The sequence below is a fragment of the Ignavibacteriales bacterium genome (assembly GCA_015709675.1).
Classification (GTDB): Bacteria; Bacteroidota; Ignavibacteria; order Ignavibacteriales; family Ignavibacteriaceae; genus H2-BAC3.
The window spans coordinates 1,960,830-2,018,500 of the sequence record CP054182.1; the positions used below are offsets into that span (position 1 = coordinate 1,960,830).

The 57,671-nt window shown below is 46.2% G+C and carries 53 protein-coding genes (2 of these 53 cut by a window edge); 24 read left to right on the forward strand and 29 right to left on the reverse strand.

The features are described 5' to 3' along the window. The 17 genes from HRU80_07290 to vsr form a co-directional block, all read right to left on the reverse strand. On the reverse strand, positions 1-259 hold the 5' portion of the coding sequence (locus tag HRU80_07290; protein ID QOJ28692.1) for a long-chain fatty acid--CoA ligase. The gene continues 1,127 nt to the left of window position 1, outside the view; the window shows 259 of its 1,386 coding nt (coding positions 1-259); it begins with the start codon at positions 257-259; its stop codon lies off the left edge, out of view. Continuing rightward, positions 243-1,277, reverse strand: coding sequence for an o-succinylbenzoate synthase (gene menC, locus HRU80_07295; GenBank protein ID QOJ28693.1), 1,035 nt, complete (start codon positions 1,275-1,277; stop codon positions 243-245). The genes HRU80_07290 and menC overlap by 17 nt, the downstream gene beginning before the upstream one ends. Continuing rightward, positions 1,274-2,164 (reverse strand): 1,4-dihydroxy-2-naphthoate polyprenyltransferase, encoded by an 891-nt coding sequence (locus HRU80_07300; GenBank protein QOJ28694.1) that lies wholly within the window; start codon positions 2,162-2,164, stop codon positions 1,274-1,276. Before HRU80_07300 ends, menC begins: the two co-directional genes overlap by 4 nt. After that, entirely contained in the window at positions 2,164-2,997 is an 834-nt protein-coding gene (gene menB / locus HRU80_07305) for a 1,4-dihydroxy-2-naphthoyl-CoA synthase (GenBank protein ID QOJ28695.1), read from the reverse strand. Before menB ends, HRU80_07300 begins: the two co-directional genes overlap by 1 nt. Positions 2,998-3,011: 14 nt before the next feature. Then, positions 3,012-3,836 (reverse strand): alpha/beta fold hydrolase, encoded by an 825-nt coding sequence (locus HRU80_07310; protein ID QOJ28696.1) that lies wholly within the window; start codon positions 3,834-3,836, stop codon positions 3,012-3,014. Further along, positions 3,823-4,746 carry a histone deacetylase gene (locus HRU80_07315; protein QOJ28697.1) on the reverse strand — a complete coding sequence of 308 codons (924 nt, stop codon included), beginning with the start codon at positions 4,744-4,746 and terminating at the stop codon, positions 3,823-3,825. The genes HRU80_07310 and HRU80_07315 overlap by 14 nt, the downstream gene beginning before the upstream one ends. Positions 4,747-4,751: 5 nt before the next feature. Further along, positions 4,752-6,158, reverse strand: a complete 1,407-nt coding sequence (gene dacB / locus HRU80_07320; protein QOJ28698.1) for a D-alanyl-D-alanine carboxypeptidase/D-alanyl-D-alanine-endopeptidase — start codon at positions 6,156-6,158, stop codon at positions 4,752-4,754. Continuing rightward, complete coding sequence (locus HRU80_07325) at positions 6,155-7,516, reverse strand: YchF/TatD family DNA exonuclease (GenBank protein ID QOJ28699.1); 1,362 nt, start codon at positions 7,514-7,516, stop codon at positions 6,155-6,157. Before HRU80_07325 ends, dacB begins: the two co-directional genes overlap by 4 nt. 1 nt (position 7,517) lies before the next feature. Continuing rightward, positions 7,518-9,677 carry a TonB-dependent receptor gene (locus HRU80_07330; GenBank protein QOJ28700.1) on the reverse strand — a complete coding sequence of 720 codons (2,160 nt, stop codon included), beginning with the start codon at positions 9,675-9,677 and terminating at the stop codon, positions 7,518-7,520. A 2-nt stretch (positions 9,678-9,679) separates the two neighbouring features. Further along, positions 9,680-10,192 (reverse strand): hypothetical protein, encoded by a 513-nt coding sequence (locus HRU80_07335; protein ID QOJ28701.1) that lies wholly within the window; start codon positions 10,190-10,192, stop codon positions 9,680-9,682. Positions 10,193-10,259: 67 nt separating this feature from the next. Then, a complete protein-coding gene (locus HRU80_07340) occupies positions 10,260-11,213 on the reverse strand; it encodes a hypothetical protein (GenBank protein ID QOJ28702.1) in 954 nt (317 codons plus the stop codon). 29 nt (positions 11,214-11,242) lie between these two features. Next, positions 11,243-12,430, reverse strand: coding sequence for a phosphoribosylformylglycinamidine cyclo-ligase (locus HRU80_07345; GenBank protein QOJ28703.1), 1,188 nt, complete (start codon positions 12,428-12,430; stop codon positions 11,243-11,245). A 1,091-nt stretch (positions 12,431-13,521) separates the two neighbouring features. Then, positions 13,522-14,523 carry a polysaccharide deacetylase family protein gene (locus HRU80_07350; GenBank protein ID QOJ28704.1) on the reverse strand — a complete coding sequence of 334 codons (1,002 nt, stop codon included), beginning with the start codon at positions 14,521-14,523 and terminating at the stop codon, positions 13,522-13,524. Between the two features lie 581 nt (positions 14,524-15,104). Continuing rightward, positions 15,105-17,165: a DUF2357 domain-containing protein gene (locus HRU80_07355; GenBank protein QOJ28705.1), complete on the reverse strand. Its 2,061-nt coding sequence runs from the start codon at positions 17,163-17,165 to the stop codon at positions 15,105-15,107. A gap of 262 nt (positions 17,166-17,427) precedes the next feature. Beyond that, positions 17,428-19,146 (reverse strand): hypothetical protein, encoded by a 1,719-nt coding sequence (locus HRU80_07360; protein QOJ28706.1) that lies wholly within the window; start codon positions 19,144-19,146, stop codon positions 17,428-17,430. Beyond that, on the reverse strand, positions 19,133-20,116 hold the full coding sequence (dcm, locus tag HRU80_07365) for a DNA (cytosine-5-)-methyltransferase (protein QOJ28707.1): 984 nt from the start codon (positions 20,114-20,116) through the stop codon (positions 19,133-19,135). Before dcm ends, HRU80_07360 begins: the two co-directional genes overlap by 14 nt. Continuing rightward, positions 20,109-20,540, reverse strand: coding sequence for a DNA mismatch endonuclease Vsr (vsr, locus tag HRU80_07370; protein ID QOJ28708.1), 432 nt, complete (start codon positions 20,538-20,540; stop codon positions 20,109-20,111). The genes dcm and vsr overlap by 8 nt, the downstream gene beginning before the upstream one ends. Positions 20,541-21,743: 1,203 nt before the next feature. On the opposite strand from vsr, the gene hrcA reads away from it, so the two are divergent. The 10 genes from hrcA (at position 21,744) to HRU80_07420 (ending at position 33,941) form a co-directional block, all read left to right on the forward strand. Next, on the forward strand, positions 21,744-22,853 hold the full coding sequence (gene hrcA / locus HRU80_07375) for a heat-inducible transcription repressor HrcA (protein ID QOJ28709.1): 1,110 nt from the start codon (positions 21,744-21,746) through the stop codon (positions 22,851-22,853). Between the two features lie 12 nt (positions 22,854-22,865). Beyond that, on the forward strand, positions 22,866-23,582 hold the full coding sequence (locus HRU80_07380) for a nucleotide exchange factor GrpE (GenBank protein ID QOJ28710.1): 717 nt from the start codon (positions 22,866-22,868) through the stop codon (positions 23,580-23,582). A gap of 2 nt (positions 23,583-23,584) precedes the next feature. Then, entirely contained in the window at positions 23,585-24,730 is a 1,146-nt protein-coding gene (gene dnaJ, locus HRU80_07385) for a molecular chaperone DnaJ (protein QOJ28711.1), read from the forward strand. Between the two features lie 22 nt (positions 24,731-24,752). Further along, entirely contained in the window at positions 24,753-25,238 is a 486-nt protein-coding gene (locus tag HRU80_07390) for a helix-hairpin-helix domain-containing protein (GenBank protein ID QOJ28712.1), read from the forward strand. 12 nt (positions 25,239-25,250) lie between these two features. After that, positions 25,251-25,808, forward strand: a complete 558-nt coding sequence (locus HRU80_07395; GenBank protein QOJ28713.1) for a hypothetical protein — start codon at positions 25,251-25,253, stop codon at positions 25,806-25,808. An 18-nt stretch (positions 25,809-25,826) separates the two neighbouring features. Beyond that, a complete protein-coding gene (locus tag HRU80_07400) occupies positions 25,827-26,747 on the forward strand; it encodes a hypothetical protein (protein QOJ28714.1) in 921 nt (306 codons plus the stop codon). 13 nt (positions 26,748-26,760) lie between these two features. Next, the gene (rsmD, locus tag HRU80_07405; GenBank protein ID QOJ28715.1) at positions 26,761-27,318 is read left to right on the forward strand and encodes a 16S rRNA (guanine(966)-N(2))-methyltransferase RsmD; all 558 of its coding nucleotides are present in this window, start codon (positions 26,761-26,763) and stop codon (positions 27,316-27,318) included. After that, entirely contained in the window at positions 27,260-29,395 is a 2,136-nt protein-coding gene (locus HRU80_07410; protein ID QOJ28716.1) for a T9SS type A sorting domain-containing protein, read from the forward strand. Before rsmD ends, HRU80_07410 begins: the two co-directional genes overlap by 59 nt. A 160-nt stretch (positions 29,396-29,555) precedes the next feature. Further along, entirely contained in the window at positions 29,556-31,172 is a 1,617-nt protein-coding gene (locus HRU80_07415) for a choice-of-anchor B family protein (protein ID QOJ28717.1), read from the forward strand. A gap of 1,248 nt (positions 31,173-32,420) precedes the next feature. Continuing rightward, positions 32,421-33,941, forward strand: a complete 1,521-nt coding sequence (locus HRU80_07420; GenBank protein ID QOJ28718.1) for a MarR family transcriptional regulator — start codon at positions 32,421-32,423, stop codon at positions 33,939-33,941. A gap of 85 nt (positions 33,942-34,026) precedes the next feature. Here HRU80_07420 and HRU80_07425 read toward each other — a convergent pair whose 3' ends face one another. The 8 genes from HRU80_07425 to HRU80_07460 are packed head-to-tail and all read right to left on the reverse strand — an operon-like array spanning position 34,027 to position 41,485. After that, complete coding sequence (locus HRU80_07425; GenBank protein ID QOJ28719.1) at positions 34,027-34,815, reverse strand: tryptophan synthase subunit alpha; 789 nt, start codon at positions 34,813-34,815, stop codon at positions 34,027-34,029. After that, positions 34,808-36,013: a tryptophan synthase subunit beta gene (trpB, locus tag HRU80_07430; GenBank protein QOJ28720.1), complete on the reverse strand. Its 1,206-nt coding sequence runs from the start codon at positions 36,011-36,013 to the stop codon at positions 34,808-34,810. The genes HRU80_07425 and trpB overlap by 8 nt, the downstream gene beginning before the upstream one ends. Then, complete coding sequence (gene aroF, locus HRU80_07435) at positions 35,997-37,031, reverse strand: 3-deoxy-7-phosphoheptulonate synthase (GenBank protein ID QOJ28721.1); 1,035 nt, start codon at positions 37,029-37,031, stop codon at positions 35,997-35,999. The genes trpB and aroF overlap by 17 nt, the downstream gene beginning before the upstream one ends. Beyond that, the gene (locus HRU80_07440) at positions 37,028-37,645 is read right to left on the reverse strand and encodes a phosphoribosylanthranilate isomerase (protein ID QOJ28722.1); all 618 of its coding nucleotides are present in this window, start codon (positions 37,643-37,645) and stop codon (positions 37,028-37,030) included. Before HRU80_07440 ends, aroF begins: the two co-directional genes overlap by 4 nt. Further along, a complete protein-coding gene (gene trpC, locus HRU80_07445; protein QOJ28723.1) occupies positions 37,638-38,432 on the reverse strand; it encodes an indole-3-glycerol phosphate synthase TrpC in 795 nt (264 codons plus the stop codon). The genes HRU80_07440 and trpC overlap by 8 nt, the downstream gene beginning before the upstream one ends. Continuing rightward, positions 38,429-39,451: an anthranilate phosphoribosyltransferase gene (gene trpD, locus HRU80_07450; protein QOJ28724.1), complete on the reverse strand. Its 1,023-nt coding sequence runs from the start codon at positions 39,449-39,451 to the stop codon at positions 38,429-38,431. Before trpD ends, trpC begins: the two co-directional genes overlap by 4 nt. Next, positions 39,448-40,014 (reverse strand): aminodeoxychorismate/anthranilate synthase component II, encoded by a 567-nt coding sequence (locus tag HRU80_07455; GenBank protein QOJ28725.1) that lies wholly within the window; start codon positions 40,012-40,014, stop codon positions 39,448-39,450. The genes trpD and HRU80_07455 overlap by 4 nt, the downstream gene beginning before the upstream one ends. After that, positions 39,995-41,485: a chorismate-binding protein gene (locus HRU80_07460; GenBank protein QOJ28726.1), complete on the reverse strand. Its 1,491-nt coding sequence runs from the start codon at positions 41,483-41,485 to the stop codon at positions 39,995-39,997. Before HRU80_07460 ends, HRU80_07455 begins: the two co-directional genes overlap by 20 nt. A 418-nt stretch (positions 41,486-41,903) precedes the next feature. Here HRU80_07460 and HRU80_07465 point away from each other — a divergent pair, with 418 nt between their 5' ends. The 5 genes from HRU80_07465 to HRU80_07485 are packed head-to-tail and all read left to right on the forward strand — an operon-like array spanning position 41,904 to position 45,284. Continuing rightward, positions 41,904-42,263 (forward strand): aspartate 1-decarboxylase, encoded by a 360-nt coding sequence (locus HRU80_07465; protein QOJ28727.1) that lies wholly within the window; start codon positions 41,904-41,906, stop codon positions 42,261-42,263. Between the two features lie 14 nt (positions 42,264-42,277). Further along, positions 42,278-42,802 (forward strand): hypothetical protein, encoded by a 525-nt coding sequence (locus tag HRU80_07470; GenBank protein ID QOJ28728.1) that lies wholly within the window; start codon positions 42,278-42,280, stop codon positions 42,800-42,802. A gap of 12 nt (positions 42,803-42,814) precedes the next feature. After that, positions 42,815-43,279 carry a LytR C-terminal domain-containing protein gene (locus HRU80_07475; protein QOJ28729.1) on the forward strand — a complete coding sequence of 155 codons (465 nt, stop codon included), beginning with the start codon at positions 42,815-42,817 and terminating at the stop codon, positions 43,277-43,279. A 4-nt stretch (positions 43,280-43,283) separates the two neighbouring features. Next, complete coding sequence (gene rsfS, locus HRU80_07480; GenBank protein QOJ28730.1) at positions 43,284-43,637, forward strand: ribosome silencing factor; 354 nt, start codon at positions 43,284-43,286, stop codon at positions 43,635-43,637. Positions 43,638-43,655: 18 nt separating this feature from the next. Beyond that, positions 43,656-45,284 carry an arginine--tRNA ligase gene (locus HRU80_07485; protein ID QOJ28731.1) on the forward strand — a complete coding sequence of 543 codons (1,629 nt, stop codon included), beginning with the start codon at positions 43,656-43,658 and terminating at the stop codon, positions 45,282-45,284. 1,038 nt (positions 45,285-46,322) lie between these two features. On the opposite strand, the gene HRU80_07490 is transcribed toward HRU80_07485, so the two are convergent. From HRU80_07490 to surE, 3 genes are read right to left on the reverse strand one after another with little or no spacing between them, the layout of a single operon-like run. Next, the gene (locus HRU80_07490) at positions 46,323-47,063 is read right to left on the reverse strand and encodes a ComF family protein (GenBank protein ID QOJ28732.1); all 741 of its coding nucleotides are present in this window, start codon (positions 47,061-47,063) and stop codon (positions 46,323-46,325) included. Beyond that, entirely contained in the window at positions 47,003-49,153 is a 2,151-nt protein-coding gene (locus tag HRU80_07495; protein QOJ28733.1) for a hypothetical protein, read from the reverse strand. The genes HRU80_07490 and HRU80_07495 overlap by 61 nt, the downstream gene beginning before the upstream one ends. A gap of 10 nt (positions 49,154-49,163) precedes the next feature. After that, positions 49,164-49,922, reverse strand: coding sequence for a 5'/3'-nucleotidase SurE (gene surE / locus HRU80_07500; GenBank protein QOJ28734.1), 759 nt, complete (start codon positions 49,920-49,922; stop codon positions 49,164-49,166). A 79-nt stretch (positions 49,923-50,001) separates the two neighbouring features. On the opposite strand from surE, the gene pgeF reads away from it, so the two are divergent. The 9 genes from pgeF to HRU80_07545 are packed head-to-tail and all read left to right on the forward strand — an operon-like array spanning position 50,002 to position 56,576. Then, positions 50,002-50,742: a peptidoglycan editing factor PgeF gene (pgeF, locus tag HRU80_07505; GenBank protein QOJ28735.1), complete on the forward strand. Its 741-nt coding sequence runs from the start codon at positions 50,002-50,004 to the stop codon at positions 50,740-50,742. Continuing rightward, positions 50,742-51,629: an EamA family transporter gene (locus tag HRU80_07510; protein QOJ28736.1), complete on the forward strand. Its 888-nt coding sequence runs from the start codon at positions 50,742-50,744 to the stop codon at positions 51,627-51,629. Before pgeF ends, HRU80_07510 begins: the two co-directional genes overlap by 1 nt. A 5-nt stretch (positions 51,630-51,634) precedes the next feature. Next, a complete protein-coding gene (folB, locus tag HRU80_07515; protein ID QOJ28737.1) occupies positions 51,635-52,021 on the forward strand; it encodes a dihydroneopterin aldolase in 387 nt (128 codons plus the stop codon). After that, entirely contained in the window at positions 52,012-52,518 is a 507-nt protein-coding gene (folK, locus tag HRU80_07520; GenBank protein QOJ28738.1) for a 2-amino-4-hydroxy-6-hydroxymethyldihydropteridine diphosphokinase, read from the forward strand. The genes folB and folK overlap by 10 nt, the downstream gene beginning before the upstream one ends. Then, on the forward strand, positions 52,518-53,168 hold the full coding sequence (locus HRU80_07525) for a deoxynucleoside kinase (protein QOJ30486.1): 651 nt from the start codon (positions 52,518-52,520) through the stop codon (positions 53,166-53,168). Before folK ends, HRU80_07525 begins: the two co-directional genes overlap by 1 nt. Next, complete coding sequence (locus tag HRU80_07530) at positions 53,165-53,365, forward strand: hypothetical protein (GenBank protein QOJ28739.1); 201 nt, start codon at positions 53,165-53,167, stop codon at positions 53,363-53,365. The genes HRU80_07525 and HRU80_07530 overlap by 4 nt, the downstream gene beginning before the upstream one ends. A 5-nt stretch (positions 53,366-53,370) precedes the next feature. After that, positions 53,371-54,471, forward strand: coding sequence for a glycosyltransferase family 9 protein (locus HRU80_07535; protein QOJ28740.1), 1,101 nt, complete (start codon positions 53,371-53,373; stop codon positions 54,469-54,471). A 19-nt stretch (positions 54,472-54,490) separates the two neighbouring features. Next, positions 54,491-55,414 carry a hypothetical protein gene (locus HRU80_07540; GenBank protein ID QOJ28741.1) on the forward strand — a complete coding sequence of 308 codons (924 nt, stop codon included), beginning with the start codon at positions 54,491-54,493 and terminating at the stop codon, positions 55,412-55,414. Further along, complete coding sequence (locus tag HRU80_07545) at positions 55,407-56,576, forward strand: class I SAM-dependent rRNA methyltransferase (GenBank protein QOJ28742.1); 1,170 nt, start codon at positions 55,407-55,409, stop codon at positions 56,574-56,576. The genes HRU80_07540 and HRU80_07545 overlap by 8 nt, the downstream gene beginning before the upstream one ends. Positions 56,577-56,855: 279 nt before the next feature. Here HRU80_07545 and HRU80_07550 read toward each other — a convergent pair whose 3' ends face one another. Next, positions 56,856-57,671, reverse strand: the 3' portion of a protein-coding gene (locus HRU80_07550; GenBank protein QOJ28743.1) for a hypothetical protein. 711 nt of this gene lie beyond the right edge of the window; only the last 816 of its 1,527 coding nucleotides appear in the window; its start codon lies beyond the right edge, outside the window; its stop codon occupies positions 56,856-56,858.

Below are 57,671 nucleotides of genomic sequence, written 5' to 3' on the forward strand. Positions count from 1 at the left end.
TTTTGTAATCTTTTTTTTCATTCGCGGTGGCATCTGGGGAAATCAGAACAGGAGTAAAACCTGCCAGCCAGGAAGCATATATACGGATCAGAGAAACGGCGGAGTTTTTGGCCGGGAGGATAAGATACGGTGATGTTCTCGCAAATTTTGATTTCAGCTTAACTGATTCAGCTCCGGCAAGTGCCAGGAACCGGCTGCAGGTTAGTTCAGGCCCGTCAGAAGCTGAAATTCTGAATCCGGAATCAGATACGCAGATCATGGGTGTCTATATATCCGTTGCCCGGAATATAATAATCCGGCTCCGGGTCTTGTTCAAAAAGGAAGCCGGTTGAAAGTCCGTGGCTCATATCAGACTCAATCAGTGCGGCAGTAACAACCGCGGTACGCCTGCCGGCTGCTCCGTCAAGTGAGGTGGTGATTACCGTTTCAATTCCGGCATCCTTAGCGAGCTTCGCTATGGCGAGGGATTTTCTGATTCCCCCAATCAGCAGCGGCTTTATAATCATTACATCGGGCACGCGGTTCTGGATGAGTGAAACAGCAGTCTGATAATCTTCCACACATTCATCTGCAGCAAGTTTTATTGAGGTATGCTCTCTGAGGCGGCTGAAAAAACTGCAGTCCCTCACCGGCTGTTCAATATACTCAATCTGATACTTCTCAAACAGCGGAAGATAGATCTTTGCCTCTTCAAAAGACCAGCTACCGTTTGCGTCAAGCCGCAGCGTTATCTGGTCTTCAAAATGCTCCCGCAGTGCTGATATCTTTGCAATGTCGGATTGTATATCACCCTGACCGGTTTTAACCTTTATTGTGGTAATACCATTTTGCAGCAGCCGTCTTGCCGCGGCCACACAATGCAGCGGGTCTGAAGAACTGACCACACCGTTAACTTTCACGCGCTCCGCCGGCTTTCTGTTGAGCAATTCGGCAGGGGAAACCTGAGCAGTATTGCAGATCAATGATATGACTGCCTGTTCGACTGCTGATTCAACCACAGCGGGGAACTGATGCGTGCCGGTGATCAGGTCTGAAAGTATATCTACCGGATTGCGGTGCATGAGGAATGATTCTGCCTCTAGGAAAAACTTTTCCGCTTCTTCTGCTGAGGGAGTGCCAAAAGGTGTGAGTATGGAGATTTCACCTTTTCCGGTGAACCGGCCGAAACGGACGGTAAGATGAAAACCTTCTTTGTGTGTGAGGGAATTTCCGCCGAAGACAAAGGGCTCTTTGAACTTCAGTGTGAATGGTTCAAACAGCACCTGTTCGATAATCACAGCAGAAATCCGAGAGAGTAAGTCAGTCCGTAAGCCGCGGTGAATTTGGCGGTGTTTTCCAGGGTTTTATTCAGCTCCGGGCCCTGCCGGGTGAGAAATCCCTTAATTATCAGTACTGCGGGAATCAGAAGAAACAGCACCAGAAACATGCCGTACTCTGCATATCCTTTTGTATATATCCAGAGAGGAACAGCAAACGCAAGAACAAATGAAATGATATACTGGAACTTAGCGAATCCTCTTCCGAACAGCACAGCCGTGGTTTTTTTACCCGCGGTTTTATCCTGATCGGCATCACGGTAGTTGTTCACGACAAGGATATTGGTGATAAGCAGTCCAACCGGAACCGAGGCAATTAAAGAAAGCTGCGTAACAGTTTCGGTATTTACGTAAAACGTTCCTGCCGTGGCGACCAGCCCGAAGAAGATAAACACGAAAATATCACCAAGACCGTTATAAGCGAGGGGATACGGGCCGGCTGTATAGGCAAGTCCTGAGATGATGGATATAATGCCGATGGCCAGAAGCCACCAGGAGGTCTGTACCACCAGAATCATCCCGAGCAGAAACGCTGCCCCGAACACAATATATATAGCCATGCGCATCTGCGGTTCGGTAACCAGTCCTGCGTTCATCACTCTGAGGGGGCCGACCCGTTTTTTAGTATCAGCGCCTTTCAGGTGATCATAAAGGTCGTTGGTAAAATTGGTGCCGATCTGAATGAGCAGCGCGACAAGCAGCGCGATAACCGAAGCAGATACTTTAAACGAACCGCTGCGGAATGCCATTGCACTGCCAACAGCAACGGGAACTATAGCCGCGGCAAGAGTTTTAGGCCGAGCCGCGGCCATCCAGATCTGAAACGGAGAGAGAGCAGTTGAGCTCATTACGGAAGTTTGGGATACTTGCTGAAATCCGGCTTGCGTTTCTGATTATACGCATTCTTTCCTTCCTGTGCCTCTTCACTCATATAGTAAAGCAGGGTTGCGTTACCGGCAAGTTCCTGAATTCCGGCCTGGCCGTCAAGTTCTGCGTTAAACGCAGATTTTAGCAGACGGATGGCAAGGGGAGATTTCTCCAGGATTTCCTTTGCCCACTGCACACCTTCGGCTTCAAGCTGATCAACCGGTACGACTTTATTCACCAATCCCATATCCAGCGCTTCCTGTGCATCATACTGGCGGCAGAGATACCAGATTTCCCGCGCTTTTTTCTGACCAACGATGCGTGCGAGGTAGCTTGAACCGAAACCGCCGTCAAAGCTGCCAACCTTTGGACCTGTCTGGCCAAAAATAGCATTCTCTGCTGCAATGGTCAGATCACAGATAACATGCAGCACATGACCTCCGCCGATGGCGTATCCCGCAACCAGCGCGATGACGGGTATAGGCATGCTTCTGATGAGTTTCTGAAGATCAAGAACATTAAGGCGGGGTACACCGTCACCCCCCATATAACCTTTGTCAACGCGGATTCTCTGATCTCCCCCCGAACAGAATGCATATTTGCCGTCTTTGGATGGTCCTGCTCCGGTGAAGAGCACTGCCCCGATTCTCAGGTCTTCGCGGGCATCTGCAAATGCATCATAAAGTTCTTTTACGGTTTCCGGACGGAAGGCGTTTCTTACTTCCGGGCGATTGATAGTGATTTTTGCGATGCCATCCATTTTTTCATAGATGATATCGGTATAGTCTTTTACTTTAGTCCAGTTATAGCTCATAATCGTCTGATTTTTTACAAATTTTCTGAAAAATTAAACAACAAATTTACGAAATCGGCAGGTTTCTCCAGATGAGTGTTATGCCCTGCACCGGGGATGATGGCGTGACGTCCATCCGGAACAAGGCCGCACATCTCCGTGCCTATACGGGTAAATTTCTCATCTTTTTCACCGGTGATTATTATAACAGGAACAGAAATCCTGCCCAGATCATTCCGCATACCTGGCATAACTCCGGTGCCGAAGTGACGGAGATATTCAGCCATCACAGCCGGATTTGCTCTCCTCCTCCGCTCCTTCAGACGTTCAGCGGTTCCCGGAGGAAGGGCTGCCTGCGAGGAAAAAATTTCCCGGCTTTTCCAGAGTGCTTCAAAATCCTCACCGCTAAGGCGCTCAATGGTATCAGCAAGAGCGTTATCCTCCTCAATTCTTTTTATTTTTTCAGCGGGGTTGTGTATACCGGGAGTGCCTGATTCAAGCACAAGGCCGGAAATTCCGGGGTTCTGATAGAGGGCAGTATATAACGCAAGCCGGGCACCCATTGAGTAACCGCAGAGAATCTTTTTTTGATACGGCAGCTGCGTTAGAAATTCTTTAAGCAGAGCAGCAAGCGCATCCGCGTCTGGGGTGAAATCTTCGGGAAAATGAGAGTGCCCGCAGCCGGGGAGACTGAGCATATAACAGGTATGGCGCGGTGCAATTGCATAACAGAGCTGTTCCCACTCAGCCGCATCGGAGGCAAAACCATGTATAAAGACAAAACAGGTGCCGGAGCCGCTTTCCGATTCATATTCAATGTAGTGCAGATTATGAACGGGCTCTTGTTCAGAGGTGCTCAAGATGACGCTTCACGCTGTTTGCAAGTGCGGTTAAATTATATCCTCCTTCAAGCATCGAGATAACCGGGATTCCAAGTGAATCTGCACAGGATTTCAGCAGCTTTGTCATTTCTGCATAGTCCTGCTCATTCAGTGCAACCTGCGCAAGGGGATCATCTTCATGGGCATCAAATCCGGCGGAGATGAAAAGGCAGTCCGGCTTAAATTCGTTTATACGGGGGATGATCTGCTCGCGGAGGAGAGCAGTATATACATCACCGGTGGTGTGCGGTTTTACGGGGAGATTTACCGTATATCCTTTTCCTTCCCCCTCCCCCTGCTCAGAAGCATATCCGGTTCCCGGCCAGAGGGGCATCTGATGGATACTGAAAAAAAGCACTGAACTGTCGCTGTAAAAAATATCCTGCGTTCCGTTGCCGTGATGCACATCCCAGTCCACAATGGCTGCCCGCTTTATATATCCTTTACTCTGAGCATAACGGACCGCGGCCGCGACATTGCCAAAGTAGCAGAAACCCATCACCCTGTTTTTTTCAGCATGATGCCCGGGAGGCCTGACCGCGCAGAATACTGAATTATATCCTTCAGTAAAAACTTTGTCAACCGCGGTAATGCCCGCGCCCGCTGCCATGTATGCCGCATCAAGCGAACCGGGGGAAGAGTAGGTATCCCCTTCATCGAGCAGCTTCGCGCCGGAGATCACGCTGCTGCGTATATACTCAAGATGCGCACGGTCATGGATCTGCAATAACTGCTCATCCGTAACCCGGGGGTAATCATCAATCCGGTCATACCCTTCAGGTAATTGAATCGCAAGAAGGGACTGCAGCCGCTCAGGCCTCTCAGCATGGGTGAAAGGCGGTATGTGGCCAAGCATTTTTTCTGAACTGATGAACAGCCGTTTACTCATGCAGCTTACTCCGAAATAATGGTACAGATGGCATTCTGAAAATCAAGCACGCGCCGGATATTGCGGTAGTGGTTCTGCATCATGATGGAAAATACCAGCGTTTCATTTTTGCTGTTTACGGTATATCCTGAAAGACAGCTCACTCCGCTCAGGGTGCCGGTTTTAGCATATACTTTTTCAAACGCTGCGCCGGTTTTCATACGGTTCTCAAGTGTGCCGTCAACCCCGGCAATGGGGAAGGAATTCCTGAGTATCTGGTAAAGCCCCGACTCCTGCTCGTTGCGGTAAAAATGCGCAAGTATCGTATGCAGCAGCTCCGCGGTAACCAGATTGTAATGGGAAACTCCTGAGCCATCAACAATGCGGTAAACTGAGGGGTTCATGTCCAGAAGCACAATCATGCTGTCAATCATTTTTACGCCGTTCCTGGCGCTTGCCGGAGACCCGGAATATTTGTGAGCGAGAGCGCGGAGCACCATTTCCGTGCTCAGATTATCGCTGGTTTTGTTCAGATTAACAATCAGTGAATCAAATCTTCTGCTCTCGGTATATATAGTGTCATTGTTGCCGTATTCGTAATTGCGTGTTATCTCCGGCGCCGGAACATTCCTGAAACCGGCTTCAATCAGCTTTTCCCGGAAAAGGGTCATGAAATAGAGGGGAGGATTGCTTACGTTCAGGAACTCACTCTGCTCCCTCCCCGGACGTATATCGCCCTCAATAATTATTTCATCCTTATTTTCGAGGTAGTTACGGTTTATACGAAGAGGCTGCTCCGGATTTGCGGTAACTCTTGCGCGATTTTTCACAGGCATATATCCCGTTTCCGGTTCGAGCGTAACCGCGGGAACGGAATCACCTTCTGCTGCGGTGACGGTAACATAAAGTCCGTTATCATTGATATTTAGTGCCGAAAGATACGGCGCGTCAAATGAAGGGTCATCATCCCACATCCAGCCGTTGCCCCAGTAAAGACTATCCACCATGGAAACATCACCGATCAGCCTCCCCTTAATCCGTGTAATTCCTTTCTTCTTCAGTGCAGCAGCCATTTCAGTTAAGAGGGAGTCGGTAAAGTCAGGGTCAGCGCCCCCCCTGATGATAAGATCTCCGGTAAATGTACCCTTCGAAACTTTACCCTGCGCAATGAGCGCGGTATGGAATGTATATTCAGGCCCGAGAAAAAGCAGCCCTGCAGCCGAGGTTATGATTTTCATATTCGAGGCGGGATGAAGCAGCATTTTACTGTTCCGGCTGAAAACCGTCTCTCCCGTGGATTCGTTGGTGATGTGAACGGCAATCAGGCAGGTGTCAAAAAAAGAACTGTTCAGCAGTTCTTCTATACGCTGTGACGGGGTCTGGCTGAATAACGCAGATGATATCGCAAAAAGTATATATAGTAACTTTTTCAAAAGAATTCTCTTACTCTGAATTTTACTTTGCCGAGGGACTCACTGAATTTTTCCGACTCAGCTTCATTTTCCATGCCCGAGACCACTGAAACCACAACCTCCGGAACATATTCCTGAGCTTTCTGTACGAAAGAAAGCATTTCACCGAAGAGGGACTTGTTCACCTGCATAATCTCAGTGTATTTCTCCGGATTATAACTGTTCAGACTCACCGAAACGGAGTCCAGCACACCCTGCATCTCAGGAGTAATATCCCTTTTATTAATAAAGGATCCGTGCCCGTTGGTATTCATCCGGGTTTTGCCGCCGGAGGATTTAACATACCGAGCCACTTCTTTCACCACATCCCACCGGATGGTAGGCTCGCCGTAACCGCAGAAGACGATTTCAGAATACTGCTTCGGGTCGCCTATCTGACGTATATATTCAGAAGCAGGAGGTTCCTCCGATCTTTTCATTCCGAGATTATAGCCGCTGATAACCGGCTCCGACCCGCGCGTGCAGAAGACACAATCCGCATTGCAGCGGTTGGTGACGTTGATATATAACGCTTTTCCTATTTTATAGGTAAAGGAAACCCCCGGCGTTGATCCGATGCCAAAGAACCGGAAGACATTATATTCGGTAATTCTTGAGATATCCTCAGGGGTGAGGTGGTGCAGTTCCGCCAGTTTTTCAGCGACCAGACGCGTATGCATCGGTTCATTCCGTTTGCCGCGGAATGGGACCGGGGTCATATAAGGAGAATCGGTTTCGAGCAGAAGATGCTCAGGAGAGACTCCCGCTGCAATCTGCCGCAGCTCATCCATTTTCTTAAAAGTGATATTGCCGGTGAAGGAGATATAATGATGCAGCCGCACCAGCTCACGCGCTTCTTCAAGACCGGCGTTAAAGCAGTGGAACTGCGCCTTCAGACCGGTGCCGGCATAACTTCTTATTATATTCATCATATCTTCAGTGGAATCACGGTTATGGATGATAACCGGTTTGCCGAGCTCAAGCGAAAGGTCAAGCTGCTCACGGAAGATTTTATGCTGTATATCCTTGGGTGAAAAATCGTAAAAATAATCAAGACCGATTTCACCAATAGCCGCAATTTTCGGGTGTGAGGCAATCTCCCGTATCTGCTTCAGGTAATCATCCGGAGCTTTGGCAGCATCGTGGGGGTGAATGCCTGCCGCTCCGTATATCATTTCGTATTTGTCGCAAAGGGCTGTAACTTCCTTTGCAGTGGCTATATCCGTTGCGGGTATAATTACCCGGTGAACCCCCGCCTGGCGGGCGCGTTCAAGTACCGCGTCTATATCCTCCTTAAACTCCGGAGAATAGAGGTGCGCGTGAGAATCCGTTAGTGTCATGTCAGAAATAGGATTCTATGTTGAGTGAGAAATTCCTGATCGGAGCGATATTGCCGATCATTTCAACATAGCTGTAATTAAAAAGATTTTTTACTGAAAAACTTACCTTTACCGGCAGATTCAGTCCGCCGAGCAGATATCCTGCTGTTATATCGCTTACAAAAACTTCCGTCCGCTTATTGCCGTCTTTAACCAGCCCAAGCAGCACCAGTTCATCATCAATCTCATCAACCCGGCTCCAGTATCTGAAATCATATACCAGTGAGAAATACTGCCAGGAAAAAAGCCAGGATGAAGTAAAGGTAAACTTCGGGCGGTATTTCATGGCTTTGTCTCTTCCTTTATCCTCAGTGTTCAGATACATCAGATTGTTTGAAAGCTGCAGTGAAAGCGCGCTGATGCTGTTGACCAGATTAACTTCATACCCTGATATGAGCGCGTCGGTAAGATTGGTAAAGCGTATCTGGCCGTCTGATATATCCACCGCCGGCTCAATAAAGTTTTTATATTCATTGTAGAAAAGGGATACATCAGCGGAGTGCCCCGGAGCAAAGAGATAATTGCCGCCTATTTCAAGATTGCTCACCGTTTCCGATTTCAGCGATGGATTCGGCTTAATCACAATACCGCTCAGATTGGTCTGCGTAAAGGTCTCAGCGAGTGAGGGAGCCCGGAATCCGGTACCGGCGGAAAGCCGAAGAGTGAGGCGGGGATTCAATTTGTAATTCAAACCAAGTTTGGGCGAAAGGGCATTTTCCGCTTCAAGAGAATCAAGCTTTGTATAGTCATATCTGATGCCGCCGCTCAGACGCAGTTCCGGTGTGAGCGCGTATTCAGCCTGTATATATGTACCGGTTCCGAAGGAAGTCCGGTCGCCGAAGATATTGGCATCGGTGGTGCCGGAGGTTACCTCAAAGCCCGCGATGGTGTGCAGCTTGTCAGTAATCTGATAATCAGCGGAAAAGTCATTGCGTATCAGCCCGGACTGAGAAAAATTGGCCGCAGCGGACTGATCATCCCACTTGTTGCGGTAGTAGGAAAGACGGTTGGTGAGAAAGAGTGAGTTACCCAGCGAGTGTTTATACGCAGCGCCGTAAAACTGCCGGTTTGAATTCACCCGCTGTCCCGCGTCTTCAGTACGGGGAACCAGCGCGTTGCGTGAATCTCTCCAGTAAAGGAAATCACCCCGCTCCATGATATATACATTGCCGTACAGGGAAAGTGCGGAGACTTCCGTGAGGGGAAGATCCGACTTAAAGAAAAGGGAATACCGCTTGTAAAAATCATCACTCCGGTAACCGTCACTTTCAGCGCGGTTAAGGGAAAGCATCATGCCTGCCTCGCCGCCGAGTGCAAGTTTCTGCGTGACGTGCAGACCGTTAAAATAGCGAGTGCTGCTGTTCCACTTCCACAGATCATGCGGAGGATCACTGTAAGCACCGCCGTACATCCGCAGATAGGTTTCATTCTTCTTTGGTTCTTCGGTAATCAGGTTAATCACGCCGCCAATGGCATTGCTTCCGTAGATTGAGCTTGCCGCTCCCTTAATCACTTCAATCCGCTGCAGCGCGTTAAAAGGGAAAATCTCCCAGATAATCTCGCCGGTATCGCCTGTATATAAGGGGAATCCGTCCAGCGCGGTGATTACTCTGGTGCCCGCACCTCTGGAGTATCCGCTTGAGCCGCGGATGCTGACCTGATCAAGCGTGACCGTTACCCCCGGTATATACCGGAGCGCCTGGTCCAGTGAGGCAAGAGCTTTGTTTCTTATATTGCTACCCTGAAGCACCTGCGCGCTCACCGGGAGTGACTGTATCTGCTGCTCATATTTTGAGGCGGTAACTATCACCTGATCCGTAAGAATAACCTCTTCCTTCAGGAGGATGTTGATCTTCCGGGTTTCGTTAAAGAGAATGATTTTGCCTGACTCATAAGGAGTATATCCGATGGCTGAAACCCGCAGACGGTATTCACCGCTTGGCAGACCGGTGATGCGGAACTCTCCCTTCTGATCGCTTGCCGTGCCGAAGTCAGTGCCGGTCAGAATTATATTCGCTCCGGGGAGGGGGTTCAGTTTGTCATCGGTAATTTTACCCTCAATGACCGACTGCCCCGCGAGGCGAAGCGTGAATGCTAAACATAGTATCCAGATATATCTCATACTTATTCCGGTGGTTGTGGAGGCGGATTATCAAAATCACAGTATATATTAACTCCGGAGACAAACTGCCCTTCCGGAATCACGACGGGGGAAACAACGGCGGTATCACCGGGAGCGCGGTAAAGGCCTACCACAAACCAGGCGCCGCGGTCAAGAGCAAGTTCAGGCGTGGTTGAGAAGGCAATTGCCGTATAGGCATAGCTTCCCGCCGTCAGGTTAAAAATATCGCTTATCCTGTTGTCGTTGGTGTTGTAGGTCCAGGTGCTTGCTCCGATGGGAATGGAGTCACTCACAAACGCCAGATTAAACGGGTTAAAATCTGCCACGCTGTTCAGCGGTGAGCGGAAGACCACCAGATGCACGCGGGTGATATCAGGGTTCCAGGTGCCGGAAAAGGTAACCGTACCGCCGAAGCCCATCTGTATGGGTTTCTCCGGTTCCGGCTCAATGCCTCCCGAGCATCCGGCCGCAAAGAGCACACCGGCCAGAAGTATATATAACGCGAATTTTTTCAAACAGTTGTTTCTCCTTTTAATGAGAGTTCACTTTTTATAAATCTGCTTTGTGATTCCGCCCCTCAGTTTAATAAACACCGGGAAAGCGAAAATCATTCCTGAAATCATCACTGCCGAGTATTTCAGTGCTCCCTTTCTTTTTATCATACACGGCAATTTTTCCGAAGCCAAATTCATCCAGATGCGTGTAGTAAAGCAGGCCTGTTTTGCCGCTGACCGTAAACTGCGGATAAACGTTATCCGTAAACGCTGCTGATGAATCTATAACCCGGTACTCCTTTGTGCCCAGCAGATATTCCGTCAGATACCCTTTGAGCAGTGAGCCGGGAGAATCCTGCAGCGAATCGGGGAGCAGTTCGATAAAATAAAACGATTCTCCACCACGGTCCCAGACCGGAATCAGTGAATTTCTTGCCGGATCAGAAAGCAGCGTATCCTGATCACCGGCGGTATATCCGCTTCCGTAAAAAATGCCGAATGCTGCATCATCAAGCGGAGCGTTATATAAAAACCTGCTGCCTGAGGGGTTCCACACCGGCTGTATGACATCTTTGCCTACCACAAAGATGCTGTCATCTTCCAGGTGAAAGCCGTATGAAATCTGTTTATCAGCGTTAAAAAATGTTATTCCCTTTTCATCAGGGAGCCAGGTGATGCTCACATCATCCCAGAAATCAACCTCAATCAGCTTAACCGGTTTTCCCCCCGACTCCCGTATCTGAATTCCCCCCGGAGCATAATAAGCAAAATATCTTCCGGATGGGGAGGGGCTTGGCTTATATCCGTTACCTACCTTCTGTAGGTTTTCTCCTTCGCGGTCGGTTCTCCAGATAAAATTCTCTCCGCAGAAAACCACACCGCTGTCAGTCCAAACCGGCAGAAAGGTGTTGCGCGAGCCAAGGTCATGCACCGTGGCCAGATTATCATCCGTATATCCGGCCCGCAGCTCCGTGTGCTTCATGCTGAAATAGGTGAACACAATCCGCTCCTGCGGCAGCATCTGCTGAGTATATATCAGCATCAGGAACAGGGCACAGCAAAGCGGGCCCCTCACTGGTTATTACTGCCTGTCTTTTCCTCCGGCTGCTCAGACCAGGGCTGTATCTCATCAGGGACTTTCACCACCGAAATAATTGAATGCTTTTCGGGCTCTTCATCCGGCTCCGGTTTAGCTGCTTCGGGGAGGGGAGGCATAATCACTTTTTTTGAAGAGCTGCCATTCTTCTGCTTGATTACCGTACCGATTTTTTTCGGGTGAAGCCGGAACTTATTCCCCGCGGTCATCAGAGTTGCGGCGTTATCAGGGGAGCAGACGGCAACCAGCCCGATGCCAAGATTAAACGCGCTGCGCATCTCTTCATCCGGTATATCTCCGAGCTCCTGAATCATCTTAAATACCGGAAGATGGGGCCATGCATCCCAGTTAATATCAAGCGCAAGACCCTCCGGCAGAATCCGCTTTGTGTTTCCTTCTATGCCGCCGCCGGTAATGTGGGCAAGCCCTTTAACCGCGTCAAGCAGCTTCAGTTCAGTAACAAGAGGGAGATAGGATATATGCAGTTTCAGCAGTTCTTCAGCCATGGAGCAGCGGAAATCCGGTATATACTCCTCAAGCCGGAACTCAGCCAGCAGCACTTTTCTCGCGAGGGAGTAGCCGTTGGTATGCAGTCCGTTAGAGCGGAACCCGATAAGCACATCCCCCTCCTGAATACCGCTTCCGTCAATAATCTTCGAGCGGTCAACAATGCCTACAATGGTGCCGGAGAGATCATAATCCCTTTTCTGATAGAGGCCCGGCATCTCCGCGGTTTCACCTCCTATAAGAGCCACACCGTTTTCGCGGCAGGCCTTGGCAAATCCTGCAACTATCTCTTCAGCCACACGGGGATTCAGTTTTCCGAATGCCATATAATCCATAAAGTACAGAGGTACGGCACCGCAGACGGCTATATCATTAACGCAGTGATTCACCAGGCACTGCCCTATGGTGGAGTGAATTCCGGTATTTATAGCAATACGGAGCTTGGTTCCCACACCGTCCACACTGGAGACCAGCACCGGCTCCTTATACGCTGAAAAATCGGGCTTAAAAAAGGCGCCAAAATGACCTATCCCCGATAAAACCGATGAATTAAACGTGCTCTTCGCGTGGTTTTTTATCCGGTCAACCGTTTCTTCCCCTGCCCGGATATCCACACCGGCAGACTTATAAGTGGCGGAGTCAGATCCTGATTGCATACAATTTTTCCGGTTGTTGGTGAAAAGTAAGAATGCAAAATGCTAAAAACAGGGGAAATATAACAGACCATAACGCTCTAATTTTCCGGAGGGAAAAAGGAAGGAAGTTGAGGATTGAAAGTTGAAAGTTGAGAATTACCTACGGAGGAAGAAACTCACCCCCCAACCAGGTGAGGAAAGAGGGGGCTTCCGGAAGATTGTGGAATGTTCTGATTCCGGAGGAAGAAACTCACCCCCCAACCCCCTCTCTTTCCAAAAATTTTGCTTCCGTTTATTCTCCGCGTCTCTTCAGATTTACAATTCGAAACCTATTCCGCTCTGATGGAAAAAGAGGGGGCTTCCGGAAGATTGTAGATTGTACTGATTCCAAGCTGCGAAAGAGACTCACCCCCCAACCCCCTCTCTTTCCTAAAATTTTGCTTCCGTTTATGATCCTGGTCTCTGCAGATTTAATATTCCGAATCTATTCTGCTCTGAAGGAAAAAGAGGGGGCTTCCGGAAGATTGTTGATTGTACTGATTCCGGAGGAAGAAACTCACCCCCCAACCCCCTCTCTTTCCAAAAATTTTGCTTCCGTTTATTAACCGGGTCTGTGGGAATTTAACATTCCGACTCTATTCTGCTCTGATGGAAAAAGAGGGGGCTTCCGGAAGATTGTAGATTGTACTGATTCCAAGCTGCGAAAGAGACTCACCTTCCGACACGTCGGAACAAGCCCAATTCCCCCTCTCTTTCCTAAAATTTAGCTTCCGATTATTCTCCGGGTCTGTGGGAATTTAACATTCCGAATCTATTCTGCTCTGAAGGAAAAAGAGGGGGCTTCCGGAAGATTGTAGATTGTACTGATTCCGGAGGAATCACATGCTGGTAGAAAATGAGACCGATACACAACCCGCTCCCTTATTCTGCGTCCGAGGAAAAACTCACCTTCCAACAAGGCTAGATAAGAGGGGGCTTCCGGAAGATTGTAGATTGTACTGATTCCGGAGGAAGAAACTCACCTTCCAACTAAGCGAGGAAAAAAGGGGGCTTACGGAAAATTGTTCATTGTACATTGTAAATTGTACATTGCTTTTATTCCGGCGGACGCCTCACTCATTATCGTAAGGGAAGTCGTAAAAATCATTATCGGAGAGCTCCAGCACATAGTCAGGCACCGGCACTCTTTTATCATCAAACAGCGGGTCACCCATCAGCCGGCGCATGCTGGCAATCTGGTCAATAAAGCCCAGACCATCCCGCCCGGCGTAGGTATTCCTGATGGTAAATACCTCATCGGTCATCGCATCTTCGGCTGAAATAAACTTATACTTCTTTTTCTTAAAGAGGAGGATAAGCCGCTCCATGTGGTCAATATTCAGCTCATTCATGTGGAGCAGCATCACATGCTTTATCTGACGCTTAAAGAGAAACTCCGTCTGCTTTTCAACCAGGTCAATAAATTTTGAAAGATAGGCGATATAATCATCCGCAATCTTTTTCTTATACTTTTCATTTTTGGAGTAATAGGCCTTGCTGTAGGCGATGGCAAACTTATATTCCGCCGCACTGATGGTTACCGGAAGTATTTTATAGTTATTTTCTTCCAGGAAACGCTCAACCTCCCTTTTTATCTCAAGCGTATTCCCAACTTCAAGCTGCGGAAAACGGTAAAATTTCTGCTTTCCCTTAATCATCGGCGCAAAAATCTTCTCTCCGTTCAGCACATCTTCCTTAAACTCCTCCGCTGTGTGAAAGGAAAGATCTACGTGCCTGAAGCCGTGATTTCCCATGGTAAAGCCGGCATCAATCCACATCTGCACCAGTTCAACCCTTCTGGGGTCAATGGTGCTTTCATCCTTATAGAGCTGAATTTCATTAATAAAGGCGGCGGGTTTTGCGTCATATTTTTCCAGCACTTTAATCAGCCGGGTCAGCTTATCCTTAATGAGACTCACCGGATAGCGCCCCATCTGCACATAGGGGAAGTCATCAAAGGTGAGACAGACCTCCTTCTTCTGCGGAAGCAGGGGAGAGGCCAGAAATAGAAAAAGCAGGCCTGAAAGAGCAACGACTCTTAAACCTGTAACGAGCTGCGTGAGTTTGCTTTGCATAACCCTTTGAGATGAAAAAAATGAACCGCTAAAATTAAGCCAATAACATTCTTAAGATAGGAAAAATTCCGGGCAGATGAAAGGCGGAGGAAATTGAGTGCTGAGTATGGAAAATGAGATTAATTAATGAAGAATGAAAAATGAAGAATGAAGAATGAAAAAATGGTCCGAAGCTTTTACGCTCTTATGGCTGCCATATGGCACTATCGGGGAGGATCGTGATAATAAAAGGCCCGGGGCTGTCAGCGGGATTCATTTGCAGCGGGGGCAGTTTTTGCTCATATTCAGGGGGAACTCAGTCTTATGAAAGATCCGGCTTTGTGTAAGGAGCAGTTACAAATGCGGACTTCCCGGAAGGGGAATTAACCCCTCTGACCGGTATTCAGACTTTGAATTCATAATTATAAAAAAACCCCTCTCCGCTGGGTACTGCAGAGAGGGGAACATTTTGTTCAACCCGATTCACTGGTGAAGAATCTGGTTGATCAAAATTATAAAATTATGAGAAATTTGTCAAGGGGGGGGATTAGTTAAGATTAATAAGGATTGTGGGTATGTTTTTGCCTTCCCTAAAATTCGAACTAATACTTTTTTACCTGTGCCTTCATCAGTTCAGCAAAACTTACCGCAAAAGGGTAACCGGACTGCCTCTTTGGCCGGTAGTTCTCAAGCTTTCTGATATCCCACTCAATTCCGATGGTAACCGGCTGAACAGGATTACCCGTCAGTGTATATACAAGGTACAGTTCCTGAGATGGTTCTTTCGGATATTCCGTCTTTTTTAGATCCTGTTTAGTATAAATTTCCGGTCCTTCAGCGGACAAGCGGTAAAGATATCCTGTCCTTAATTGCCCCGGGCCGTGGAGCAAAAGATAGCGGGCGGATGCTTCGGCTGATTTTATCCGAAGCAAACCTGCTCCGGTAAGTCTTGCGTTATACTTCCCCTTTTCAACAATCCAGTTGTAATGAGCCACACCTTTGCAATAGCCAATGAGCACGTATTCATCTTCAGGCACAGGTGCCCGTTTTTTGTCAATCAACTCAGGGTAATAGTGGACATCACGGTCGCTTACCGTTTCAGCGGGTTCATCCTTATATATATTCCACGCACTGTAGGAAGACCGTTCTCTCTGTGATGTCCTGTCGGCGAAATTATTCACCACGGCTTTTATAAACTTTGCCAGCTCACCGGTTCCGTCTTTATCACCGGCAGGTTTGATGTTAAAAGCACCCAGCCCGGGAATAATTTCATGAAATCCCTGTAAAGTTTTCGGGCTGTCTCCGGGATAGAGTATATATGCTCCTGCTGTTCTCCGGATTGCATCTTTATAGGCATGCATCTTAAGCAAGTCTTCATGTTTATACTTTCTCTGGTTTTCCTCCTTCTTTGTTATCTCTTTGGTGAATTCAGTGTCGCCGTCAGAGTTAGGAGATTTTTTTTCCATCCCCATCTTTTCGTTCATATCCTCTAAAAGAGATACGAAATTGTCAATTTTATATTTTGCATCAAAATGTATATGAAGCATTAATTCCATCTCCTCTGCAATTTCAGCACTCATTCCGTGTGGCCATAAACTTAACGTAAAATCAGGATTCAAGTTTACTGTCCAACTCCCCTCCTTAAAATGCTTTTCCTCATGTTGAAATTTTCTATTATATGAGAATTGCACGTTAAGATTTCTGCCGGCGTTCTTATAATAACCTTGCAAATTGAAATTTTTGCCTTTTTTAAGATTTATATCGAGTTTATTAGGTGAATACTCAAATAGTAAATCTATACTGCTATTGGGAATACTAAATATTTCACAAATAATATTGAGCAATTTGAAGAATATCCAATATTCATATAATACGGATAAATTTTTCTTCCCAGCATCATAAACATCTGGTCCCCCGCTCCATACAAGTTTTGCAGCTACGAAAAACAAGATCCATGCTCTCAGAATTTCTCGGTATCCATCTTTCTTTTGTAAAGTCGGGCTGTTTAGCGGAAGAAAACTTGGAGCCGATATCTCACGAAATATGGGATTATTTAGCCATTCAGAAATAATGTCTGTAGCTTTGATCACTTCTCTTTCAAATACACTATCCCCCTTCGAGTATTTACTTATGCTTGTTACAAAATCAAGAAATGTCTGAAGAACATGCTTTACGAATCTGTTTTCAGGAGAATCAACAGTCTCTGTATTCTTGAAGGTACTTATTTTCAAGGGCAAACTGGGGATTCTGTCGGCCAGATAATGTTCCTCTGGAACTTTTATTCTATTTCTCACTATTGAAATCTGACGGATTCCATGTCTTCCGAATTTCGTTGTGGAGCGGACATCTTTTAATATCTCAATCTCTTTCCATCTGGTCACTGGAGAATATATGATTCTATGTACAGCTTCGCTGAAATCCCTTGATCTTATCGTCGAATAAATAAATGCAAATTTCTGATAATTTGTTTTAGCATCATTTTCTAATCTTGGTTCAATATTCTGTTTAACAGAACTTGAGTGCTGGAATATAAGGTCACTGCAAATGTTTGCTATATCTTCAAGCATTTTTCTGTAATCTTCGCGGTAGCCTGTTTTAACAGAACAAACCTCTATTTCTGCTTTGCCACAATCACCTCCGCTTTGATCTAAAACTTCTAGCACAAGCTTGCCAACGTTTGTATTAGGCCTTATTCTGCCTCTGTGCGGCTCAATTTTGGAAACAACAATTATACCTGTCTCTCTAAGCCTAAGTTGCTCTTTACTCAGTTTATATTCATAAAAATTGCCCTCGTATATTTGATATGGGGACTCACCGTTTTCCCCGGCGTCATTTTTATAACACAGAATATCATTTTCTGTTTCAGCTCTTATTAAAATGGTTCCAACATCTTTGCCATCTTTAGTAATTGGAACCACTAACTCTTTAGTTTTCAGCGTAGCTTGTGAATCCATTGTGCAAAAGGTTATGGTACATGCGAACTATTTTTTCCAGAGTTACTGGATATCGTACATCATTGATATTATCATTAGTTTCAAGATCTAATTTTGCTTCTTTATTAAGAAAATTTTCAGGCGATTTGTTGTCTTTCATGCAAAATTCTGCCATTTTCTTTAGCGGATCTTTTAGTTTTCTTTGTGAACCATGAACTTTTGGTAGTAATTTCTGCATAATTGCATAATCAAATATTTTCTCATCTGACCATTCGTTGTTCAACATTTTAGCAAAAGCTGTAAATCTTTTTATTTCAGTGGCAGTGCGATATCCAAACTCAGCGCCCACCTTCTTAAGTTCATCAAAGAAAAGCACCAACTCACCTATTATCGTCGTGTTTCCATATTTAAGATCCTTTTTTTGTGCAAGATCCAGAAAATCGCCAGCCATCCCTGCTTCAAGTCCTTCAATCCCATCATCGTTAATAATTGTATTGTTGCTAAGAAATTTGCTCATATCGGATTTGCTAACTCTGAATTCAATTACATTTGCCCTGTCAAGAACTTTTGGACTAAACATATATGTTGTTTCATCTATATTCACCGTACCAATAATAAATAGATTTTTTGGGAATCTTATAAATGGTGCAATATCATCTTTGCCTTCAGTATCGTCATGCAAATAAATTTTATCACCACTTTCCATTGCACTTAAGAAGTCCGCAAAATATCTTTCTACATGACTCAAATTCATCTCGTCCAATATTAAAAAAAATGGCTTGTCTTGGTTCTTCGCTTTATTAGCTTCAATTATTAATTGAAGTACGCCACTTTCCGGTTTTATATATCTGTTTTTTTCTATGGAATCCGGAAATCCAAGCATGGGTTCTCTACTCGTCCAATCTGCACCAACCGGAACCAATTTATATTGTTCGCTTGAGGAACAAAACAACTTTACTATACTATGTGCGAGTTTGGTTTTTCCTGATCCCGACAATCCAGTTAGAATTATAAATGGCTTGGTTAGTAAAGCTGCAATAAAACGAGTTATAATCTCTGGAGAATAAATTAAGTTTGTTGCTGTTATACTTTCAATAATCTTTGGTATACTTAATGGTGTTTTTTTAATATTTCCCTGAAGCTTATTTTCAACAAGATTATTCCATTCAATTTTCCTGATTGCACTCGAATCATACTCTGTGTGTGTATCCGATACAACAATCGCTGAAAAATGTAATTCCTCCTGGTTCCTTACGTTAATTTCAAAAGCGAACCAACAACCATTAGGACAACCCAATGCTTCTCCCATTTTCCTGTACACCTCTGCATTGTTCAACGCTTTCTCTTCAGTAGCATACTCTGCATAGGGAGGATAAGAAATTATTATTCTCCCGTTATGACTTTCAGTGTGTTCTTTTACAAGTAAAAATATTAAGGACTCTTCTTTTAACTCTATTCCATTAACAAAAACTTTACTAAAAATAGAACAATATAATAACTCCCTATTTTCACTCATCTCTGTCGCCTTCAAAGAATCAGCAGGTTTGATGTTATATGTCATCCCATAAATAACATCTTTCAATCCTTCTTTGTCTGTATCCAGTTTGTAACCATTTTTTTTACTTTGACCAACGGACGTTCCCCATGCGGCTGTTGCAGTAGCATCTTTAATACTTGAATTAAAGAATAATGACGTGTTATCTATCTTCATATATTTGCTTGAATATGTGACTAAAAAGCTTGCCGACCAAGTTCACATCCCATCCGTTTCCTGCACATCTGCCTAATTTTGTGTAACTTGGGTTTTCAGGATATCTAATTTCTCTTTCTTTATTATTAATTTTGAATCCCATTAATCGGAAATGTTCATCCAGCGAAAGCTTTCTTACTCTTTCTTTTCCCTCATGAATGGGTTCCACTATTCTAACTACATTGTGCTCTGGTGGTGTTACCGTCATGCATAAGCCATCTAATCTTATCTTTCGATTATAGTAATCATAACATAAAGGTTCATTTACATCAAACAAATCAATGTCATGCAGATGTTTAATTCTTGCAATTTGTGCTTCACTTCTATAAAGGTCGATTTCAACCCTTTTGTCTAAAAAATCTTTTAATCTATGTTTTAATGGTATTTTCGGTGGTGCTAATTTAAAGTTAGCTGGGAGTTTTCCCATGAACCCAAATATCCATAATCGCTCTCTGTTTTGCGGTACACCATAATCTTTCGAATTCAATAGCGCATATTCAACATCATATCCAATTTTCTCAAGTTCAGTAATTATCTTTAGAAAGGTTGGTTTTAGCCTTCCCATTGTCAATCCCTTTACATTTTCCAATAAGATATATTTTGGCTTTTTACTGCTACAAATTCGTATTATATCTTCAAATAGAGTTCCTCTTATGTCTAATTCACCAAGTCTTTTACCAACTGTAGAAAATGGCTGACATGGAAACCCGCCTGTAAATAAATCAAAATTAGGTAGATTTGACGGTTTAACTCTTGTTATATCGCCATAGTTTTGAATCTCTGGAAAATTTGCTTCATATAATCGTATAGCGTCTTCATCAATTTCGGAATAACCAACCACTTTATGGCGTATACCAGACTTCTTTAGTCCAAATGATGCTCCACCATAACCCGCAAAAGCTTCAAATACTCTAATAATTTTTTCAGACATTTTTTATTTCGTTCATCTTAATCAAGGAGATAACCTTTTTTAGTTTTTTTTGAGTTTTATTTTTCAGTTCACATTCCCAAATCACAATTACCTTATAATCCAACTTTCCAAGTTCATATTTTTTCTTTTTATCACGTTTTATAGTTAGAGTTATTTTGTTATTCCAATAATCTATTTTGGTTTTTGGAAAGCTGAAGTATTTACAATTCTTATGCCCGTGCCAAAAACATCCGTTTACAAAAATAACAGTTTTATATTTTTTCAGTACAATATCTGGTTTACCGGGAAGCGAGGCAACATTCACCCTATAGCGGAACCCCTGCGAAAAAAGGTACTTCCTCACGATGAGCTCCGGCTTGGAATCCCGGCTTTTTATCCGGCTCATATTATAACTGCGGGTTGCTTTGTCGTGAACGTCTGCCACGAGAGTATAAATATTCCGTTACTTAATAGATGGTTCAGTCAAATATCGCAAAAATATTTTTACGAAATTACCTAAAGTTTCGGAATTCTCCATTTTTGGTTGTCAATTCTCAACTTTCAATTCTCAATTTATTTTATCCTTTTCATCCTTAAATCGTGTTCCGGTACTTCATGTCATCCCTCCGGGATTTTTGGGGTTATGATTATAATCAGGGTGTTATTAATATGTCACCCCGACGAGTCGGGGTTCAGGAAACGACTATGGGGGGATTTTCTTTTGCTGCCAATCTGTGATTCCTCCGGAATCAGTTCAACTTTCCGGCTCCCTTCCCTTTTTTGGGATTGAAAACTCCGACTTGCCGGAGGAAGGGCTGGGGCCTGCCCCGACGAAGTCGGGGATGAGGTTTTTCCTCCGGAATCAAATCAATGTACAATGAACAATGTACAATTTTCCGGAAGCCCCCTCTTTTTCCTTCAGGGCTGATTAGATGCAAAGTGATATATTCCCACATACATGGACTAAAAATTGAAGCTAAATCTTAGGAAAGAGAGGGGGTTGGGGGGTGAGTTTCTTCCTCGGGTATAAGATAAGGCAAAGGGAAACAAAGGTCGTCATTTTCTACTGGGAGCAGAAAAGGTGAGCGGGTTGTGCATCGGTCATCGTTTTCTGCCAGATCAATTTACAATGTACAATGAACAATGTACAATGTACAATTTTCCGGAAGTCCCCTCTTTTTCCTTCAGGGTTGACATGGATGCAAAATGATAAATCCCCACATATCCGTACTAAAAACGGAAGCCATATTTTAGGAAAGAGAGGGGGAATTGGGCTTGTTCCGACGTGTCGGAAGGTGAGTTTCTTCCTCCGGAATCAGAACAATGTACAATTTATAATGAACAATGTACGATTTCCGGCTTCTTTTCACGGACAGGTCGGGGGTTTGAGGAGATTGTTGTGTATCAGTATTTTATTAACGGGTCATCCCGACTCGTCGGGAGTTCAGGGGGAGGTCTTGAAGCGTTTTATTATTAACAGGCCACCCCCTCCGGGGGTTCAGGAAACGACTATTGGTGGATTTTCTTTTGCTGCCAATTTGTGATTCCTTCGGAATCAGTTCAACTTTCCGGCTCCCTTCTCTTTTTTGGGATTGAAAACTCCGACTTGCCGGAGGAAGGGCTGGGGCCTGCCCCGACGAAGTCGGGGATGAGGTTTTCTCCCCTGAAAAAACGGCAATTTTGCTATATTTGCACAGTAAAAATTAAAAATTTTGTGAACAGGGATCAGCTTAACGACCGCGAACAGAGTATTCTCCGTTACATTGTGCAGCAGTTCATCCTGACTGCCGTTCCTGTTGGTTCGAGGAACATAACGAAGAGGTATGATATCGGATATTCTCCGGCGACGGTGAGGAATATCATGTCCGATCTGGAGGAGTCCGGCTTTATTGGTCATCCCCACACTTCCGCGGGAAGGGTGCCGACCGATAAGGGGTACCGCTTTTATGTGGACCTGCTGATGAACCGGGATGAAATTGATGACCTGGCCCGCAGAACCATTAACAGCAGTCTGGAGAAGGTGAAGAATGAGCCGGAAGAGCTGCTCACCACGGTCTCCCGCATCCTCAGCTCCATTACCAATCAGCTTGCCTGCGTGGTTTACCCGAAGCTGGATACCGGTGTTCTGGAAAAAATCCAGCTGGTAAAGATTACCTCCAGCCGCATTATGGCTGTGATTACCATAAAGCTTGGCCTGGTTAAGACCATCACTCTGGAGGTCTCGGGCGAGATTAAGGATGAGCAGCTTGCTGTAATACAGTCCCTGCTGAATGAACGCCTGGCGGGACTTTCACTGGCTGAGATACGTTCCACCTTCAGGGAAAGAATGCGCGATGTGCCGCAGCAGGAAAGTGAAATTTACACCGTCTTTTTTGATTCGGTTGACCGCATCTTCAGCGACGGAGTGCAGGGGGATAAGATATATATATCCGGAACGAGGCATCTGATCCGCCAGCCGGAGTTTGAGTCGCCGGAAAAAATCCAGAATGTGGTTGACCTGATTGAGGATAAGGATATCCTGCTGCATGTGTTTGAAAAATCCAACGAAGGAAGCGGCGATCAGGTGATTGTTTCCATCGGCAAGGAAAATGAACTCCCGCGGCTGGATGATTATAGCCTGGTCACCAAGGAGTATCTCATCGGAGACGTGAAAGGGCGGCTCGGTATTATCGGGCCCAAGAGGATGGAGTATGCCAAAATTGTGGCGATGGTTGATTATATATCCCTGGTCTTAACCGACTCACTGAAAAAAACGTAAAAAGAAATTTTTGTGACAGTAAATGATTCCATGAAAGAGATGAACGAAAAGGAAAAACCAGAAGAGCAGAACAGCGAAGCGGCCGGGGCTGAAACCCCGCTGCAGGAGGAGGGCATTCCTTCCTTAAACACTGAACTGATTGATGAGATTGCTTACAGGGATACCCTGAAGCAGGATTTTGACGCGCTCACGGCTAAATATAATGAGCTGGCAGAACGCACTGAGCTTGCTGAAAAAAACTATGAAGAAGCTAACGGCAAGTATATGCGGCTTCGCGCTGAGTTTGATAATTATAAGAGAAGAACACAGCAGGAGAAGGAAAAGGATTTTAAGTACGCGGCCGAGTCGTTCCTCCGCAAACTGATACCCGTGGTGGATGATTTTGACCGTTCGATGCAGTTTGTTGAGTCGGGCGCCGACCCTGCAAAACTGGCCGAAGGTATTAAGCTTGTATATGACAAGCTGCAGAAAACCCTGGCTGAGGAGCAGGTGAAAAAATTTGAATCGCTGCATAAGCCCTTTGATGTGGAGTATCACATCGCGCTGATGAAGCAGCCGAGCGCGGAGCATCCGACCGATACGGTTGTGCAGGAGTTCCTCCCCGGATATATGTATAAGGATAAAATTCTGCGTCACGCGCAGGTGGTGGTCTCAGAGCATCCTGAAGAGGCGGAAGCACAGGGCTCCGGTAATGCTGAAAACGGAACATCTTCTGAGGGAAGCAACTGACCATGCAGAAAAGAGATTATTATGAAATACTTGGCATCGGGCGGGATGCTTCCAAGGATGATATAAAGAAGGCGTACCGCAAGCTGGCCATGCAGTATCATCCGGACCGCAATCCTGATGATAAATCAGCAGAAGAAAAATTCAAGGAAGCCACCGAGGCCTATGAAGTGCTGAGCGATGATGAAAAGCGCCAGCGCTATAATCAGTTCGGTCACGCTGGCCTGAAGGGGGGGCAGGATTTCCACGGCTTCTCGAACATGAACGATATCTTCAGCCGCTTTTCCGATATTTTTGGTTCCTCCTCCATCTTTGATGAATTCTTCGGGCAGGGGGGCGGCGCTCAGCGGCAGGGGAGAAGAAGAGGGCAGGGGGTACCCGGGAGCGACCTCCGCGTTACTCTTAAACTCACCCTTGAAGAAATTGCAACCGGCGTAACCAAAAAAATTAAGTTGAAGAAATTTATCCGCTGCGGCAAATGCAGCGGTAAGGGCTCAGACGGCGGCTCAAGCGCCAAAACCTGTCCGGCTTGTAACGGTCAGGGGGAGGTGCGCCAGGTCTCCCGTTCGGTCTTCGGGCAGTTTGTGAATATTACCACCTGCGCCAACTGTAACGGCGAGGGTACCGTGATTGACAAGCCATGCGTTACCTGCAAAGGGGACGGCCGTGTGCAGTCGGAAGAAACGCTGGAGATTCAGGTGCCGGCCGGTGTCAGCAATGACAGTTACATGACCCTGCGGGGCCAGGGGAATGCCGGTATCCGCGGCGGGCAGAATGGTGATGTGATTGTGGTATTTCAGGAGATACGCCATGAGCATTTTGAGCGTGACGGCGATGATGTGATTTATAATCTCCTCCTCAGCTTCCCTGATCTGGTGATGGGCACCGAGGTGGAGGTACCTACCCTTAAAGGGAAGGTAAAGCTGACCATTGATCCGGGCTCTCAGCCAGGCAAGTTCCTCAGGATGAAGGATAAGGGAATTCCGCACGTTAACCGAGGCGGCACGGGGGATCAGCTGGTCCGGCTGAATGTGGTTGTCCCGAAAAAAGTGAATTCAAAAGAGAAGGATCTGCTGAGGGAGCTTGCTGATATGCCGAACATAAAGGCGCCGGGAAGCGGAGAGAGTGAAAAAAAATCGAAGTGGTTCTGATCTGAGGGGGTAGAGGCCGGGCGTGATCAGAAAACTGAGCCGTAAATTCAGTCTCACAGGGCATGAGACAGCCGCTCTGCTGATTATGCTTGGTTTTGTGCTGGGGGGTATGCTGCTAAGCGGCTTTAAGGAGAGGGGTGATTCCCCCTCTTTTGATTATTCAGGGGAGGAGGAGCTCTTCCGGCAGCTTGCTGAAGGAGATTATCCGCAAAATAACAAAGAAATAATCGGCGGGGATATTGACTCTCTGTCCGTTGTTTCGGAATTTAACAAGGATAATCTTAAAAAAAATAAAACTGAGAAACTGGTCTCAGGTCAGAAGCTAAATATAAACACCGCTGATCTTGAGGAATTGTGCAGACTCCCCGGCATCGGGGAAAAAACGGCGCAAAAGATTATCCGGCTGCGCAGCCGTCTTGGTTCATTTTCGTCGGTTAATCAGCTCCTTTCCGTGCAAGGTATAGGAGAAAAAAAACTGGAACAGATAAAACCTTATTTAAGTTTTTAACACGGAGTAAACATGGCAGAAGTTAAAGATCCCTGGTATCTTCACCTGGGCTTGTATGTGATAATCATTCTGATGGTTGGTTATCTCGCTAAGATAGCAATTATTGACCCGCAGGAGATTGTCGCTTACGAAAAATACTGCAAGGATGAGTCCCGCCTGAGAATGAAGAACCTGAAAGAAGCTCAGGTGCTTTATTATATGAAAAACGGCAAATATACCAATGAGTTTGATTCTCTTTACAACTTCATTAAAAATGATCCGTTTGTTCAGGGTGTTATCAACGGATTTGACACCATCATGCAGAGATCTACCAATCCTTTCCTGAAACTTACACATGGCGAGTTCACTCCGGAAAGTCTGCGCACTGCTCCCAAATCAGGCATTGCCTATACCATTGAAATTGATACCAGCATCACGTTTGATTCTGTTATCAATCAGAATAAAAAACTTCTCAGAATAGATACGGTGAAGAAAATCGGAACCCGGTATGTTATTGAGGATCCGGACGGCTACGGCAGAATCGGCGATCTGAATAACGATGCTCTGAAAAACACCGCTTCCTGGGAATAACAGCTCCGGATGCCCTCCTTGGATGACCGGATAGGAATTTCTGTTTCTTCCCAGAAGATTCAGGTTGTTGAGGTAGGGTTTCAGGATGGCGGAAGGCTTCTTAATCATATTGATGAAGCTCTTCTTCCCGCTCCGCTGAATTTTTTAACAGACAAAGAGGCCGTTCTGATGAGCGGCCTTCAGTCTGCCTTTAACCTCCTTGCCGAACGCACAAACCTGAAAAACCGTCAGGTATATATTTCGCTCCCTCCCGAGTTTTTCTACAGTTTTACCGTACCGGCTGATCAGACCATTGTCCGTCAGGATTTAATTGATAACTTCCGTTGGGAGTTCGCAGTGCTCTACCCGTTCCTCACCGCGGAGGATTATTCCCTTAATTACTACGAAATTGACCGCCCCGGTTCCCTGAGCAAGGAGCGCCGTGTGATTGTATTTGCCCTTTCACGGAAGATAATCAATCTGCTTATCATGGTCTGCCGCAGGAATAATCTTGAAATAAAACTGATTGACCACTCTCACTTCTCCGCCGATAAATCTATTCTGATGAACCGCCCCGAGCTGCTGAGCAGTTCTCTTATTAGTGTATGTGTAAGCACCGGTTTCTTCAGTGTTGAATATCTTGAAGAGGGGAAGCCGCAGTATTTCAGCGGCAGGGCGTTTGATTCTATGCATAATTTCCTGCAGCTGCTTTCAGAAGAACTGCAGATGATGAGTGACTCAGGCCGTCAGCTGAACAAGCTCGAAAACTTTTTCCTCACCGGTGACTCTCTTGCCGAGCCGATGCTCACCGCGGTAAGAAATGCAACGCGGTTTCCGTTTCAGATGATTAACCCGTTCTCTGCTTTAATCCTCGGCGGTGCCGGTCTGAATAAGGAACTGCTCCACTCCCGGAACTATAATTTTAACGCGGCTGCCGGGCTCTGCTACCGTCTTATATAAGAGTTCCGCCGCCATGCGCCTGAGAATCATCACCGGAAAATACGGCGGCAGGTTTATTGAAGCCCCCGCCACCAACGACACACGCCCCACTACCGAAAAGAACCGCGGAGCAATATATAACATCCTTTCCAACATGATTGATTTTGAGGATATCACCGGTGCTGATCTTTACGCAGGCTCCGGCGCTCTCGGCTTTGAGATGGTAAGCCGCGGTGCAGCTCTGGTGCACTTTGTTGAAAAGAGCGCAAAGGTGGCGCGGAATCTGGAAAGGAATATCGAAACCCTTAAAGCTGAAATCCACTGCGCGGTTCATCTGCGGGCCTGCACCGATTTTATCAGAGGATACTCCGGCACGCCTCTTTCGCTGATTGTGGCTGACCCTCCCTTTTTTCAGTATGATATATATCAGGTATTTGAGGCGGTCCGGTCTTCAAACGTTCTGGCTCCTGAAGGAATCTTTCTTGTTGAGCGCTCTGTGCAGACTGCTGAAAAAGACCAGGAGCACTTCCGGCTTGAACCGTACCGCAGGATGGGGGATTCTCTTATTTATATATACCGCAATGAAGCGTAAGAGCTTCCTTTTCTTCTTCCTTCTTTTCTGCGCCACGGCTTACCCACAGCAGTTTACCCGCTCGGTTGATTACGCTCAGTTTACTGATTCACTCACTCTGCTGCAGAATGTCTTTTCCGGCGGGCAGAATAACATCAGAACCCAGTTTGCCGATATTGACGGAGACGGCGACCCTGACATGATTTTCCTTGACGGAGACGGCACTTTCGGGTGGTATAAGAACGCCGGCACTCCGGCTCAGGCGGTATATATACTTCAGACGGAGTTCTTTGAGGGGGGCGATATGCTCAACTGGTTCCGCCTTGCCGATACCGACGGTGACGGCGACCTTGACCTGTTCACCGGAGCGAGTGATAATCAGGTGCGCTATTTTCAGAATACCGGCTCCGCCGCGGTGCCCAGATATACGCTTACTGCTGATCCTCTCCTCACTGCATCCGGGCAGCCGGTTATCAGCGAGAGCGGCTGCCATCCCGCATTCACTGACGCTGACGGTGACGGTGATCTTGATTTTGTAACCGGCAACTCCACCGGCACTCTTACCTTTTATAAAAACATCGGAACTCCTCAGCAGTTTGCGTTTGAGTTTATAACCGATACCTGGCTGAATATCATCATTATCGGAGGCGGTGGTACGCAGCGCCACGGAGCGAGTTCCATAGAGTTCGGCGATATAGACGGCGACGGCGACCGAGATATGCTCTGGGGGGATTTCTTTGGCAAGAGTATTTACTTTCTGGAGAATACCGGCTCGGCGGTTAATCCTGTATATATTGTACGCTCTGAAGCATTCCCCGTGAATCAGGACAGCGTTATCACATCCGGCTTTAATATGCCGCGCCTTGCTGATATGGACGCGGATGGTGATCTTGATCTTTTCGTCTCAGTGCTCTATGACCCCACAGTTCCTCAGGCGCTGATGTTTTTTGAGAATATGGGTACTCCCGCTTCGCATGATTTCCGCCTGCGTAACCCGGATTACCTCAGTACGGTGGATGCAGGTATTCAGAGTTTTATCAGCATGGCGGATATAGATAACGACGGCAGGGAAGATATATTTCTCTCGAACGCGCAGAATCCGGAAGGCTCGGTATGGTATTTCAGGAATATATCCTCCTCCGGTAACACCCGGTTTGAACTGGTTACAAAGGAGTTTGCCGGAATCCGCGGTGAACTTTCCCTTGCCGCGGAGTTTGGCGACCTGAACGGAGACGGCCTGAAGGATATCCTGGTTGGAAATTTTAACGGCACAGTTTCTTTTTTTCAGAATACCGGAACCCTAACATTACCACAGTTTGCCCCTCCGGTGCTTCTGACTGATAGTTCCGGTCAGGTTATTGATATTGGTATATACGCCCGCCCCCGGCTGTGTGATATAGACGGTGATCTTGACCCTGATCTGGTCATCGGGGCATTTAACGGCAGAATCCGGATTTTCCGCAATACCGGCACCCTGCAGCAGTTTCGCTTCACCATCGCTGACGATCAGTTTGCTCTCCCTGATATCGGTGATAACTCTTCTCCCTTTCTTTATGACTTTGACCGGGACGGCAGGACTGACCTTTTTGCCGGAAACAAAAACGGCAATATCTGGTATTTCAGAAACACCGGCACTGCCTCTTCTCCGGTCTGGCAGCAGGTGACACAGGATTTTCTCCCCGCGCTCAGCGGCATTGACGTAACTCCCTTCCTGACTGATTTTGACCTGGATGGCGACCCTGACCTGCTGGCTGGCAATTACCGGGGCGGCATTCTCCTCTGGCTGAACGATGAAATTACTTCCGTTAAAAATGAATCCGCCATTGCCGGGGATTATGGCATTCTGAGGACCTGGCCCAATCCGTTTAATCCGGCATTCTTTATTGAGTACCAAGCCCCTGCTCAGGAGGAGATAACCATTACGCTCTTTACCCCCGCCGGAGAAATGGTAAAAACACTCTATTCCGGAGGTGCAGAGCAGGGAAAAAACCGGTTTTCAGTGAATTTTACCGGTCTGGGGCTTTCCTCGGGTGCTTATTTCCTTCAAATCCGGGGTAAATCAGGCCTCACCACCGCCAAAATTACTTTTCTTAAATGATGGAGAAGGAAGAAGAATGTAAAATGAATAATTATCAAAATCTCCCGATTTTTCATGCCTCACACTTCATAATTCACGAATGAGAATTCATACTTCATAATTCATAATATTTTCCTATTTTCGCATTCTTCTTTCTTTCTATACCAAAAGGACAGCCCAGTTGAACCGTGTGTTTTTGCTTTTGCTTGTTTTGCCGTTTTTTGCCGCCGCCCAGATTCAGAATGTGACTCTGCTCGGCCGCTTCCATCCTCAGCAGGGTCAGGGAACTGACTATAATGACTGCTGGGGCTACGTTGACTCCCAGGGGCGTGAATACGCCATAATGGGGGCTCAGAACGGTACCTATTTTGTCAACATAACCAATCCCGCGCAGCCAGTGCAGGTTGGGTATATACCGGGACCAAGTTCCATCTGGCGTGATATCAAAACTCACAGCCATTACGCGTATATCACCACCGAGGGTACCGGAACCGGACAGGGTCTGCAGATTGTTGACCTCTCCAATCTTCCTGCAAGTGTTACCCTGGTCAATACCCTTACCACATGGTTTACCCGTGCACATAACATTTATATAGATAACGGTTATGCCTATGTGATCGGCACCAATAACGGCGGCGGTATGCACATCCTTGATCTGAGCAATCCGGCTAATCCCGTCAGAACGGCTCTTTACAATACCAGCGGATATATCCATGATGTGTATGTCTGGAATGATACCGTGTATGCGGCAAGCGAAGATACCTACGATGTGGTTGATGTTACCAATAAATCCAATCCCCAGCGGGTCAGCCAGAGCGCGGCTCTCAGCGGCATCTATGCTCACAGCGGCTGGATGACAGAGGATAAAAGATATTTCATCGGGGCAGAGGAGTTTAATGTCCGCGATATTACCGTATGGGATCTGCAGGACAGAACCTCATGGGATCTGAAGGTAGGCCAGTGGCAGATGCCGGGGAACAGTCCCGTGCATAATATTTTTGTAAAGGGTCACTTTGCGCATATATCCTATTATAAGGATGGCTATGTGGTGCTTGATGTCTCCAATCCGCTTAACCCGGTTAAAGTCGGGCAGTATGATACCTACTCCGGTACCTCCGGCACCTATGAAGGGGCGTGGGGTGCGTATCCTTATTTTCCGTCAGGAAACGTGATTATCTCCGATATCAGCACCGGTTTATATATTGTTGATTTCACGCTTGATAATGTAACTCCGGTTGAACTGGTTTCCTTCAGCGCCGTGCAGCAGGGTGCTTCAGTGCAGCTTGAATGGGCAACCGCTTCGGAAGTGAATAACCGCGGATTTGAAATCGAACGCTCTTCCGACAACCAGAACTGGTCTGCTGTCGGGTTTGTCTCCGGAAACGGTACGATAACCGAAACCAGCAGATATACTTTCAGTGATGCATACCCAGCGGAAGGAAAAGCCTGGTACCGTCTGGTACAGCATGATTATGACGGGGCTAAAGCGATTCATACTCCTGTTGAAGTATTCTATGACCGCAATTTGGCTGTATCAGGATTCAGTCTGCAGCAGAACTACCCGAATCCGTTTAATCCGTCAACGCGCATCACCTTTTCAGTGACAGATGCAGCACAGGTCACGCTTAAGGTATATGATCTGTTGGGACGTGAGATAGCAGTCCTGGTAAACGGTGTGGTTGAACGCGGCACCCATACACAGGAGTTTTCTGCTTCCGGTTTAAGTTCAGGAATTTATATATATGAGCTTCGTTCAGGTAATTTTGTTGAACGCAGGACGATGAATCTGCTTAAATAAGCCGGTCAGAAATTATAACGCAAAGTCAGCTATTCAAGGCGCAGAGGAACGGAAAGTCTTCTGCGCCTTTTTTTATGTTGAGGAATTCCGCTTGACAAAATCATTTGTGAGTATGCCCCATTCCGTAGAGACACGCCGCGGCGTGTATCTCAGCAGTCAGATGTTTGCGGTAATGGTGTTCCATACATGCCGCGCCTGCGGCGCTTGAGGTTTTTTGGGTTATTACGTTTGCTATTAAGATGTCGCCGCTGCGCGGCTAATGAAGACCCGGAGAGTAGAAATATTAATTAAGGAAGACTAAGACAAGAATCAGAAGCCCCTGAAGGGCGATATGACAGCGGGTTGGAAGATTGCAGCTACCTGCAAGGTGTTTCCATCAATGGTGATCGATAAATGCCGCGCCTACGGCGCTAATGGTTTTTTAGGTTATGGGTTTTGTTATTAATATGCCGCCGCTGCGCGGCTAATGAAGACCCAGAGAGTTGAAATATTAATCAGGGATGACAAAGACAAGAATCAGAAGTCCCGGAAGGGCGATATGACAGCGGGTTGGAAGATTGCAGCGAACGGCCAAGTGTTTCCAGTAATGGTGATCCATATATGCCGCGCCTACGGCGCTAATGGTTTTTTGGGTTATGGTTTTTGTTATTAATATGCCGCCGCTGCGCGGCTAATGAAGACCCAGAGAGTTAAAATATTAATAAGGGATGACAAAGACAAGCATCAGAAGTTCCGGAGGGGCGATATGACAGCGGGTTGGAAGATTGCAGCGAACGACCAGGTGTTTGCGGTAACAGTGAATAATATATGCCGCACCTATGGCGCTAAAGGTTTTTTGTGTTATGGGTTTTGTTATTAATATGCCGCCGCTGCGCGGCTCATGAAGACCCAGAGAGTTGAAATATTAATAAGGGATGACAAAGACAAGAATCAGAAGTTCCGGAGTGGTGACATGACAGCGGGTTGGAAGATTGCAGCAAACTGCCAGGTTTTTGCAGTAATGGTGATCCATATATGCCGCACCTGCGGCGCTAATGGTTTTTTGGGTTATGGTCTTTGTTATTAATATGCCGCCGCTATGCGGCTAATTCTTTTATTCTTCATACTTCACAATTTACAATTCACAATTCACAATTCACAATTCATAATTCATAATTCATACGCTGGCGTAGCCAGAACCAAAATGGTAAGCACGTAAATTCACGGTAATTTTCGTAATATAGAGAACTCAATTGCAAAAGGATTCTCATGTTCTCGGCTTTTCTGGAAAAATATAAAGACAATATTCTCGGTGTTGTAAGTTGTTTTGACCGGATTATTATCAGTGGAACAATGCCAGGCTGGAGATATCCGGGAGCAATGAAATTTTTTTTGCTCAAACACAAGATCAAGTTTGTGGACTATACGAAATTTGCTAAATCCGTCCGTGATAAAATTAATGCACAAATGGAGACTCTTAGTGCAAAAACCCGGGTTCCTATTGTCTATATCAGGAGTCCGAGACTGGTCAACAAAGAAAATACAGTCAAAAAAATCATTTCTGAAAAGAACCTCAAGCAAGGCATTGTTGCGATTTTCTCAATTATGGAATCTTGCGACGGATATCAGACCACCTGGAACAAGATCACTCATACCGGAGATGTTCGTGCGCGATCCTCAAAATGCCTGCATTATTATTTGTATTTCTTAGATAAATATCTTGGACTTTGCTTTATTCGTATTCCTACCTGGCTGCCTTGCAAAGTTCAGTTGTATTTTAACGGTCATAATCTTCTGGCTTATAAACTCCGTAAGAACCGGATCATGTATATTCTTCAGGATAATGTCTTTACCTACCTAAGTGATTTTCAGAAAGCACAAAAACTCAGTGATAAAATCAGTGCAGGTAATTTACACTCCGGGCTGAAAGCATTTATGCGGCGATATCTCCCGGTTTTTGCCGAATATCGCCAGTGGCCGGAGTGGACTTTTACTCAGGCAGAATATGCCACCGATATTGTCTTCAAGGACAAGCATCGAATGAAACATCTTTACGACGAATTAATCCTCAGATGTATTCATTTGGTCAAACCAGGTAACATAGCTACCTTTTTTAACCGGTCGCTTGCTGCTCATTATGAACAGGAAGTCACTACTCATTATAATAAAATGATTCATGGAACTCGCGTTAAGCACGCTATTGGTGCAAATAGTGTTAAAATGTATGATAAAGCTCCAGGAGTTCTCCGCATTGAGACGACGGTGAATAATATCAAAGCATTTAGAATCTATCGCATGGTGAAAACCCGTCAGGGAACAATCACCTGGAAAAAAGCAGAGATGAAAAAGAGTATTTACAGTATCCATCCGCTCAGGAAAGAGTGTACAGCGGTAAACAGCAGATACCTTGATTTTCTTGCCTCCTTCGATGATACCTCAGCCGGGAGAATGAATTTAGAACAACTCAGCAATCCCCTCAAAGATAATGGCCGCTCAGTTAAAGGGATAAACTTCTTTGACAAGCAGGAACAGGATGTGCTTATTGCTGTTCATTGTGGTAGTAATGCCCTCAATGGAATCAGAAACAAAACCTTGCGTGAGAATCTCGGTGATAACTACAGTTCTGCAAAAGTATCACGTATACTAACTCGTCTGAGAAAACACAACCTTATAGAAAAAGTGCCGAATACCCATTGTTACCATATAACAAAACTGGGACTCAGCACGATTCCTTGTGGTCTTTATATACGGGAATTAGAGTTACCGGCTATTCTCAGTAAGGTTGCCTAAACTCATATAATTTTTCTTTCACTTTTGCAAAGAATTTAACTCGTTATCTAATACTTCATACTTCATACTTCATAATTCATAATTTTTAAAGCCCATTTTTTAAAGCCGACACAATTGAATAGACCGGCTCAAATTTACCCGGATGTTCCGCCAGTTTTTTGATGATCAGACTCCCCACGATTACTCCGTCGCAGTGTTCGCGTATCTTTTTGACATCTTCAGGTCCTGATATACCAAAACCCACCAGCATTTTATTATTCCGGATCTGTGAATAGACAGACCTGACTTTTTCGATCTGCTCATCTGAATAAGCGCCCGCCTGACCAGTGGTTCCCAGCATACCGACATAGTAGAGAAACGACCATCTGCGTGAATCTATATATTGCAGTCTCTCCTGCGGAGTAGTGGGTGCTGCAAAGGCTGCAAGTTCCTCCGCGGGTATGCCAAACTCATCAAACTGCGGGAGTTCTTCGGGAATAAGATCTGGTAGAATCAGCCCATCGGCATTGCACTTTTTGTAGTCTTCAAAAAATCTCCCGGCTCCGTAGTGGAACAGGGGATTAAGATACGACATGATTACTACCGGCTTTTGTGTGCGCTTTTTAATTTCCGTGCAGAAAGCAAACACATCATTAAGCGTTACACCGTTTTTTATCGCCTGTGCGGATGAGGCCTGAATCACCGGTCCGTCCGCCAGCGGATCACTGAAGGGGACTCCAAGTTCAAGCATATCAGCCCCGCTCTCAAGTACTCCCAGAGCAAGTTGTATGAAATTCTCCTTTTGCGGGTATCCGGCAGTGAGAAAAACTGAAAGGATTTTTTCTCCTTTTGCCTTCTTTTCTTCGAGATAGTTATATATACTCATCTTATTCAATGTGAAGCTGGTTCATGATGGTTGAGAGATCTTTGTCGCCGCGGCCGGACATATTTACCACAACTATTTCACCTGTTTTTGTTTCAGCCATAAATTTCTCTAAATATGCAAGAGCATGGGCGGTCTCAAGAGCCGGAATTATTCCTTCTGTCCGGCTGATGGTTTTCACTGAGGCTAATGCCTCCTTATCGGTGACGCTGACATATTGCACTCTTTTGATATCATACAGATAGGAATGCTCCGGCCCCACACCGGGATAGTCAAGCCCTGCCGAAACGGAATGGGGTTCCACAACCTGCCCCTTGTCATCCTGAATCAGATAGGTTCTCATACCGTGAAAGATGCCGTCGCTCCCTTTGCCGATGGTTGCGGCGTGTTTCTTTGTTTCGGTGCCTTCTCCGGCCGCTTCGACGCCAATCATGCGGACAGATTCATCTTTTATAAACGGATAAAAAATCCCGATTGCATTGCTTCCGCCCCCTACGCAGGCGAGTATATAATCGGGCAGTTTTCCTGTCATCTGCTGAAGCTGCTCTTTTGTTTCGGTGCCGATGACCGACTGGAAGTCCCTCACCATCATCGGATAGGGATGCGGCCCTACTGCTGAGCCAATGATATAATGAGTATCATCGGCGTGAGTGACCCAGTCGCGGATGGCTTCATTTGTTGCATCCTTCAGCGTTTTGCTTCCGGAGGTAACTGAAACCACTGAAGCACCAAGCAGTTTCATTCTTGCCACATTAGGTGCCTGACGCTGTATATCCTTTTCCCCCATATACACCGTACAGTGCAGTCCGAATTTTGCGCAGACGGTTGCAACAGCGGTGCCGTGTTGTCCGGCTCCGGTCTCTGCTATTATCCGTTTCTTTCCCATTTTCATGGCAATCAGCATCTGCCCGATTGCATTATTAATTTTATGCGCGCCGGTGTGGCAGAGATCCTCCCGCTTGAAATATATACCGGCTTTGCCATAGTGCTTTGTCAGATTTTCAGCAAAGGTCAACGGTGTAGGCCTTCCGGTGAATTCTTTGTGGTAATACTCCAGTTCCGAAAGGAATTCCGGTGTATCCTTTATCTTCCGATAAAAGTTTTCAAGTTCTTTCAGCGGTGCATAAAGTGTTTCGGGGATGAATCTGCCGCCATACTTTCCGAAATGCCCGAGTTCATCCGGAAAGTTATAATTACTTATGCTGGACATCTAAGTTAAGTTCTTTCTCCGCAATAGGGGCTAGTGCCTCTAATTTTCCGATTAGATGTTTAAAGTTTTTTGGTGTGAGAGACTGATATCCGTCAGAAAGTGCATTACCCGGATCGCAGTGAACTTCTATCATTAAACCATCCGCACCGCAGGCAACCGAGGCCATGGACATCGGCTCAACTTTGTCCCAGATGCCGATGCCATGAGAAGGGTCAACAAACACCGGAAGGTGAGAAAGGCTTTTGATCATCGGCACAGCATTAAGATCAAGTGTGTTGCGTGTATAGGTTTCAAAGGTTCTGATACCTCGTTCACAAAGGATAACATCAAAGTTCCCCTGGGCGAGGATATATTCGGCGCTCATCAGCAGATCTTCGATAGTGGCAGAAAGTCCCCGCTTAAGCAGTACGGGTTTCTGCACAGACCCCACCCGTTCAAGCAGGGAGAAATTCTGCATATTCCTTGCACCAATCTGCAGGATATCGGTTACTTCCGCTACCTGGGGGAGTGTTTCCGTATCCTTCACTTCGGTTACGATATACATACCGAAGGTGTCCTTGATTTCTTTTAGCAGCTCAAGACCTTTTTCCTTCAGTCCCTGGAAGGCATAAGGGCTGGTTCTGGGTTTATAAGCACCTGCTCTGAAGAATTTCACGCCCATCTCCTTAAGCGCGCCTGCCACATCAAACAGCTGGTCACGGCTTTCAATGGAGCAAGGGCCGGCAATGATATTAAGCGAACCGCCGCCTATCTTTTCCTCACCGATCTGGATAATTGTATCTTCAGTTTTTACTTCCCGTGATACCAATTTGAATTTTTTGGATATACGTACCACATCCATTACCCCTTCCATAAACAGGAAGTCATCCGGCTGAAAGTTTGACACCTCACCTGTGACACCAATGCCGATGCGCGAAGTGCCGTAGATAACGTGCCCTTTGCAGTGGCGGGAGCTTATTTTTTGCAATACATCTTCTATCTGCTGCTGCTGGCTGTCCAGCTTCATGAGAACCATCATTGTTGAACCTGATATTGATAAAGTTTAGTAAAAAATTGCTGTACTTTTAAAAAATCCTTTTTACCCGGAGTGCTTTCAAGACTGCTCACCAGATCAACCCCCATCGGTTTAAGCTTTAACACCCCTTCGAAATTTTCCGCTGAGATGCCCCCTGCAATGATTGATCTGCTCCTAAGCTCTGACGGTATATCTTCATGCCTGAAAGGAATTCCGGTTCCTCCGTAGGATATATCCGAGTGGGTATCAAAAAGGGGAGTGAGCCGCTGCGGATAATTCCATTTGCTGAAATCAGATGCATCCTTAATCCGGTAGGCACGTATCAGGGGGAGGGGGGAGTCTTCCAGAAACCCCTCAACCTCATCACCATGCAGCTGAATGGCGGTTATTCCGGTAAGAGCGCTTATTCTCCTGATTTCATCTTCAGTATGATTAACAAAAACTCCTGCCTTAACTGTGAGCGGAGAAAGCCGTCTGATAATATCCCGGGCGTCACCCGGCTCTATATACCGTTTGCTCCGTTCAAAAAAGATGAAACCAAGCGCGTTTGCTCCTGCTCTTTCGCAGAAAAGTGCGTCTTCCTGATTTGTAATGCCGCAGATTTTCACCTTAACCATTGCAATATTCCTTCATCCTTCTCACTTCTGAGCGGATATCCTTTGCACGCATAAAATGCTCTCCGACCAGCACCCCTTTTGCTCCTGAATCCTGTATGAATGATATATCATCTTTTTTGCTGATACCGCTTTCACTGATGACGGTAACGGAGTCAGGTATCAGCTTTCTGATTTCTCTTGTTGCTTCAAGCGAAGTTTCGAACGTCTTAAGATTGCGGTTATTGATGCCGATAAGCGGGTTCTGTGAAAAACTGATTTTTTCAATCTGATCCCTGTCATGCATCTCAAGCAGGACCCCCATCCCGAGTTCATTCGCGGCATGTGTATATTCAGCGATTTGTGAAGCAGAAAGCAGTTCTGATATCAGCAGGATGCAGTCAGCACCGATTGATGCACTTTCCGCAATCTGCAGTTCATGAATAATAAAATCCTTCCTGAGCAGCGGAATAATTTTCTCCTGCGCCAGTTCTTCAAGAAACGCCGGTGCACCCATAAAGTAGCTTTTCTCCGTCAGGACTGAGATTCCTGCCACAGCTTCTTCAATATATATGTCAGCGATTTTCCGGTGGTTAAAATCCTCACGGATGATACCTTTTGATGGGCTTGCCTTTTTGATCTCAGCGATAATGGCTGTCCCGGCGGTATTGCGGATACTTTCCTCAAGTGAAAGACGTCTGCTGAAGCGTGAACCCAGATCAGCCAGATTGTTCCAGGTGAAATCTCTTTTAAGTTTAGAGACTTCTTCCTTCTTTGCTTCTATGATATCTGAAAGAAAATCTTTTTTCATGATACCGGTATTTTGCTCAGTTTGAGATAATTCTGAAAAGCCCGGTAAGCATCACCGGAGCGGAGGGCATAAATACACTCCTCAATCGCCTGATCCATACTGCCTGAATCGCGGGCGGTGGTAAGCGTCATTGCTGCATTGATTACCGCGGCTGAGAATGTGTAACTCTCCTTTGCCTCATCAATCACTTCCAGAAAAGCCCGCTTGCTTTCCTCTTTAGTTGCTGCATAAAGCCCCTCCGGATTTTTTTTGCTCAGTGAAGGGTAATCAGGCGTAATAATCTGTTCCCGGATTTTTTTTCCTTCAACGGTTATTACTAATGCTTCTTTACCCGGGAGCAGTTCATCAACCGAGTTCTCTGTGCAAAGCAGTGCTATCTTTTCATAATCAAGCAGCGCTGCTGCTCTTGCAAGCGATCTTGCAGCCTCATCGGTAAAGGTGCCGGTCATCTGTCTTTTAACTCCGGCAGGATTGGTAAGCGGGCCGAGCATATTAAACACCGTCCTGAAGCCGAGCTCCCGCCTGACCGGTGCTGCGTGCTTCATCGCGGTGTGGAAATTAGGTGCAAAGAAAAAAGCAAAACCGGATTTGTTAAGGCACTCCGTAATCTGTTCATCATCAAGATCAATGGAGCAGCCAAGCTCCTCAAGTATATCCGCGCTGCCGCATTTGCCTGAGACAGCCCTGTTGCCATGCTTGGCTACTTTGATACCTGTTCCCGCCACAATGAATGAAGCTATGGTTGATATATTCACTGTTGATGAGTTATCTCCGCCGGTTCCGCAGAGATCAACCAGCGGTCCTCCTGAATAGGTGAACTGCCGGGAGTTACTCCGCATGGCAAGAGCAAATCCGGCTATCTCTTCAGGTGTTTCTCCCCGCATACGCATCGCGGTTAACAGTGATGAAAGCAATGATGCCGATACCGCGCCTGAGAGCACCGAGTTCATTATTTCGTACGCTTCTTTCATTTCAGGACGGTGCCCCTCAATTAACTGTTTAAGATACATTGATGTCATTGTTCAAGCCAGTTGTTTATCAGATGTTTTCCTTCGGTGGTGAGTATGGATTCCGGATGAAACTGAATTCCTTCTACGGGCAGTGACTTATGCCGCACGCCCATGATAAGGTGATCTTCTGATTCAGCAGTGATCTCAAGTATATCCGGAAGCGATTCTTTTTCAATTACCAATGAATGATACCGGGTTGCGGTAAATCCCTGCGGCAGATTTCTGAACACTCCTTTGTTATCATGCGTAATGCTTGAAGTTTTTCCGTGCATGATATTCGGAGCCCGGCTCACTTTTGCGCCAAAGACAATCCCGATTGCCTGATGCCCGAGGCAGACACCAAGGGTGGGAATGGCTGCTGAAAGCCGGCGCAGTATATCAAGCGTAATTTTTGAATCCTCCGGCTTGCCGGGACCGGGGGAGAGGAGTATTTTATCCGGTGCCATTGCGGTTATCTCCTCAATGGTAACCGCGTCATTCCTTTTTACGATGATCGTATGACCTGAACTTCCGACCAGCTGCACCAGATTATAGGTAAAGGAATCGTAATTATCAATAACGAGTATGTTCATCAATCCTCCCTGCTGCCTGAATGGCTTCGGTCATAACGCGTGCCTTGTTATATATCTCTTTCATTTCAAGCTCCGGCCGGCTGTCCAGCACTATTCCGGCGCCTGCCTGCCAGCTTATGATATTCCTGTGAATAAAAAAACTTCTGATGGCAATACACATATCCATATTTCCTGAGAAATCAAAGTAGCCGACAGCGCCTGCATACAGACCACGTTGTACGGCTTCAAGGTTCTTAATAATCTCCATTGCTCTCACCTTAGGAGCGCCGGTTACGGTTCCCGCCGGAAAACTTGCTGCAAGCACATCCACCGCTGATATATCTTCACGCACTTCCCCCTCAACCCGGGAGACAATGTGCATTACGTGAGAGTACATTTTTATTCTCCGGTCCTCTTTTAGTGAAACCGTTCCATAAGCGCATACTCTGCCAAGATCATTCCGTGCAAGATCAACCAGCATGGTGTGTTCCGCGTTTTCTTTAGGATCATTCATCAGCTGTTCGGCAAGCCGGTTATCATCTGCTGCCGTGGTGCCCCTTCTTCTGGTTCCGGCGATGGGGAGTATGGCAGCTTTGCCATCCTTCACACGGACTAAATCTTCCGGTGAAGTTCCGATTACTTTCATATCCCCGGGCATTTCCAGTATATACATATAGGGGGAGGGATTTATCATCCGCAGAGCGCGGTACACATGAAACGGATCTCCATCAAACTCAGCACTGAATTTTTCCGAAAGCACCAGCTGAAACACATCACCATCAAGAATATGTTCTTTGATCCGGTTAAAAGATTCAGTAAACCGGGCGGAATCAATTGCCTGTTTTATATATGAAGTAATGCTGAAAGGGCCGGGATGCGGACGGGGAGCGGAAAGAAGTGTTTTAAGCGCGGAAAGCCGTTCCTGCGCCGGGGTGAATTGCTCAGCCCTGCTTTGATCCGGTTTGATGTGAACGTTGCAGATCAGTATAAGCTGATGTTTCAGATGATCAAAGGCAATCAGTTCCCGGAAGATTCCAAGGCAGGAGTCGGGCTGTTCTGAGGATTTCTCCGTAATTCCCAGAACCGGCTCAAGCAGTTCCGTGTTTTCATATCCGATGAATCCTGCCGCCCCTCCTTTGAAATAGGGGAGGCCCTCAATCTGCGGCTGTGAGATGCCCTCCAGCTCCTTTTTAAGAGCGGAGAAAATATCATCCGGCAGTGCTGATTCCCTGCCCCCTTCACGGAGCAGAGTCCGTCCGCCAAAGTTCAGCAGTTCTTTTGCCGGATTGAGTCCGATAAAAGAATACCTGCCAAAGTTCAGAGAATCCTCGACCGACTCCAGCAGGAAGGTGAACTTTCCGCTGCTCCGGATGCGCTGATAGGCCAGCACCGGGGTGATCATATCAGCGGGGATAAATTCATAAACCGGGATAAGGTTATAATCCCTGCTGAGCCTGTTAAATTCTTCTAAGGTACTTTTTCTGAATAACATAAGTAATGTGTATAAAACAAAAAACCCTTCCAGGAGGGGTAATCCTGGAAGGGTTCTTCCGTAAAAATATGTAGATTACCGCCTATGCATCAAAACAATATCCACCCCACCACCAGCTAAATCGGCCGGCGCAGTTCGGTGTTGAATGATGGTTGACAAATAATCTATTCATGGCGGGCAAAATATCGGATTTCATTAAACGATGCAAGGGAAAAGTTAAGATTCCCAAAATTTCATCTTTTCATGCATTTTATTCCTATATTCGCGGCAGACTCCCTCCCAACCCACCATTCACCATTCTCCCGCAACATTTTCCCCCCACTTTCATCTAATTACCATATCCCGGACGGGGATTATCCCGCCATTTTGGCTTATATTGCAAATTAGAATTTTTGTATTTTTGACGGATTGTGTGCTTATGACAAGGGAAATGTTCAAGTCTAAAATTCACAGGGCAACCATTACCGAAGCTGAGTTGTTCTATGAAGGTAGCATTACCATAGACAAAGAACTGATTGATGCCGCTGACTTTCTCCCGGGAGAAAAAGTTCAGGTAGTAAACCTGAGCAATGGCAGCCGGCTGGAAACGTATGTTCTGGAAGGTGCGCCCGGAAGCGGTACCATCTGCCTGAACGGCCCCGCTGCCCGGTTAGGGTACAAGGGGGATGAAGTGGTGATTATTACCTATGCTCACATGAGCGAGGAAGAAGCCCGCAGCCATAAGCCAAGAATTGTTTTTGTTGATAAACAGAATAAGATTACATCTATAAAAAATTGAAAAACGGAGTAACCATGAAAAAGAATCTTCTGACAGCACTCGCTCTCGTGATCGTGTTTTCATCCTCTGCACTCGGGCAGTTTAAGGATACTGAAATCCTGAAACCCGGCGTTAAGAGCTTTATTGTTGATGAGTCAGACAGCTTCCTTTTCGGATTATTCGACCCTTCACGGTTCACCATGCATCATAGTTATTCCATGTCCTATTCTGCCGGGGGAGGTCACGGAGTCGCGCTTGGAGTATATACAAACAGCATGTTTTTTAAGCTCGCGAGCAATCTGAATTTTCAGATTGATGCACAGCTTTCACATTCTCCGTACAATACTTTCGGCGGTACATTTGGTGAAGACCTGAGCGGTCTCCGCATTTCCCGCGCACAGTTAAATTATCAGCCATGGAAAAATTTTACCGTTAATCTTTCCTATCAGCAGCTTCCCCGCGGTTACTATGGTTATGGAAACGGATACGGCAACGGATTTTATTATGGCAATCCCTTTTTTGATGCGATGTGGGATAACTCACTGAATCAGGGGAAGTAACGCCGCTGCGGCATGGATGAATTATCAGCCGGTTCTTCAGAAAAAGAAGAGCGGTTTAAAAAGCTACTTCTGATTTCTGCAATCCTGATAAATCTCCTTGTCAGCATCTACCTTTTTCTGCTCATTTTTCCCGCTGAAGAGGGGGACCGGAATAAACAAACCGTTGAGTCAGGCAAAGGGGATATCATAACGGTGGAGGTGCTGAATGGTTCCGGAATCCCGAATGCCAGCGCCATGATCGCCGACTATCTCCGCGGTCCCGGCATTGACATTCTGCAGACCGGAAACTATGAAACTTTTGACATTGCTGAAACAATTGTGGTGAATCTTTCCGGTGATTATCAGAAAGCGAAAATCATCAGCGCCAAGCTCGGGCTTGATTCTCTTCGTATTGTTACAATAACTAACCCTTCCCGCCTGCTGGATATATCAGTCATCGCCGGAAAGGACTTTAAACAACTAAAACTGGAAAACTGATCTTTTGAATTCAGAAGCACTTGCTGAAAAAGCAGCAGAGCTTATGCTCGAAAAGAAAGGATTTGACGTTAAGATCCTTGCCCTCAAAGAGGTGACCACATTAACGGACTATTTTGTTATCTGCTCCGCCGACTCCGATACCCAGGTGAAAGCCATTGCAGACAATGTTGAAAAAACACTGAGGGATGAATCCATCCGCGTTCTCGGTAAGGAAGGATATACATCGCTGAACTGGGTGCTGCTTGACTATGTTGATGTGGTGGTTCACGTTTTCAAGAAAGATGTGCGGGAGTTTTATAACCTTGAACGCCTCTGGGCTGATGTTCCCGTAAAAGAAGTAACCGATCCTGTAGCATAACCCCGTATATACCGACCAGTGAGAACGTACGTAAAGCAACTGTTTGACGCGGCTGCCCAAAAGCTGCCCTATCTGAATGAAGTCCCCGTCTTTTTTGAAAGCCCTAAGCAGGAGTCTCATGGCGATCTTGCCTGCAGCGCTGCCATGATGCTTGCCAGATATCTGAAGCGCCGCCCGCTTGATATTGCGAATGAAATAGTCGCGGAGCTGAAATATGACCCGGCAATTATTGAAAAAGTTGAAATAGCACCCCCGGGCTTTATAAACATCAGATTTACCCATAATTATACCTCCGGCATCATTCCCGCCATCCTGAAAAAAGGAGAGAGTTTCGGCAAATCGGATATATACTCCGGTAAAAGAGCGATGGTGGAGTTTGTTTCTGCCAACCCGACCGGCCCGCTCACCGTAGGACACGGAAGAAACGCTGTCTCGGGTGATACCATTGCCTCGCTGCTGGAGTGGATCGGATATACGGTAGACCGTGAGTATTATTTTAACAATGCCGGCCGCCAGATGCGTGTGCTGGGTGACTCCGTAAAATACCGCTATCTGCAGCTCCTCGGTGAGCAGATTGATTTCCCGGAAGACCATTATCAGGGGGAATATATCATTGATATCGCAAAAAAACTTCATGAACAGTACGGCGATTCCCTGCGCGAAAATGCCCCTGCTGATCTATTTAAAGATACCGCGGAAAAGGAAATCTTTGCCGATATAGAAAAAACACTCCGTTCCATCGGTATTGTATTTCAGAACTATTATAACGAGAACAGCTTATATACCGACGGAAAAATTGATGACGTCATGAAGCTGTTTAAGGAAAAGAACCTTAGTTACGAGTCAGAGGGAGCTACCTGGCTGAAACTTTCAGAAATGGGACAGGATGCGGATAAAGTAATCATCAAATCAACGGGAGAGCCGACCTACCGCCTGCCTGATATTGCCTATCACACAACCAAATTCAACCGGGGATACGATCTGATGGTTGATCTTTTTGGGTCTGACCACAATGCAACTTATACCGATGTACTGGCCGGACTAAAAGCCCTTGGCTACGATACCGAAAAGGTTAAAGTTCTCATCCATCAGTTCGTAACCATTATGCAGGGGAAGGAAATCGTAAAGATGTCCACCCGAAAGGCAAACTTCATTACGCTTGATGAACTGATAGCCGAGACGGGGAAAGATGCAGTCCGCTACTTTTTTAATATGCGCAGCATTACCACGCATCTGAATTTTGATTTGGAGATTGCAAAAAAACAGACGGATGAAAATCCCGTCTTTTATCTCCAGTATGCACATGCCCGTATCTGTTCGATCATGAGAATGGCTGAAGAACAGAAAATCGGACTGACGGATAACCCTGCAGGCGGTCTTTCACACGAAGATGAAATACGCCTTCTCAGAAAACTGTGGCAGTTTGAAAACGAAGTGCTGATAGCGGCAGAAAATTTTGAACCGCAGCGCATTACGGTATATCTTGAAGATCTTGCGGGGCTGTTCCATCGTTTCTATACTTCCTGCAGAATAATCGGGAGTGAACAAACGGTTGCAGAGGCGCGGTTAACACTCTGTGCAGCAGTGCGTCAGACGATTAAAAACGGACTTCAGATACTCGGCGTTTCAGCACCCGAGCGGATGTAATCAGACAAAAAATCTGTAGGGACAGGTCGTGACCTGTCCTAATGTTGCCGGTTGGGAAAAACATATACACAATAGGACAACTCACGAGTTGTCCCAACGAATAATGAAATAATTGTAGGGACAGGTCGTGACCTGTCCTAACGTATGCCAGGTTGCGAAAAACATATACACATTAGGACAACTCTCGGATCGTTTCTAAGGATTGTGAAAAAATTGTAGGGACAGGTCGTGACCTGTCCTAATGAATGCCGGGTTGGGAAAAATATTTACACAATAGGACAACTCACGAGTTGTCCCTACGGATGATGAAAAATTTGTAAAGACAGGTCGTGACCTATCCTAATGAATGCTGGGTTGGGAAAATTATATGCACAATAGGACAACTCACGAGGTATCCCAACAGAATGAAATGAAAATTGTCGGGACAGGTGTGACCTGTCCTAATGGATGCCAGGTTTGGAAAAACATATACACGATAGGACAACTCACGAGTTGTCCCTACGGATGATGAATAAATTGTTGGGACAGGTGTGACCTGTCCAAATTTATGTCGGATTGGGAAAAACATTTACACAATTGGACAACCCACGAGTTATCCTTACAGATTATGAAAAATTGTAGGGACAGGTCGCGACCTGTCCTAATGAATGCTAGGTTGGGAAAAACATATACACAATAGGACAACTCACGAGTTGTCCCTACGGATGATGAATAAATTGTAGGGACAGGTCGTGACCTGTCCTAATGAATGCCAGGTTTGGAAAAACATATACACAATAGGACAACTCACGAGGTATCCCAACAGAATGAAATGAAAATTGTCGGGACAGGTCGTGACCTGTCCTAATGCATGCTGGGTTTGGAAAAACATATACACAATAGGACAACTCACGAGTTATCCTTACGGATTATGAAAAAATTGTAGGGACAAGTCGTGACCTGTCCTAGTGTATGCCCGTCAGGAAGACCACGCCTACAATTAAAATCGGCAAAAACACGCAAACCAGATCCCGCGTTTCGTTACCTGAGCGGGTGTAATCAGATTGTTAATGCAATAGTGGCTACCGCCACTTTTGCCGCACCGTTTTCCTTCAGCACTTTTGCGCACTCACTCACCGTTGCCCCGGTGGTCAGCACATCATCAGCGAGCAGCACCCACTTTCCCGTTATGTCAGCCCCCTGAACCGGTTCAAAGGTATTCCGGATATTCTTCCTTCGTTCAAATGCTGATTTGTGCGTCTGGGTTTCCGTATATACCGTTTTCTTCAGGCAGTTCTTAAAGGGAATGTTGCTTTCTGCCGAAATTCCGCGGGCAATCAGTTCGCTCTGGTTATATCCGCGTTCGAGCAGTTTCAGTTTGTGGAGGGGAACAGGTGAAACGAAGTCATAATCACAATAATCAGTAATCATTTTTGCGTGAAGCTGACCGAGCCAGTGCGCGAGCTTCTGCTTATTACGGTATTTTATCCGGTGGATAATCTCAATTTCGATGGAATCTCGCATCATCCCGAAAAGAGGGTAGATTTCATCAATCAGTTTTTCGGATTTATATCTTCCGTTGTATTCAGCCAGCCGCTCCCCGGGGGTCAGAATGGTGAGTGAGTTGTGGCATTCACCGCAGATATACAGTTCATCTTCCCGCAAACGTTCCCTGCACCCGGCGCAGGTCTCGGGAAAGAAGAGCTGCACAAAGCTTTTAAGCACTCCCCCCGCTTGCATCAGAGCATCCCGGCTCTTTTTCGCATGAACCACTCTGCTGAAAGCAGCAGTATGATACATATCAGTATATATATATTTGACCAGATGCGGTGCTCGTCCACCGTGCTTTTGACAGGAGCTTTTTTCTGGTCGAGGCGGCTGTATTCATTAAAGATACCGGTAAAATTACTGCCGTCAAAATATTTCCCTCCTGAATAAAACGCCAGTGCCGCAAGAAAATTTGCATCCGCCGTCAGGTTAGAGCGCTCAAAATCAATCTCCCCGATATTGATCCGCCCTGAGTCAGCCGCATAAAGCCGTCCGTTCCGGGTAACCGAGCCCTTATACTTGTAATCCCCCGGCGGGAGCTGGTCCGTAACGATTTCATATAACCCCCGCCCCAGTTCATTCATTATATATTCTCTCTGCACATTTTGTGAACTCAGTGTCAGTGTGATCTCTTCCCCCTCAAGCGCGTTGCGGCTCTCATCCAGCAGTTCCGCTGAAATCTCCACCGCTTCATTCTCACTAAACAGTTTCTTTACCGGTTTAAGCGTGAGCAGTTTTCTTTCTTCCGCTGAAGCCAGCCAGCGGGCGATACCTATAATAAAATTGTCAAAATCAAAAGCTTCATTCGTGTTAAGTTTCCATCGCCACAGATTGGCTCCGTTAAAGGCAATAACCCGCAGTTTGCCAAGCGACATCGCCGTGAGCATCGGGTCATCCAGCGTAACATTATTCTGCCTGATGGTTATAAGCGGCAGAGCACCGGCCTTATTCCTGAGCACCCAGCCCGGCTGCACAATGGGGGGAAGTCCGTTAATGCTCCCCGGCACCGAACCCGCTCCTGCTCTGATAACCGGATGTAATTTAAAGGCCTCATTAAGATTTGGCAGTATACCCTCCTTATTTCCGCCATTTTGCGACATAATGACATCAAACGGCAGATACGGGGCAAGTACGCGCAGTTTCTGTGCATCGGTGAAAGGAGGAAGCAATATATAGAAGGGAGTATTTTTGCCCGCAAGAATTGACCGTATATCCTCAAGCATCTGCGGTGAAGTTTCAGCAGCAGGAAAATTAATCAGAAACAGTATATCTGCTTTTTCTGCATCAGTCTTGCTGTAATTACCTTCAAGGAATTTCCCCTGAGCAATCTGAATAAGTGAAGTTACCTTCAAACTGGTATCAGTCTGCAGCGCCGCTCTGATGAACGAAACATCGGAAGAGGGGAAACCCGCAATCAGATGAACCTTAAGTTTATCAGTGAGGATATTTATATACGCCACTTTCTTATTATTGCCCGGCTGCTCATCACCTTTGGGTGCGGTTACTTCCGCGGTGATTTTCTTTTCTCCCGGGGCTGACGGTTTGTAGGAAAAGAGTACACTGGTAATTCCGTCAGCTGTGAGAGTTAGAATCTCAGAACTGATGAGTTTGTTATCCTCATATAAACTTACGGTGAGTGCCTCACCGCTGAAGCCGAAGGAGCTGACGGTTACATTAATCTTTGTTTCCGTTCCGGCGTAAACGGTTTCATTGTGAATGATGCTTCTGATGCTGACATCTTTTTTCCGCGAAGTGTCGCCTGCTCCGATGGTATATACCGGATAGCCAAGCCGGTCGGCACGGGTGAGGGGATTCCCCCCTTTATTAATAATCCCGTCAGAGATAATGGTTAGTGATGCTGCAGGCACATCATCCGGTATGGCATTAATTACCGCTTCCATATCGGTAGCGTTACCGGTATAGGTGAGTGCCGCAAGCTGTTCATTTTCTGCAAACTCTGCGTGCCCGTCAAAGAGGATATACCGGAAGTTAACATCACCTGATTTTGAGCTGAACTGTCCGGTTATATCTTTCATCAGTGTGGCTTTATCGGCCGAATCTTTCCCGGAACCAAGAGACGCCGACCGGTCAATTGCAACATAGTGCACCGGCTGCAGTCTGGTTTCATAAAACAGACTGAGTACCGGTTCAAACATAAGGAAGAGTATCAGCAGCACAACCACAGCCCTGATACCGAGTAAGAGGTATCGTTTGGCTTTGGAAACCACGGGCAGGGTAAACCGGTAACTGAACCAGGCATATATACCAAGCAGCAAAAGCAGAAAGATAAGCCATGGCCAGCTTCCTGCTATATCAAGAGCAGCATCCCTCAATTCATTCATACGGGTCTGCTCAGAACTTTGAATCCCACTCAGCTATGCGGCTGAGTTCTTCATAATCGGTCAGATCAAAATGAATAGGGGTTACTGAAGCGTAATTCTCTGAAATCGCTCTCTGATCAAATGCCGGCGTGGCATCCATTTCTACCAGATTGCCGGTGAGCCAGAAATAATCTCTTCCATAGGGGTCGGTGCGCTTTTCATAAATATCATCCCATTTGGATTTACCCTGACGGGTATAGAGCACACCTTTGATCTCTTCCCGGGGGAGATCTGGTACGTTAAGGTTCAGCAGCGTACCCGGGCGGAGTCCTTTTTTTACGATAATTTTTGCGTAATGAGCCGCAAGCTCGGCGGCGAAGTGAAAATGTTTCGCGTGATGGCTGGTAACCGAAACCGCAATAGCCGGGATATCCATGATTGCCGCCTCACGGGCTGCTGATACGGTTCCTGAATATATCACATTGGTTGCGGTATTGGAGCCATGGTTAATGCCGCTGACCACGATATCGGGGTTGCTGTTCAGGATATTTCTCACTCCCATTTTAACACAGTCTGCCGGGGTGCCGTCAACTGCATATCCGAAAAAATCACTGTTTTTATGATAATGAATGACGCGAAGGGGTGTTTTCATGGTAATTGCGTGGCCGACGGCACTTTGCTCTCTGAGCGGTGCCACCACGGTAACATCTGCGAATTTTCTGAATTCCTCTGCAAGAGCGGCTATGCCGGTTGAATCTATGCCGTCATCGTTGCTGATAAGTACTTTCAAACCTTGATCCTCTTTTCCGTTCACCGCCTGATTGAGTAGCGGTTTTTTGCTAAATTATGAATCTGAATCTGTAAAAATAATGATAATAATAGAACCAGAGATATTTAACGTCTTTCCGGAAATAAAGTGCGGTTTCAGCACAAAAACTGACCCGGAAGCGCTCCCCCCCTACTATTTTAACCTTTCTGCCTCTGTGGGGGATGATCCTGCCGCGGTTATGGCACGAAAGGAGCGGTTTTATAACTGGTTCGGCATCACTTCATCAGACGTTGCAACCCAGTATCAGGTTCATGAGGATACCATCACCTATGTGACAAAACCGGGACTAAGCCCCTCCTCAGATGTTCTTGTGACTGATGTAACCGGGCTCGGACTGGTGGTTTCCTCTGCTGACTGCCTTCCTGTGTTTATCTACGACAAAAAAAACCATGTAATAGCCGGGATTCACTCAGGCTGGAAAAGTTCTGAAAAACGGATTGTCAGAAAAGCTCTGGAATTTCTGCAGGACAAATGGAATTCACATCCGGATGATTTGTATATTTATTTTGGACCTTCAATTTCCGGGGAGGTGTATGAGGTCGGCCCGGAAGTAGCGCAAAAATTTCCCTCCAAATATCTTATTCCGAAAAAGGAAAAATTTCTGCTGAATATCCCGCTATTTAATCTTGATATACTCACATCCTTCGGGATACCGGATAAAAATATACAGGTAAGCAGGCTCTGCTCTTACAGCAGCAAGAAATTGCTCCACTCTTACCGTAGGGATGGACAGGTTTCCGGCCGCGCTGTGGGTATGATACTGATGAAGGAGAAAAACTGATGCTGCTGAAATATATATTACTCTATATTCTGCTCTGTCTTATCTGGGGAACAACCTGGCTTGCGATCCGGCTCGGTCTGGAGGATTTTGCCCCGTTCTTTTCTGCAGGGCTGCGGTTTGTGGTCGCGGCAGTGGTGCTAGGCGCCATTATTTACCTGAAAAAGATTCCGCTTCCCTTTGATAAAAAGTCCATGCTGATCTATATCATGCTCGGCATGTTCTCTTTCTTTGTTCCCTTTGGCATGGTTTACTGGGGAGAGCAGCATGTGAGCAGCGGACTTGCCGCGGTGCTTTTTGCGGTCTATCCGTTTGGTGTGACGGTTTTCTCCCACTTTATTCTGCGCAATGAAGAAATCACTCCGCGCAAGGTTGCAGGAATGGTTCTTTCATTTGCGGGGGTATATACGATTTTTCATAACAGTATCGGCGGCGGATCTGATCTTTATGTTATCGGAATGTTTATGATTCTGATAAGTGCTGTTATGCAGGCATATATTCTGGTGCTCTTTAAGAAGCATGGTTCGTATCTGAATGCACTTTCGGTGAATTTTATACCTGTTCTGATTGCCGGAGTAAGTTTTTTTATTTCTTCAGCGATTATTGAACCTGAGCCGGTAAAACAGATTACCGCTGCCGGTATCAGCACAACGCTCTATCTTGGTATATTCGGTACCGTAATAACTTTTACAACGTATTATTATCTTCTAAAACGGATTCCGCTGCTGCTTCTTTCCTTTATTGCGTTTATCACTCCGGTCATTGCGGTAATTGCGGGCTGGATTTTTGCGGCTGAAAAATTATCTGAAAAAGATCTCATCGGGAGCGCTCTTGTGGTAGCGGGGCTCGGAATCGCTAATCTCGTATTCAATAAGAAAAATCAGACCTGAACATTATGAAAAATATCATCAGAATAAACAAAGCTTCGTTTTATGCCTATCATGGCGTGTTTCAGAGCGAACAGAATGTCGGCGGCAAATTTGAGGCGGATATTGTCATCTATACGGACTTTTCTCTGGCCTCGGAAAAAGACCAGCTGAAAAATACCATTGACTACGAAAAGGTGTATCAGGTATTGCATGAAACCGCCATAGCAAAAAAGTATTACTTAATTGAAGCGCTGGCGGCAAAAATAACCGATGATCTTTTCCGGAAGTTCGAGACTGTTGAAAAACTGGAAGTGCGGATACGGAAGAACAATCCTCCCATCGGCGGAGTTGTAGAATCGGTTGAAGTGGAAATCATTAAAGAACGGAATGAGTTTCTGAGAGAATGGAAGTAACCGTTTATCTCGGGATTGGTTCCAATATTGAACCGCGCAAAGAATATATATTCAGAGCGATGCGGATTCTGGCAGATAACAGCAGAATACGGGTGGGGGGCAGATCATCGATTTACCGCACAAGACCCTTTGGGGTATCGGATCAGGGGGAGTTTCTGAATCTGGTATTGCAGGTTCAGACGGATTTACCGCCTGAGGAACTGTTTGCCGTCATAAAAAATGCAGAACGGCAGGCAGGAAGAATTGAGCGGCAGCGATGGGGAGCACGTGAAGTTGATATTGATATACTGCTTTACGGGGATCAGGTATATCATTCGGAGGTGCTGGACATTCCGCACAAGGGATTGATGAGCAGGGATTTTTTTGTGGTACCACTTCTGGAACTGATGCCGGATGCAGAAAATCCGGAGACAGGTCAAAAACTGAGTGATCTGGATTTTACAGGGGAAAACCGTTATGTGACCGGGGTATATGAACCGGAGGAGGAATCTGTATGATGAATGAGATAAATTACATCGCCATCGAAGGGGTGATAGGGGTCGGAAAAACCTCGCTGGCAAGGCTGCTAGCCGAAAAAATGAGGGCCAGGCTGATTCTGGAAAAGTTTGAGGAAAATCCGTTTTTGGATAAATTTTATAAAAGCAAAGCGGATTTTGCGTTTCAGACGCAGATGTTCTTTCTGGTAAGCAGATATAAGCAGCTTGAGGGGCTGCATCAGAACTCGCTTTTTACCAATTATATCGTTTCTGATTATATATTTGAAAAAGACCGTATCTTCGCAAGCATTAATCTCTCTGATGAGGAGTTCCGGCTGTATGATTCGATTTACCCGATGTTTTCGCAGAATATACGCAAGCCGGATCTGGTGATTTTTCTGGACAGTGATGTTGACCGACTCATGTATAATGTACAGCTAAGGAACCGGGAGATGGAAAAAGCAGTGACGGCTGATTATCTGACTGCTCTGAGCAATGCCTATAAGGAGTTTTTCTTTAAGTATTCGCACAGTCCGCTTCTGATAATTAATACAACCGGAATTGACTTTGTGAATAATGAGACGGAATTTAACGCCTTATATAAGGAGATATTCCGGGAAGACCGAGCATTTATTGAGTATTTTAATCCTGAAGGGAAGGGGATATTTTGAGATATATTCTGATTCTTCTGCTGATTTATATTTTTTACAGAATTGCCAAAGCGGTAGTGGTAAGACGATTCAGAGAAATGACCGGGGCTGATAATTCACGGGTCAGGGGAAATGACTCTGCTCAGAAGGAAAAGCGGAATATTGAAGATGCAAAGTTTACCGAGATTCATGAAGATGATGATAAAGGGAAAAAGTAGTCTTCATGATGAACATAACTGAAATACTTCTCCATGCGATCTGCAGGGGGATATGGGGTGTTCAGGAAAAAACGCTGCCGGAGGATTTTGTACCGAAGAAGATTCTGGTAATACGTCCTCATAATCAGCTAGGGGATATGATAGCCGGCACGGTACTCTTCCGCGCAATGAAGGAAAGCTGGCCGGATTCTGATATATATCTGATTGCCTCACCGCAGAATATCTCCGGAGCGGAGCATAATCCGTTTCTTGCCGCCATTTTTAATTTTGACAAAAAGAAACTTTTTGATGCTGAATTTCTGAGGGATTTATACCGGTTTCTTAAGCGGGACTATGATCTGGTGCTTACACCGGTTGTGGTATCAATTTCTTTTACGAGTAATCTGCTCGCGGGTATTGCAAACGGACGATTTAAGACTGGGCCAAAATCTCTTGACGGGATGGAGAATGATTCCGCTTATTTCTTTCATGAGCGGGTGGTGCTTGATTTCCGCGCGGATGAAAATCTGCATGTATGGGATAGAATGATGCGGAATCTGGGGAGCGTAAAGGTACAGCACGGTGAACTGAAACCTGATATAAATTACACTGAAGAGGAAAGCGCCAATGCACTTGAAGCCCTGAAGTCAGCAGGGTGGCGTGAAGGACAGATAGTTCTTGGCATACATCCGGGAGCGGGAAAGCCGCCGAATATCTGGCCGGCGGAAAATTTCGCGGAAGTGATTAACCGTCTTACGGAACTTGCCGGACAACATCCGGAGAGGAAAGAGATTTTTATTGTTGCAACAGGGAGTAAGCAGGAGCAGGGGATTATTGATGAAATTAACAGCAGAATTCAGGGGGAAGTATTCTTTTTTACCAACCGCACTATAGCCGAAGTTGCAGCTCTTATGCAGTATACTGATCTCTTCATCGCCAATGATACAGGTATTATGCATGTGGCAGGGGCGGAGAGCGTCCCTCAGATATCTCTTTTTGGAATGACTAATCCGCATCAGTGGGCGCCGCGGGGAGAGAATAAATACTGGCTGCGGGAGTCGGATAACATCAGGGATATATTGCCGGAACAGGTGATTTCCCTGGCGCGGCAGATTCTGCAGTTGTGAAATTTTGAGTTATACCATAATGAAAAACTATGCTGCCATAGATATTGGTTCGAATTCATTCCACCTGAAGATTATTTCGGTTGAGGAGGGGAGGTTCAGGGATGCACTTCTTGATAAAAGAATTGTCCACCGGCTGGCGGCAAAGGATGCATCCGGGCGGACGTATATACCTGAAGAACGGATTGTAAGGGGGATTGCAATCATCGGAGAATTTGCGGATGATATATCATTTCATCAGGCATCGTATCTTGGGATGGCAACAAGCGCGGTTAGGGAATCAGTCAACGGTGAAGAGTTTTTACAGAGGGTGAAAGATATGACGGGAATAACGGTTGAAAAAATCACCGGACACAGGGAAGCGGAGTTTATTTATGAAGGGGCAACCATGCTTTTCCCTCAGGAGAAAGGGGATATGACGGTTATTGATATCGGCGGGGGCAGCACGGAGATTATTAAGGGGAGGGGAACGGAGTATCTTCGTGCTGAAAGCATGCCGGTTGGTGCCGTACGGTGCAGTCAGATGTTCGCGCCGGAGTTTGATTATTCTGATGAGTCAATGCAGCAGATTCGTGAATATACATTGCATCAGCTTATTCTGCATTTTCCTGAAAAGGAAATGTATCTTTCACCGCTTGTGATCGGAACATCGGGGACGTTTAATTCTCTTTCCATGATCAGACCGTTTCTGAGTGCGGAGGAGAAGCACATCAGTTATAATCTTATCCGGGAGACAGAGGCACTTTGCAGGGCAAACTATCTTCTGAAAGACCGCCTCTGGCTTACCTATTTAGAACAAAACAAACTTGAAATACTTCCTGCAAGTATTTCAATCGTCAGGGCAATCGCGGACTATTTCGGATTTGCCGGTTTTATTTACTCCCCTTATGCAATCCGGGAAGGGATGATACGGGAACTGATCAGAAAGGATGCAGCGGTTGGCTGATATATATCTTAAAAAGAATGAGGAGAGAAGAATTGAAGCGGGGCATCTGTGGGTATTCAGTAATGAGGTGCTGAAGACGGAGGGGGAAGCGGTGAACGGAGACCTTTGTCAGGTTTATTCGTCATCGGGGAAGTTTCTTGGAACAGGCGTATGGAACAGGAATTCACTGATCTGTGTGCGCATTCTTTCACGGGAGAAGATAGAAGATATCAGGGAGTTTCTGCGTGAGCGTATACTTTCAGCAGCCGGGCTCCGGAGCAGGATATATACGGGGAGAAGCGCGTACCGGCTTTTGTTCGGCGAGAGTGACGGACTGCCCGGGCTGGTGGCTGACCGCTACAATGACAGCTATATTCTTCAGATACACAGCTCCGGGATGGAGGCGCTTAAAGATGTTATTACCGGAGTTCTGCGGGATGAACTGCAGGCGAAACATATTCTGACCCGTCATGATATGTACTTCAGAAAGCTGGAAGGGCTTTCGGAGGAGGATGAGATACTTCTGGGCACTCCGGAGAAAGAGGTGATAACGATTGAAGGGGTGAAGTATCAGATAGATTTCAGAGATTCTCAGAAAACAGGTTTTTTTCTTGACCAGGCAGCAAACCGTATTTACGCCTCACGGTTCACGGGGGGAGGATCAGTGCTTGATCTCTTCTGCAATTCGGGGGGATTCGGGCTGCACGCTCTTAAGGCGGGGGCCCGGGAGGCAGTGTTTAGTGATATATCTGAAACAGCACTTGCGGCAGTGCGCAGAAATTATGAACTAAACGGATTTTCAGCCGGGGCGGAGTATATACCGGGGGACGCTTTCATGGTGCTCAAGGAGTTGCATCAGAATGGGAGAAGTTTTGATCTGGTTGTGACGGATCCGCCGGCGTTTGTGAAAAGCAGAAAGAGGATTCAGGAGGGAGTTAAGGGGTACCTGACGATTAATGCTCTTGCACTCAAGTTAGTGAAGAAGGGTGGTTTTTACGCAACTGCATCCTGCTCACACCATATTACCCGTGAGGTGTTTCTGGAGACTATTCATAAAGCAGCGCTGAAGGCAGGAAGAGAGCTGAAACTGCTTCATTTTGCCGGAGCAGGGGAGGATCACCCGGTACTGCCTGCAATGCCGGAGACAGAGTATCTGAAGTTTGGAGTTTTCGCTGTTCTTTAAATGCCAGGTGCCTGGTTCTTAGTTCCTGGTTATTGGTGATATAATTGATTTCTGTTTTCCGGGGGATGAATTTTATTGAGTTTCAGTTTTTGTCTTTTCTTTATTTAGGGGGCATCCTCCCGCTGCTTTAAAGTGAGAGCTCAGTTATCACTGATTCATATACCTTCACAGCACTGCAGGTTTAATACCTCTTCCTGTATTGACAGAATTATCCGGTCATCAGCATCCCGTAAATTTCAATATTTCTTTGAATGCTCTGAGCGGGTAGTGATAATGTTTCTACTTTGTGTTATATCCGGAGTACAGTTTTTTAACAGCGGCTTTGAATTCAGGTTTGTCTGGGCAGGTGTAGTATTCATCTAAGAAAGCAAAGGCATCCGGCTCTCCGTTGAGAAGGTATATATCCGTTACAGCAGCGGCGATGAGGGCTTTGTAGTCAGCGCCCCAGCCAATTTCCTGCATGCTCTGGCAGGTATTGGGATGTTCGAGGCTGGTGAGAAAGTCAGCGATTTCTGCTTTGATTTCCTGCAGATGTTGTTTGAGCAAAGTGGTATATTTTACGGTGCTTTCGCGGAACTGATTATTGCTGTACTCAAAAACCATGGGCGGAAATACGGAGCCTGCGTGTGAGGTGAATGCGTAATCGTAGCTGTAATTAACGGTGCTGAATTCTTTTTTACCATCCTGATCTATATCCTCAAAGCTGATGGTCATCCCGAAGATTTCGAGTCCGGGAGAGTAGAGGACGGGTTTTTCTTCCAGTTCCCAGACCGATAGTGTATAGCAGCAATGTGCACCGCCGGAGTAGGTTCTGACCATCAGTTCGAGTTGAGAGTCATTATCATAATCATCGGCGAAGAACTCCGCCTGTGCCACGGTTTGTGTATATATGGGTTCACCGCTCTGTGTTTTCAGAATTACGGAGCTTTCCCAGTCATCCTCATGTTTCTTTATGGTGAATGTATATCCTTTGTATGAGGCGGCCTCAGCGGTGACGTTCAGGATCGTTTCCCGGACTTCTTCACGGATGAGGCGGAATGTATCTGCGGTCTGCTTTGCTTCAAAATATTTTCTGACCCATGCGGTGCCTTGGGA

Coding starts and splice junctions, on each gene's coding strand:
- HRU80_07300 (QOJ28694.1), bottom strand. CDS start 2,164: ATGAGCTCAACTGCTCTCTCTCCGTTTCAGATCTGGATGGCCGCGGCT.
- menB (QOJ28695.1), bottom strand. CDS start 2,997: ATGAGCTATAACTGGACTAAAGTAAAAGACTATACCGATATCATCTAT.
- HRU80_07315 (QOJ28697.1), bottom strand. CDS start 4,746: ATGAGTAAACGGCTGTTCATCAGTTCAGAAAAAATGCTTGGCCACATA.
- HRU80_07325 (QOJ28699.1), bottom strand. CDS start 7,516: ATGACACTAACGGATTCTCACGCGCACCTCTATTCTCCGGAGTTTAAG.
- HRU80_07330 (QOJ28700.1), bottom strand. CDS start 9,677: ATGAGATATATCTGGATACTATGTTTAGCATTCACGCTTCGCCTCGCG.
- HRU80_07340 (QOJ28702.1), bottom strand. CDS start 11,213: ATGCTGATATATACTCAGCAGATGCTGCCGCAGGAGCGGATTGTGTTC.
- HRU80_07345 (QOJ28703.1), bottom strand. CDS start 12,430: ATGCAATCAGGATCTGACTCCGCCACTTATAAGTCTGCCGGTGTGGAT.
- HRU80_07350 (QOJ28704.1), bottom strand. CDS start 14,523: ATGCAAAGCAAACTCACGCAGCTCGTTACAGGTTTAAGAGTCGTTGCT.
- HRU80_07360 (QOJ28706.1), bottom strand. CDS start 19,146: ATGAAGATAGATAACACGTCATTATTCTTTAATTCAAGTATTAAAGAT.
- dcm (QOJ28707.1), bottom strand. CDS start 20,116: ATGTCTGAAAAAATTATTAGAGTATTTGAAGCTTTTGCGGGTTATGGT.
- hrcA (QOJ28709.1), top strand. CDS start 21,744: ATGAGGTTTTCTCCCCTGAAAAAACGGCAATTTTGCTATATTTGCACA.
- dnaJ (QOJ28711.1), top strand. CDS start 23,585: ATGCAGAAAAGAGATTATTATGAAATACTTGGCATCGGGCGGGATGCT.
- HRU80_07395 (QOJ28713.1), top strand. CDS start 25,251: ATGGCAGAAGTTAAAGATCCCTGGTATCTTCACCTGGGCTTGTATGTG.
- rsmD (QOJ28715.1), top strand. CDS start 26,761: ATGCGCCTGAGAATCATCACCGGAAAATACGGCGGCAGGTTTATTGAA.
- HRU80_07420 (QOJ28718.1), top strand. CDS start 32,421: ATGTTCTCGGCTTTTCTGGAAAAATATAAAGACAATATTCTCGGTGTT.
- trpB (QOJ28720.1), bottom strand. CDS start 36,013: ATGTCCAGCATAAGTAATTATAACTTTCCGGATGAACTCGGGCATTTC.
- aroF (QOJ28721.1), bottom strand. CDS start 37,031: ATGATGGTTCTCATGAAGCTGGACAGCCAGCAGCAGCAGATAGAAGAT.
- HRU80_07440 (QOJ28722.1), bottom strand. CDS start 37,645: ATGGTTAAGGTGAAAATCTGCGGCATTACAAATCAGGAAGACGCACTT.
- trpC (QOJ28723.1), bottom strand. CDS start 38,432: ATGAAAAAAGATTTTCTTTCAGATATCATAGAAGCAAAGAAGGAAGAA.
- trpD (QOJ28724.1), bottom strand. CDS start 39,451: ATGACATCAATGTATCTTAAACAGTTAATTGAGGGGCACCGTCCTGAA.
- HRU80_07455 (QOJ28725.1), bottom strand. CDS start 40,014: ATGAACATACTCGTTATTGATAATTACGATTCCTTTACCTATAATCTG.
- HRU80_07460 (QOJ28726.1), bottom strand. CDS start 41,485: ATGTTATTCAGAAAAAGTACCTTAGAAGAATTTAACAGGCTCAGCAGG.
- HRU80_07465 (QOJ28727.1), top strand. CDS start 41,904: ATGACAAGGGAAATGTTCAAGTCTAAAATTCACAGGGCAACCATTACC.
- HRU80_07470 (QOJ28728.1), top strand. CDS start 42,278: ATGAAAAAGAATCTTCTGACAGCACTCGCTCTCGTGATCGTGTTTTCA.
- HRU80_07475 (QOJ28729.1), top strand. CDS start 42,815: ATGGATGAATTATCAGCCGGTTCTTCAGAAAAAGAAGAGCGGTTTAAA.
- HRU80_07490 (QOJ28732.1), bottom strand. CDS start 47,063: ATGTATCATACTGCTGCTTTCAGCAGAGTGGTTCATGCGAAAAAGAGC.
- HRU80_07495 (QOJ28733.1), bottom strand. CDS start 49,153: ATGAATGAATTGAGGGATGCTGCTCTTGATATAGCAGGAAGCTGGCCA.
- pgeF (QOJ28735.1), top strand. CDS start 50,002: ATGATAATAATAGAACCAGAGATATTTAACGTCTTTCCGGAAATAAAG.
- HRU80_07510 (QOJ28736.1), top strand. CDS start 50,742: ATGCTGCTGAAATATATATTACTCTATATTCTGCTCTGTCTTATCTGG.
- folB (QOJ28737.1), top strand. CDS start 51,635: ATGAAAAATATCATCAGAATAAACAAAGCTTCGTTTTATGCCTATCAT.
- folK (QOJ28738.1), top strand. CDS start 52,012: ATGGAAGTAACCGTTTATCTCGGGATTGGTTCCAATATTGAACCGCGC.
- HRU80_07525 (QOJ30486.1), top strand. CDS start 52,518: ATGAATGAGATAAATTACATCGCCATCGAAGGGGTGATAGGGGTCGGA.
- HRU80_07535 (QOJ28740.1), top strand. CDS start 53,371: ATGATGAACATAACTGAAATACTTCTCCATGCGATCTGCAGGGGGATA.
- HRU80_07540 (QOJ28741.1), top strand. CDS start 54,491: ATGAAAAACTATGCTGCCATAGATATTGGTTCGAATTCATTCCACCTG.